This window comes from Methylobacterium oryzihabitans, from assembly GCF_004004555.2.
GTDB classification, from domain to species: Bacteria; Pseudomonadota; Alphaproteobacteria; order Rhizobiales; family Beijerinckiaceae; genus Methylobacterium; species Methylobacterium oryzihabitans.
In genome coordinates this window covers 112830-160915 of the sequence record NZ_SACP01000015.1, presented here as the reverse complement: position 1 = coordinate 160915, position 48086 = coordinate 112830, and the positions used below count along the sequence as shown (strand labels likewise).

The window sequence follows — 48086 nt, the reverse complement described above, 5'->3', positions numbered from 1 at the left end:
GGCGGGCCGGGCCGCGACCTTCGCGGCGGCCTCCGCCGCCGACGCCCGCACGGCGGCCGACGCCGCCGAGGCCGCCGCCCTGTTCTCGCCCGCGGCCTGGGCCGGGGCGGTGGCGATCCTCGACGAGGCCCTCGGGATCGGCGAGGCGGCGCCGGCCGTCCCGGTCGATCTCGCGCGCGAGCGCATGGCGGCGGCGCGGGCGGCTGTTTGAGTAAATATTCATAGTATTTACCGCGCGAAGAACCCCTTTCCCGGACGACTGGAACGCAGTGAAAGGAGATCCGGGATCCAGCACAATAAGTCGCGAAGCGTCCATACACAGCGACAACGCTGAGATATGGAGCCGCTTCGCGGCACATCTGACGTCTGGATCCCGGATCTCCTTCCGCTTCGCTTCAGTCGTCCGGGAAATGGGGCCTGTTCTTTGGATCGAGAGTCAAGCAAGCTCCGAGCGCGGCTCAGGTCTTCAGCACGAGGCAGGCGCCGCCGGTGCCGCGGATGCGGTTGCACAGGGCCTCGGCCCCTGCCCGGGACTCGGCCGGGACCCGGATGCGGTAGAAGGCGCGGGTGCCGCGGTTGCGGAAGCGGGTGCCGATGACCATCGGGCGCACGTCGCCGAGGATCCCGACGTAGCGGTCGCGGGCGCGGCCGAAGGCGGCCAGCGCCGCCGCCTTGGAGAAGTTGCCGGCGAGCTGAATGCCCCAGGGCGCCAGCGACGGCGTGCTGTCGGCGAAGTAGGTCTCGTTGCGCCCGCGCACCCGCAGGGCCGCCGTGACCTGGAGGCAGCGGGTCTCGGCCGGTTCGGTCAGGTCGCGCTTGGGGTCGGCCTTCGCCTCGGCGGCCCAGTCCTCGGCCGGGCGGCCGGTGATGGCGACGACGTAGGCCCGGGTCTCCCCCGGCAGGCCGCCGGTGCCGGAAAGCCACGCCGAGACCCGCCCCGGCCCGCCGTTATAGGCCGCCGCCGCGAGGCCGAGATTGCCGAACCGCTTGCGCAGGTCGACGAGGAGGCGGGCCGCCTCGGGGATCGCCTGCTCCGGGTCGAACGGGTCGGCGAGGCCGCGCTCGGCCGCCGTGCCGGGCATGAACTGCGCCACGCCCTGCGCCCCCGCCCGGCTGACCACGCCGGGGCGGAAGCTGCTCTCGCGCCAGATCAGCCGGGTCAGGAACGACACCGGCAGCGACTGCGCCGCCGCCGCGCCGTCGATCAGCCGGCACAGGGCCTGCTCGACGCTCTCGCTGCCGCCGGTGCCGGTGCCGGTGGCGGCCTCGGCCGGCGCCGCCGCGAGCAGGACGGCGAACAGGGCGGGGCGGGGGGAGGGAAGGCGCGTCACGGCGCCCTACGTAACCGAGCCGGGCGGGCGCGGGAATGGCCCCCGCCCGCCGCGGGAGCTTGGCGGCACACGATGCCGCAGGTTACGGGAGGGACCCTTCGTCCCATACCGGCCGGGGACCCCATCCGATCGCGGAGCCGATGACCGCATCCCTCCTCTCCGTCCAGGACCTCTCCGTCGCCTTCCGGCAGGGCGGGCGTGAGACGCTCGCCGTCGACCGGGTGTCGTTCGAGATCGCCCCCGGCGAGACCGTGGCGCTGGTCGGCGAGTCCGGCTCGGGCAAGTCGGTCACCGCCCTGTCGGTGCTGCGCCTCCTCGACGGGGCCGCCCATCACCCCGGCGGCCGGGTCCTGTTCAAGGGCCGCGACCTCCTTGCCCTGCGCGACGCCGAGATCCGCGCCGTGCGCGGCGACGCCATCACGATGGTGTTCCAAGAGCCGATGACCTCGCTCAACCCGCTGCACCGGGTCGGCGATCAGGTCGGCGAGGTGCTGCGGCTGCACCGGGGCGCGTCGGCCGCCGAGGCCCGCGCCCGCACCCTCGACCTCCTGCGCCTCGTCGGGCTGCGCAACGCCGAATCGCGCCTCGGCGCCTATCCGCACGAACTGTCCGGCGGGCAGCGCCAGCGGGTGATGATCGCGATGGCGCTCGCCTGCGAGCCCGACCTGCTCATCGCCGACGAGCCGACCACCGCCCTCGACGTCACCGTCCAGGCCCAGATCCTCGACCTGCTCGCCGACCTCAAGGGCCGCCTCGGCATGGCGATGCTGTTCATCACCCACGATCTCGGCGTGGTGCGCCGGGTCGCCGACCGGGTCTGCGTCATGCTCCAGGGGCGCATCGTCGAGACCGGCCCGGTCGCCGAGGTTTTTTCCGCCCCGCAGCACGACTACACCCGCCGCCTGCTCGCCGCCGAGCCGAAGGGCCGCGCCAACCCGGTTCCGGCTTCGGCCGAGACGCTCGTCGAGGCGGGGCCGATGAAGGTGTGGTTCCCGCTCCGCACCGGCCTGTTCCGACGCACCACCGGCCACGTCAAGGCGGTGGACGGCGTCTCGGTGCGGGTGCGGGCCGGCGAGACCGTCGGGGTGGTCGGCGAATCGGGCTCGGGCAAGACGACGCTCGGCCTCGCCCTCCTGCGCCTGCTCGCCTCCGAGGGGCCGGTCGTCTATCTCGGCCGGCGCATCGACGGGCTCGGATCCGGCGCCATGCGGCCGCTGCGGCGCGAGATGCAGGTGGTGTTCCAGGACCCCTACGGCTCGCTCTCGCCTCGGCTCTCGGTCGCCGAGATCGTCGAGGAGGGCCTGCTGGTCCAGGGCCGTGCCGGCAGCACCGCCGAGCGCCGCGCCACCGTCGCCCGGGCGCTGGCCGATGTCGGGCTCGACCCCGCCGCCATGGACCGCTACCCGCACGAATTCTCCGGCGGCCAGCGCCAGCGCATCGCCATCGCCCGGGCCATGGCGCTCGACCCGCGCTTCGTCGTCCTCGACGAGCCGACCTCGGCCCTCGACATGTCGGTCCAGGCCCAGATCGTCGCCCTGCTGCGCGACTTGCAGGCCCGGCGCGGCCTCGGCTACCTGTTCATCAGCCACGACCTCAAGGTCGTGCGGGCGCTCGCCAACCGCGTGATCGTGATGCAGGACGGCCAAGTGGTCGAGGAAGGCGAGGCCGACGCGATCTTCGCCGACCCGAAGACCGCCTACACCCGCGCCCTGTTCGCCGCCGCCTTCGACCTCGCCACCGCCCCGGCCGGAGCGGTGCGGGAATGACCGCGCCCGGCCGCGCCCTCGTCGTCGTGCTCGATTCCGTCGGCATCGGCGGCGCGCCGGACGCCGCCGCCTACGGCGACGCCGGCGCCGACACCCTCGGCCACATCGCCGAGGCCTGCGCCCGCGGGGAGGGCGACCGCGCCGGCCTGCGCGCCGGCCCCCTGCGCGTGCCCCACCTCGCCGCCCTCGGGCTCGGCCTCGCCGCCGGCGCCGCGACCGGCCGGGTGCCGCCCGGCCTCGCCCCCGTAGGCCCGGTCGCGGGCGCCTGGGGCCACGCCGTCGAGACCGCCCGCGGCAAGGACACGCCCTCGGGCCACTGGGAGATCGCCGGTCTCGTCGCCGACTTCGAGTGGGGCCACTTCCCCGCCACCGAACCGGCCTTCCCGCCCGCCCTGACCGCGGCCCTCGTCGCCGAGGCCGGGCTGCCCGGCCTGCTGGGCGACCGCCACGCCTCCGGCAGCGCCATCGTCGACGCACTCGGGGCCGAGCACGTCCGGACCCTCCGGCCGATCGTCTACACCTCCGCCGACAGCGTGTTTCAGATCGCCGCCCACGAGGAGGCCTTCGGGCTCGACCACCTCTACGCGGTCTGCCGCATCGCCCGGCGCCTGTGCGATCCCTACCGGGTCGGCCGGGTGATCGCCCGGCCGTTCGCCGGCGACGCGGCGGCGGGCTTCGTCCGCACCGCCCACCGGCGCGACTTCGCGACGCCGCCGCCCGGCGACACCCTGCTCGACCGCCTCGCGGCGGCGGACCGCCCGGTGGTGAGCGTCGGCAAGATCGGCGACATCTTCGCCCACCGCGCCACCGGCCGCGAGATCAAGCCGCACGGCAACGACGCCTGCCTCGACGCGGCCCTCGCCGCCCTGGCCGACCTGCCCGCCGGCGGGTTCGTCTTCGTCAACCTCGTCGATTTCGACACCGAGTACGGCCACCGCCGCGACGTGCCGGGCTACGCCGCCGCCCTGGAGCGGTTCGACGCCCGGGTGCCGGAGATCCGCGCCGCCCTGCGGCCGGGCGACCTCGCGCTCGTCACCGCCGACCACGGCAACGACCCGACCTGGGCCGGCACCGACCACACCCGCGAGCAGGTGCCGGTCCTCGCCTTCGGTCCCGGCCTCGCGCCGGGCGCCCTCGGCCGGCGCGCCACCTTCGCCGATCTCGGCGCCACGGTCGCGGCGCATCTCGCCCTGCCGCCCGGCGGCGCCGGACAATCCTGGCTGTGACCGCATGAGCGCGACGACGATGCCGGCCGGGGCCTACGCGCCGCCGGCGCCTCCCCTGGCGGGCCGGATCGGCTGGCTGCGCCTCCTCGCCGCGTTCCGGCGCAACGCGCTGGCGGCGCTGCCGGAGGCCTGCCTGCACGAGCCGGTGGTGACCCTGCGGCTGCCGTTCGGCGGCGCGATGGTGCTGGCCTGCACGCCCGAGGCGGTGCGCCAGATCCTCGTCTCCGGCACCGACGCCTTCGCCCGGCTCCCGGCGGGGCGGCGGGTGCTCGGGCCGATCGCCGGCCGCGGCCTCGTGCTCGCCGAGGGCGAGACCTGGCGCCGCCAGCGCCGGGTCCTCGCCCCGGCCTTCACGCCCCGGACCGTGCCGCTGATGGCCGGGCACATCGCCCGCGCGGCGCAGGCCAGTGCCGCGCGGCTCGACGCCACCCTCGGGCAGCCGGTCGACCTCCACGCCGAGATGCAGCGGCTGAGCCTCGACATCGCCGCCACCGCGATGTTCTCCCTCGAGGCCGACACCTTCGGCCCGCGGATGCGCGCGATGGTGTCGGGCTATCTCGGCGGGCTCGGGCGCCCGACGATCGCCGACTTCCTGCTCCCGCCCGGCCTGCCGACCCCCCTGAGCCCGCGCCGGGCGCTGTTCCGCCGCCGCTGGACCGCTCTGGTGCGGGGCATCGTCGCGGCCCGCCGGGCGGAAGGCGCGGGGACGGAGGCGCCGCGCGACCTGTTCGACCTCCTGCGCGCCGCCCACGGCGACGGCCCGGACTCGCTCCTCGTCGACGAGATCGGCACGATGATCGTCGCCGGGCACGAGACCACCGCCTCGACCCTGTTCTGGGCCTGCACCCTGCTCGCCCGCAGCCCGGGGATCCAGGACGCCCTGGCCCGCGAGGCGGCGGAGCTCGACCTCGGCGAGGCCGGCGCCGCGGCGGCGCTGCCGCGCCTGCGCCTCGCCCGGGCCGTGGTGCAGGAGACGCTGCGGCTCTACCCGCCGGCCCACGTCATCGCCCGGCGGGCGGCGCGGGGGGGCGAGATCTGCGGCACCGCGATCCCGGCCGGCGCGACCGTGATGATCCCGACCTGGGTCCTGCACCGCAACCCGCGCTGGTGGGACCGGCCCGAGCTGTTCTCGCCCGCCCGCTTCCTCGACGGGCCCGAGCCGGACCGCCACGTCTACCTGCCGTTCGGCGCCGGGCCGCAGGTCTGCATCGGGGCGCAGCTCGCGCTCGCCGAGGCGACCCTGGTCCTCGCCCGCCTCGCCCGCGACCACGTCCTCGCCATCGACGGCGACCGGCCGGTGCTGCCGGTGGCGACCGTGACCCTGCGGCCCGACCACAGCCCGCTGTTCCGCCTCGCCCGGCGCCGGCCGGCCTGACCGGATCCCCGGAACCCGACCCCCGAATCCGGCATCCCCTTTGTCCGGACATCCTCTATAGGTCCGGCGATCCACGGAGGCGGGGACCACGAGTGCGACCCTGGCGCGGCGAGGCGTCTGACCGGCGCGGCTACCATCACGGCAACCTCAAGGAGGCGCTGATCGAGGCGGCGCGCCGCTTCATCGCGGAGCGGGGCCTCGGCGGCTTCACCCTGGTCGATGCCGCGCGCCTCGTCGGGGTGTCGCCGGCGGCGCTCTACCGGCATTTCCGCGGCCGCGAGGCGCTGCTGGAAGAGGTGGCCGAGCGCGGCTTCGCCGACCTCGCCGCCCGCCTCGGCCGGGCCCTGCGCGGCCCCGGCACGCCGCTGGAGCGGTTCACCCGGATGGGCGAGGCCTACCTCACCTTCGCGGAGGAGGAGCCCGGTTATTACGCGGCGATCTTCGAGGCCCGTCCCGCCGCGGCCGGCCCGCCACCCGACCGCGACGCCTTCGGCCTGCTGGTCGAGGCCCTGCGCACCACCTTCCCGGAGGGGTTCGGCACCGTCGACCCGCGCTTCGTCGCCCTCGAGGTCTGGTCGCTGTCACACGGCATCGCGACGCTCGCGGCGGCCGGCCGGCTGCCGGTGGGGCCGGGCCTGCCGACCAAGCACGACCTGCTGCGGGCGGGCGTGCTGGCCCTGGTCCACGGGGCCGGGGCGACCGGCGGCGTCGCCGATCGCGGCTGAGCCGGGCCGTTCAGAGATTTCCCGCGCGCAGCCTTGAAACCCCTTCGGCCGACCCGCATGTAAATCCCGTTCACATGCGCCGGGAGATCGACGTGACCTCTTCCTCTGCTCCCTGGTCGCGCAGCCGCACTGGCCGCGCGTCCGGGCCCTTCCCGCGCCGCTCCCTCGAGATCGGCGCGATCGTCATCGGGTTCATCTATGCGTGGCCGGTCGCGGCCGCCTACGTGGTGTGGAAACTCATGGGCTACCCCGCTCTCAACGAACTCAAGAGCTTCGCCCAGCGCGGCCTCAACGGCGGCCTCGGCGGCTTCACCGCCTCGTTCTCCGGCGCGGTCCGCCGCGACACCGGCAACTGGGCCTTCGAGCAGTACCGCCAGCAGGAGCTGGAGCGGCTGGAGCAGGAGCGCCGGCGCCTCGAGGACGAGAGCCGCGCCTTCACGGACTTCGTCGACGAGCTGAAGCGCGCCCGCGACCGCGAGCAGTTCGACGCCTTCATGGCCAAGCGCCGCGCCGGCTCGAACTACTGAGCCGGGCTCGGACGGCCGTCCTGATGCGAGAGAGGCCCGGAGCCGTCGGCTCCGGGCCTTTTTCCGGTTGGAGCGTTGCCGATCGGCGCCCGTGACGGACGACCGGAACGAGCGCCGATGATGCGAATTCCGGAAGATTGCGTCCGGGACATCGCATCACCAGCCCGCGCGCCGCGTGAGCGGAGCCGAAATCCGCAGCGCGCCGCGATCCCGCAGGGATCGCCTGAAGCGATCAATCGAAAATCGTAAGACGGTGTGCAGGCCGGTGCAGCGCCTCTTGCGTGCCGGGGCTGGCCTCGCCGCGGCTCACCCCGCGATCAGGGCCAGCCCGAGCAGCAGCACCACCGCACTGGTGAGCTGCCAGCGCAACGTGGCGTACCACCCCGGGGCGTAGCCCTGCCGGATGGTCCACAGGTCGTAGGCGAGCAGCCCGGCGAAGCCGGCGATCAGCAGCCCGAGCCCGGCCCTGCCGGTCACCAGCAGCCCGGCCCAGGCGAGCAGCGCCGGCACCACCGAGACGGCGTAGCCGGTCCAGCCGCGGTCGAACCCGTCCGGCGCCCGCATCGCCACGCCCCATTGCGCGCCGCCCATGAACGACAGGATCGCGGCGCCGTAGGCCAGCAGTGCCGCCTCGGCCGGGACCGGCACGGGCACGCCGAGCACGGCAGCCAGCGAGAGGGCCGCGAACGGGATCACCCCGGCCCAGCCGAGGACGAAGGCGGAGATCGGTCCTCCGGCGGTCATGGCGCGGCGTCGCTCCCGGTGGTCGTGGATCACGCCCGCGATCTGGGGCGACGGGTGAGCGCGGACAGGGACCCGCGACCGAACGCCCTTCAGGCCGGAACCCGCACCGTCGCCCGCAGGCCGCCGAGCACGCTGTCGTGCAGCGACACGTCGCCGCCATGGGCGCGGGCGATGTCGAGGGCGATGGCGAGGCCGAGGCCGGAGCCGCCGGCGTCCTGGCGGGCGTCGTCGAGGCGCACGAACGGCTTGAACACCTCTTCGCGCAGGTCGGGCGGGATGCCGGGGCCGTCGTCGTCGATCGAGACCGCGAGCCAGCGCGCCTCCAGCCGGGCGGTGATCGCGACGGTGTCGCCGTAGCGGGCGGCGTTGGCCGCGAGGTTGAACAGGCAGCGCCGGAAGGCGTCGGGCCGCACCGTCACGGTCGGGCGGCCTTCGACCGACACCTCGCTGACATGGCCGCCGAGGCGCTCGACGTCGGTGCGCAGATCCTCCAGCAGGGTGCGCAGGTCGGTCGGCGCCGCCTGCTCGCCGGAATCGCCGCGGGCGAAGGCGAGGTAGCCCTCCAGCATCCGGCTCATCTCGTCGACGTCGCGCTGCAGTTCCTCGACCTCCGGCGTCTGCTCGACGAGCGCGAGGGAGAGCCGGAACCGGGTCAGGATCGTGCGCAGGTCGTGGCTGACGCCGTTGAGCATCGTCGTGCGCTGCTCCATCGCCCGCTCGATGCGCCGCTTCATCTCGATGAAGGCGTGGCCGGCCTTGCGCACCTCGCGGGCGCCGCGGGGACGGAATTCCAGCTCGCGGCCCTTGCCGAAGCTCTCGGCGACGTCGGCGAGCCGCAGGATCGGCCGGATCTGGTTGCGCAGGAACAGGATCGCGACGCCGAGCAGCACCAGCGACGAGCCGCCCATCCACAGCAGGAAGATGTGCGAGTTCGAGGCGTAGGCCTGGCTGCGGCGGGCGATCACCCGCATCACCCCGCCGGGAATCTCGACCCGGATCTCGATGAGGTTGGAGCGGCCGACCGTGTCGATCCAGAACGGCCGCTTGATCTGGCGGCGGATCTCGTCGGAGAGCGCCTCGTCGAGGATCGAGAAGAACGGCCGCGGCCCCGGCGGCGGCAGCTTGGCCCCGTGGAGCAGGTCGATGTCGAGGTTCAGGCGTTCGGCGGCGATGCGCTGCAGGGTCTCGCTGTCGCGGTCTTGCGGATAGCTCTCGTAGATATCGATCATCGCCGCGACGTCGGCGGTGACCGCCGCCGACAGGCGCCGGGTCACGAGCTGCCAGTGCCGCTCCATGAAGGTGTAGGCGATCACCGATTGCAGCAGCACCATCGGGGCGATGATGATGATGAGCGAGCGGGCGTAGAGCCCCTTCGGCAGCCGATCGCCGATCGCCCGCGAGACCCGCCGCCACGCCAGCCGCAGCGGCGAGCGCCGGGCGGCGGGCGGGCCGCCGGCCGGCAGGACCACCGGGGGCGCCGCCGGCGTCGCCGCGGCGGGGGACGGGGGCGCCACCGACGCCATCCTAGTCCAGGACGAGGCGGTAGCCGACGCCGCGCACCGTCTGGAGGTAGCGTGGATTGGCCGGGTCGTCCTCGACCTTGCGGCGCAGGCGGTTGACCTGCACGTCGAGGGTGCGCTCGTTGGCGGCGTTGCCGCAGGCCAGCACCTCGCGGCCGATCGGGCTGCCCTTGGCCAGCGCCAGGATGGTCAGCATCTCGCGCTCGCGCTCGTTGATGCGGATGCCTTCCTCGTCGCGGGCCAGCTCGCCGCGCTCGATCCGGAAGGTGAACGGCCCGAAGCGCACCGCGTCGAGGGGGGCGGCCGCCCCGGCCGGCCCGCGGGTGCTGCGGCGCAGGATGTTGTTGAGGCGCAGGATCAGCTCCCGCGGCTCGAAGGGCTTGGGCAGGTAGTCGTCGGCACCGATCTCGAGGCCCGTCACCCGGTCGTTCGGGTTCGAGCGCGCGGTCAGCATCAGGATCGGCACCTGCGAGGTCAGGCGGATCTGGCGGGCGTAGTCGAATCCGGTCTCCCCCGGCATCATCACGTCGAGGACGAGGGCGTCGAAGACGAGGCTCGCGCCCTTGGCACGGGCCTCGGCGGCGCTCGCCGCGGCGGTGACGCGGAACCCCTGCTCCAGCAGGAAGCGGCTCAGCAGGTCGCGCAGGCGGCGGTCGTCGTCGACGACGAGGATGTGGGGGGCGTGGTCGGGCAGCTCGGCCCGCAGGGCGGGGGCGCTCACGGCTCGTCCGCCGGGCCGGTCTCGGCCGTGGCGGCGAGCAGGCGGCTCACCGCCTCGCGCTCGCCCGGCTCGATCAGCGCGAGCAGGAAGCGGCCGGCCGGCTCGCGCAGCTCCGGTCCGACCTCGTCGAGGGCGCGGCGCAGGCGCCGGCCCTGGACCGCCGCGAGGCGGCGGGCGAGCCGGCGCCCGCCCGGGGTGCAGGTGAGCAGCCGGTGGCGGCGGTCGCTGGTGCCGGTGCGCTGCGCGATATAGCCCTGCTCGATCAATTCCTTCAGCACCCGGTTGAGGCTCTGCTTGGTGATGCGCAGGATATCGAGGAGTTCGGCGATGGTGAGGCCGGGATTGCGGTCGACGAAGTGCAGCACGCGGTGATGGGCGCGGCCGAAGCCGTACTCGGCCAGGATCCGGTCGGGATCGGCGACGAAATCGCGATAGGCGAAGAACAGGAGCTCCATCAGGTCGTAGGCCGGTGCCTCGGGCCTGTCCTCGTTGGCAGCCGGCGGGGCGGCGTCGGGCGAGGGAATCTCCGGAGGAATCCTGGCGGCCTCGTTCACGCTGGGGCGTCCCTCGTCGGCTGGTCCGTCCGGGCCCGGGGCCCCGCGGGGATTTACGTCAGTGTTGTTGACATATCTCAGCCTCGTTGATACCCGTCAACCCCACCGGCGAAACGAACGAACGTCGCAAGCCCGTTTCGAGCACGAAGGTTGCGAGACACGCCGCCGGGCGGAAACGAACCGCATACGAGGAAGAATCGTCATGTCCGTCATCCCCTTCGACCAGCGTGATGGCCACATCTGGTTCGACGGCCGCATGGTGCCGTGGGCGGACGCGAAGATTCACGTACTCAGCCACGGCCTGCATTACGGCTCCTGCGTGTTCGAGGGCGAGCGCGCCTATGGCGGCGCGCTGTTCAAGAGCCGCGAGCATTCCGAGCGCCTGCGCCGCTCGGCCGAGCTGCTCGATTTCGAGATCCCGTATTCGGTCGACGAGATCGAGGCCGCCAAGGCCCTCGTCCTCAAGGAGAGCGGCCTGTCGGACGCCTATCTGCGCCCGGTGGCGTGGCGCGGCTCGGAGATGATGGGCGTCTCGGCCCAGGCCAACACCATCCACCTCGCCATCGCCGCCTGGGAATGGCCGAGCTACTTCGACCCGGCGACCAAGATGAAGGGCATCCGGCTCGACCTCGCCGAGTACCGCCGGCCCGACCCGCGCACCGCGCCCTCGGCCTCGAAGGCGGCGGGCCTGTACATGATCTGCACGATCTCGAAGCACCGGGCCGAGAACAAGGGCTATGCCGACGCCCTGATGCTCGACTGGGAGGACTACGTCGCCGAATGCACCGGCGCCAACGTGTTCTTCATCAAGGACGGGGTGATCCACACCCCGGCGGCCGACCGGTTCCTCAACGGGATCACCCGCCAGACCGTGATCGACCTCGCCCGCCGCCGCGGCTACGAGGTGGTCGAGCGCCGCATCCGTCCCGAGGAGCTGGAGGGCTTCTCGGAGTGCTTCATCACCGGCTCGGCGGCCGAGGTCACGCCGGTCTCGGAGATCGCGCAGTACCGCTTCCAGCCGGGCGCGATGACCAAGACGCTGATGGACGACTACACCGCCGAGGTGCAGCCGCGCGCCAAGGCGGCGTGACGCCGCCTCCCGCGACTTGAATGCGGCGTGAGCCCGCTACCGTGATCCTGCCGAGGCCTCGGACGCCCCCCGTCCGGGGCCTTCGCCTGTGGATGGGTTCGGTTTCCCGGGAACAGCGGCGGTCGGTCCCGCGTTCCTGTTCCGGAACACATCGTGAACGGAAACATCCCATGGCGAAGGCCCAGCACAAGCCCGACGAGACCAACCCGAAGGTCGATCCGACCGACGAGTCGAACCGCATCAAGGACCCGAAGGACTGGACCACCGGCGGCGAGCCGATGACCGGCGCCCAGGCGTCCTATCTCAAGACCCTGTCCGAGCAGGCCAAGGACGAGGATGCCTTCGACCCCGACCTCGACAAGGCCGAGGCGTCGCAGCGCATCGACGCGCTGCGCAAGGCGACCGGGAAGGAGTAGGCGGCCGGGTCGGCCGCGGAACGACGGTGGCGCGTCGCCGGCAGACGCGCGGCCCCTCCCCCTTCTGCGGGGGGAGGGGTCGGGGTGCGCGCGTCCGGCGATCGGACACCCCCTATCGAATCAATCCCCATCCCCGGCTTAACGGTCGATGAGGAGCTGACGACTTACAAAAGGCCTCCACCCGGAGGACCGCGACATGCCCTGGACGGGCCCGACATCGGACCGGCTGCACCGATTCCTCGCCGACCGGGCGGGAGCCACCGCGGTCGAGTACGCCCTCGTCGTCGCCCTCGTCTTCCTGGCGGCCTCGGTCGGCATGGCGGCCTACGGCGACGCCGCGGCTAGGCTCTACACCGAACTGTCGGCCAAGGTGGTGAGCGCCCTCAGGTCCTGACCGGCCTACTCCGCCGCGACCCGGAGATTGTCGAGCGACTGGCGGATCTGCGCCGCCAGGGCGTCGGCGGTCGGGTTGGGGTCGCGGCTGCGGTGGCGCATCAGCCCGATCCGGCAGCCCGGCAACGGCGGGAAGCCGTCCGCCGGGCCGAGCAGGCGCATGCCGGGCTTCAGGGCGCTCTCGGGCAGGACCGAGACCGCGAGGCCCGCCAGCACCACCGCGCCGACCGCGGTCGAACTCCAGCTCACGAACAGGATCCGGCTCGGCCGTCCGACCTGCTCCAGCGACGCGAGGGCGCGCATGCGCCAGCGGCAGTTCGGTCGCCCGAGGGCGAGGGGCACCGTCGCCTCGGCGTGGATCCGGTGCCGGTTCGACCCCACCCACAGCAGGGCCTCGCCGCGCACCGTCTCGACCGCGCCGGCCTGCTCGGCCTCGGTGACGATGGCGAGGTCGAGGTCGCCGGCGGCGATGCGGCCGGCGAGCACGTCGCTCGGCTCGCACACCACCGTAACCTCGGCCCGGGGATGGGTGCGGGCGAAGCGGCCGAGGATCTCCGGCAGGTAGCGCTCGGCGTAGTCGTCGGGCAGGCCGAGGCGCACCCGGCCCGCGAGGTCGCCCTCGTCGAAGGCGGCGAGGCATTCGGCGTGCAGCCGCACGATCCGCCGGGCGTAGTCGAGCAGGCGCTCGCCGTCGTCGGTCAGCCGGGTGAGCCGGCCGGCGCGGCAGAACACCTCGCGCCCGACCCGCTCCTCCAGCCGCTTCATCTGCATCGACACCGCCGACTGGGTCTTGTTGACCGCCTCGGCCGCGCGGGTGAACGAGCCGGTATCGGCGATCGCCACCAGGGTACGGAGCTGGTCGAGGTCGAGGGGATGCATGGCCGGGTCGTCCCATCACTTCCGGTGAAGTGACACATCTCAACCATTCGCTCAACGGATCGATCGGGATGCCGTAGGAGGAGGTCGCGCGGAGCTCTGCCGTAAGGAGAATCCGGCCCTGGGCTCGCGCCGGAGATGACGATGACGTTCGGTTTCGCTCCCCTCGGTGTCCTGTCCCTCGCGTTCGGTGCGGCTCGCGCCGTACTGCGCACGGCGACCCGGGTCGCGGTGCTGTGGAACCGCCGTCAAGCCATTCACCGCATCGCCGAGTTCGACGACCGCATGCTGAAAGACATCGGCCTGTCGCGCAGCGACGTGTCGGGCGCCCTCGACGTGCCGTGGCGCCACGACCCGACCGAGCACCTCGTCGACCGGCGGACGTCGCGGCGTCACCCGGGCCGGAGCCTGCGGGTGGTCGGGCACGGCGAGGGACGCTCCCGCGACTGGGCCTACTGACCGGTCAGCGCGGGCCGGACCTCTCCGTGGCCGACCGGTGACGGGGCGTAGCCGGCGGCCGGATCGGCCGCCGGCGTGCCGGTCTGTGCGCCGGCCGCGGCCCGTTCCAGGCGGGCGATGAGGCGGAGCGCCGCCGCGAAGGCGGCCGTGCCGAAGATCAGCGATCCGAAGGCGACGCCGGCCACCGCGCCCTCCGGGCCGCCGAGTTGCGCCCCGGCCCAGGCGAACGGCATCGTGCCGAGGGTCGTGCGGCCCCAGTTGAAGCCGGTCGAGAGCAGCGGCGCGTCGAGGTTGTTGAACGCCGCGTTGGCGACGAACAGCAGACCGTTGAAGAACCACGCGGCGGCGCCGACGAGGCAGAAGAAGGCCAGGAGGTCGGCCCCGGCCCCCTCCAGGTGGAACAGCCGCGCGATCGCGTGCCGGCCGAGGGCGAGCGCGGCCCACACCACCAGCATGTAGAGGCCGGTGACGAGGGCGGCGTCGCGCAGGGTGCGGCGCATCCGGTCGAAGCGGCCGGCGCCCCAGTTCTGGCCGAGGATCGGCCCGACCGCCCCCGACAGGGCGAACAGCCCGCCGAACGCCACCGGGACCAGCCGGTCGATCACGGCGTTGCCGGCCACCGCCGCCGTGCCGTAGCGGGCGACGACGTGGGCCAGGAAGGCGTTCGCCACCGGCGGCGCGAGGTTGGTCAGCACCGCCGGCAGGGCGATGCGCAGAACCGGGCGGGCATCCTCGCGCAACGCCGCCCAGGTCGGCCGCGCCACCATCCGGTGGACGCTCACCGCCCCGTGCCAGCCGACCGCCGCGAAGGCGAGGCGCGAGGCCGCCGCGGCGAGCGCCGCCCCCTCGACGCCGAGCCCGAGGCCGAAGATCAGCAGCGGGTCGAGCACGGCCGTCACCGCCGCCCCCGCCAGGGTGACGGACATCGCCCGGCGCGCGTCGCCCACTGCCCGCAGCACCCCCGAGCAGCCGAGACCGAGCGCCATCGCGACGTTGGCCGGCAGCGCGATCCACAGGAAGCGCGCGGCGGCGGGCGCGCTCTCGGGGCCGGACCCGATCAGGGCGAGGAGGGGATCGAGACCGGCCAGCAGCACCACGACGGAGAGCCCGCCGGCGAGGCCGGAGATCACCAGCGACGAGGCCGCGATCCGCCGCGCCCCCGCGACGTCGCCCTGGCCGAGCGCGCGCGAGACCAGGGCGCCGACCGCGATCATCGTGCCGATGGTGATCGAGACCGCGAAGACCTGGACGATGGTGGCGAAGCCGACCGCGGCGGTGAGGCGCGGGTCGCCGAGCCACGACACGTAGAGCAGCGACAGGAAGTCGACGAGGAACACCGCCATCAGGCCGACCGAACCGGTCGCCGCCATCACGACGACGTGGCGCAGGATCGGGCCTTCGACGAAGCGGGCGGGTTCAGGCATCCTGCGGCGCCGTCGCGGCCTCGGCGAGCACCGGTTCCGGCTCGGCGTGGCGGTCGCGCTCGCGGGCGATGATGTCCTCGGTCTCGGCGTTGAGCGCCTGCGACGACCCCTTCGGGACGGTGAGCGGCTCGGGCTTGATCGTGTAGGCGCTGCGGAGCGAATCGGCCCGCAGGGCGGGGTCGGAGGCCTGCTGCAGCACGAGGCGGGCGACGTCGCGCTTGCGCACGTCGTCGGCCAGCGCCGCGGCCTCGGCGGCGGGCACGCCAAGGCCTTCGAGCGCGGCGCGGCCGAAGGCGAGGGCGGATTCGAACGTCTCACGGATCTGGTAGTCGACGTCGCGGTTGCGCGCCTCGATCGCCTGCACCCGGTCGTAGACACGCACGTAGGTGCGGGTCGACGGGAACTCGGCATGGACGAGGTCGACCACCTTGAGGGTCGCCTCGGAATCGTCGATGGCGATGCAGACGATGTCGGCCCGCCCGGCGCCGGCCGCCCGCAGCACGTCGAGGCGGGTGCCGTCGCCGTAATAGACCCGGAAGCCGAACCGGGTCGCGCTGCGGATCTGCTCGACGTCCTTGTCGATCACCGTGACGCTCAGGCCCCGGGCGAGCAGGATCTGGGTCAGGATCTGGCCGAAGCGGCCGAACCCGACCACCAGCACCCGCGCCTCGGCGTTCTCCGGCCCCTCGAAGGAGGCGTCCGGCTCCTGGTCCGGAACGGCGCGCCGGGCGAGCGCGCCCTCGATCGCCTTGGCGGCGATGGGGCCGACGACCATGGTCAGGGCTGCCAGCGCCAGGGCGAAGCGGCCGGCCTCGCCGTCGACGAGGCCGAGCGCCGACCCGACCGGCAGCAGCACGAAGGCGAACTCGCCGGCCGGGGCCAGCACCGCCGAGCCCCGCACCGCGTCGAGCCAGGGCGAGCCGAACAGCCGGAACAGCCCGGCGACGAGGGCGGTCTTGAGCACGATCGTCGCGACGGTCGCCCCGAGCAGGGCGAGCCAGTGCTCGCGCACCAGCCCGAGGTCGATCGACATGCCGACGCTCATGAAGAACAGGCCGAGCAGCATGCCGCGGAACGGCTCGATGTCGGCCTCGAGCTGGTGGCGGAAGTTCGATTCGGCGAGCAGCAGCCCGGCGAGGAAGGCGCCCATCGCCATCGACAGGCCGACCTGCTCCATCAGCATCGCGGTGCCAAGCACGACGAGCAGCGCGGCCGCGGTCATCACCTCGCGGGCGCCGCTGGCGGCGAGCAGGCGGAAGAACGGATTGAGGCCGTAGCGCCCGACCGCGACCGCGGCGAGCACCGCCGCGACCGCGACTCCGGCCGATTGCAGCGCGTCGCCGAGATGCGCCTCGCCGCCCGGTCCGTTGGAGGCGGCGAGCGGCAGCAGGGCGAGGATGCCGACGATCGAGAGGTCCTGGAACAGCAGCACCGCGAAGGCGCGCTGGCCGTAGGGCGAGGACAGGTCCCGGCGCTCGCCCAGCAATTGCAGGGCGACCGCGGTCGCCGACTGCGCCAGGGCGAGGCCGACGACCACGGCGGCCGGGACCGACAGGCCGAACAGCAGGCCGATCCCGCCGAGCACCGCCGCGCACAGGGCGAACTGGAGCGTGCCGAGGCCGAGGATGTCCCGGCGCATCGAGATGAGGTGCGAGACCTCGAGTTCGAGCCCGACGATGAACAGCAGCAGCACCACCCCGAGTTCCGAGACGCCGCGGGTGGTCTCGGCCTCCGGGATCAGGGTGAGGCCGAACGGCCCGATCACGACGCCCGCCGCGAGATAGCCGAGCACCGCGCTCTGCCCGAGCAGGCGGAACACCGGCACGCCGATCACCGCCGCCGACAGGAAGGTGAGGACCGGCGGCAGGAAGCTCGTGTGGTCGGCGGCGCTGGCCATCGGCGCGGGCTCCCGGGTCGGGGTGGGGGGGCGGCCCTGTTTAGCTCAGGGGATGCCGGCCGTCTCGCTCCGAACGGGGTCCGGGCGGGCGCCGTCGTACAGCCGCCGCCACGCGAAGGCGCCGAACACCCCGACGAGGCAGAGGGCGAGGCCGAACCACGTGAAGGCGTATTGCAGGTGGTTGTTGGGCAGGTCGACCCGGAGCTGGCCGCCCTTCGGCCAGCCCCCCGGATTGGGGGTCGCGTCGGCCTCGATGAGGTAGGGCGCGACCCGCTCGAAGCCCTTGGCGGCGGCGATGCCGGCGACGTCGCGGTTGAACCACTCCCCGGTCTGCGGGTTCGGCGCCGGCACGAACATCGCGCGGGCCTCGCTCGCCCGCAGCATGCCGGTGACGGTGACCGGACCCTCGACCTGACCGGCGGCGCGGTCGCGGGGGTTCTTGAGTTCCGTCGGCACGAAGCCGCGGTTGACCAGCACGATCCCGCCGCCGTCGCGCTGGAGCGGCGTGACGACGTAGTAGCCCTGGAGCGCGCGGCCCGGCACCTCGCCGGGGGCGAGGCCGTGGACGAGGGTCTCGCGGTCGTTGAGCAGCCGGCCGGTGACCCGGACCCGGTCGAATTCCTGCGCGGCGGGATCCCACGCCTCCGGGGAGGGGAGCGGCAGCGGCGGCTCGACCCGCGAACGGGCGACGATCTGGGCGATCAGCCCCTGCTTCCAGGCCATGCGCTGCAACTGCCAGGTGCCGAGACCCACGAGGATCGCGAGGCAGACCAGGGTGGCCAGGAAGGGGGCGAGGAGATCGCGCAGGGCGGCGCGACGACCGGAGTCGGCGGTCACGACCGCAGGCGCCCCTGCTCGGCCTTGTTGGCGTATTGCAGGGCGGCCATCAGGCCCTTGAGCGGGCGGACCAGGATGAGGCTCAGCACGATCGAGAGGGGTGCCCACAGGGCGGCGTGCAGCCACATCGGCGGCTCGTAGGTGAACTCGACCCACATCGCCAGCGCCACCACGACGATGCCGACGATCGACATCACGAAGAAGGCCGGGCCGTCGGCCGAGTCGATGAAGCGGAAGTCAAGGCCGCAGACCTCGCAGGACGGCCGGAAGCTGAGGAAGCCCTTGAACAGGTGTCCCTCGCCGCAGCGCGGGCAGCGCCCGCGCAGGCCGACCGCCGGCGACGGTGTCGAGTGGGAATGCGCCACGGGAGAACTCCTGGAGACTGGCCGCCTGAGCAGGTTTCGTGAAAGTGGCTACCGCTTCCGCCAGCGAAACCTGCGACAAGGCAACGAACCGAGCGGACGGAGCGTCGGCCTGCCGACGCAGCTCCGCTCAGCGCCGATATGGGGCCGCCCGCCACCCCGCACCATGAAAAAGGGCGGCTCGCGCCGCCCTCGTGTCGCTTCGCCGCGCGGGGGAGCCCGCGGCTCCCCGGTCGGACTCAGTGCGCGGAGTGGCCGGCACCCCAGACGTAGATCGCGGCGAACAGGAACAGCCACACCACGTCGACGAAGTGCCAGTACCAGGCGGCGAACTCGAAGCCGAGGTGCTGGCGGGTCGACATCTGGCCGATATAGACCCGGTACAGGCAGACCGCGAGGAAGATCGTGCCGATGAGGACGTGGGCGCCGTGGAAGCCGGTCGCCATGAAGAACGTCGCCGAGTAGATGCTGCCCGAGAAGCCGAAATGGGCGTGGCCGTACTCGTAGGCCTGGACGCAGGAGAACAGCGCGCCGAGCGCGATGGTCAGCCACAGGCCGTACTTCAGCCCCTTGCGGTCGCCGTTGAGCAGGGCGTGGTGGGCCCAGGTGACGGTGGTGCCGGAGGTGAGCAGGATCAGGGTGTTGAGCAGCGGCAGGTGCCAGGGGTCGAACGCCTCGACGCCCTTGGGCGGCCACATCCCGCCGGTGAACTCGACCCGCGACGCCTGGATCGGGTCGGCGGTGTAGAGCGCGGCCTCGAAATAGGCCCAGAACCACGCGACGAAGAACATCACCTCGGAGGCGATGAACATCATCATGCCGTAGCGGTGGTGGAGCTGCACCACGCGGGTGTGGTCGCCGGTCTCGGCCTCGTGGACGACGTCGCGCCACCAGCTCAGCATCGTGTAGAGGATGCCGATGACTCCGGCGAAGAACAGGTACGGCCCGATCGCGAGGCCGGCCAGCGTCAGGCTCTTCATCCAGAACACCGCGCCGGTGGTCGTGATGAAGCCGCTGAAGGAGCCGAGGAGGGGCCAGGGACTCGGATTGACGAGGTGGTAGTCGTGGTGCTTCGCGTGCGCCTCGGCCATCGATGGGTCTCCTGCCTCTTCCTTCCGGACCGGCTGCGTGCCCCGCGCCGGTTCCTGTCTGATCCCGGACCGGCCCGGCGGGCGGTCGTTACGGTGACGCTTTAATGCCCGCCTCGACGGCTTGTCACGCGGGCATGCGTTCAATTCGCGCGGGTTGTCCCCGCCGGCGTCGCGAGCGCGGCCGTGGGCTGGCCGTTCTTCGAGGCGAAGTAGCTGTAGGACAGGGTCATCTCGCTGTAGGCGGCGGTGTTCGGGTCGGTCCGTGCCGCGGGCTCGATGTAGAACACCACGGGAAAGTCCATCGTCTCGCCGGGCTGCAGCGTCTGCTCGTTGAAGCAGAAGCACTGGATCTTGACGAAGAAGCCGCCCATCAGCGCCGGCTGGACGTTGAACGCCGCGATGCCGGTGGTCGGCACCGTGGCGGTGTTGGTGACGCGGAAGAACACCGTCTGGGTCTCGCCGAGGCGGGCTTCGACGCGGGGCGTCTCGGCGACGAAGCGCCAGGGCAGGCCGGCCTGGACGTTGGTGTCGAAATGGACCGTCATGCGCGCGTCGCTCGCCGGTCCGGTCGGGGCGGAGCCGACGAGCGGCGTGCCGTCGTAGCCGGTCGCCTTGCAGAACAGGTTGTAGAGCGGGACGAAGGCGAAGGAGAGCCCGACCATGAAGGCCACGAGACCGAGGCAGGCAAGCAGCGTCGTGCGCGCCTGCCGGGCCGGGTTCGGGCGAGGGGCTTGAGCTGGCATGGCGTCCGTCAGAGCGGTCGGTTGAGGACCTGGGGGCCGAGCTTGGCGATGGTGAGCACGTAGAAGATCAACACGAGGGCGGCGAGCACCAGCGCGATGGCGACGGAGCGCTTGCGGCGGCGGCGGGCTTCCTCGGGCGTGAGTTGGGTGGGCAGCGTCATCCGGTCATCAGCCGAGAACGGGCCGGAACAGCCCGAGACCCTGCTCCGCCAGGAGGGCGGAGAAGAGCAGGAACAGGTAGAGGATCGAGAACGCGAACAGGCTCATCGCGGCCTTGTTGGCGGTCTCGCCGTCGCGGCGGCGGTAGACCTCGACGCTGAGCGCCAGCATCGCCAGGCCGCCGACGAGGGCGACGCCGCCGTAGATCATGCCGCCGAAGCCGAGGACGACCGGGGCGAGGCCGAGCGGCGCCAGCAGCGCCGTGTAGGCGACGATCTGGCGGCGGGTCGAATCCGGGCCGGCGACGTTCGGCATCATCGGGATGCCGGCGCGGGCGTACTCGCCGGCCTTGACCAGGGCGAGCGCCCAGAAATGCGGCGGCGTCCAGATGAAGATGATGAGGAACAGGATCGTGCCCTCGATCCCGACCGAGCCGGTGACGACGGCCTGCCCGATCATCGGCGGCAGGGCGCCGGCGGCGCCGCCGATCACGATGTTCTGCGCCGTCGCGCGCTTCAGCCACATCGAGTAGATCACGGCGTAGAACACGATCGTGAAGGCGAGCAGCCCGGCGGCGAGCCAGTTGGCCGCGAGCCCGAGCACCAGCACCGAGAACACCGACAGCGTCAGGCCGAAGGCCAGCGCCTCGCCGGGCTGGATCCGGCCGGCGGGGATCGGGCGGGTGCGGGTGCGGGTCATCACCGCGTCGACGTCGGCGTCCCACCACATGTTGAGGCAGCCCGACGCGCCGGCGCCGACCGCGATCATCAGCAGCGACACCGTCGCGATCACCGGGTTCACGTGGCTGTGCGACACGGTCATGCCGACCAGCGCGGTGAAGATCACCAGCGCCATCACACGCGGCTTGAGCAGCGCGAAAAAGTCCGCGACCTCGCCCGGCGAGACGGCGGGGGCGAAGGTCGGTGCGGGGGAGGCGGTGTTCGTCAGGCTGGTCATGGCCGTCGCGGTCCGTTGCGGGTCCGTCTGGACGTGTGAGGGGGCGGGCGGGGCGCCGCCCCGGAGGGCGGCCCCGCGCATCCTGCGTCAGTGGGCGTGCGACGGCTCGTCGACGATCACCGGCAGGGTCTCGTACTGGTGGAAGGGCGGCGGGGAGGACAGGGTCCATTCCAGCGTCGTCGCGCCCTCGCCCCACGGATTGTCCGCGGCGCGCTCCTTGGAGCGGAAGGCGAGCACGATGCCGATGACGAACACCACCATGCCCAGCGCGAAGATGTGCCCGCCCATCGTGGCGACCCAGTGCCAGCCGGCGAACGCCTCCGGGTAGTCGGCGTAGCGGCGCGGCATGCCGGCCAGCCCGAGGAAGTGCATCGGGAAGAACAGCACGTTGGCGCCGATGAAGGCGAGCCAGAAGTGCAGCTTGCCGGCCCATTCCGGGATGATCCGGCCGGTCATCTTCGGGAACCAGTAGTAGACGCCGGCGAAGATGATGAACACCGCGCCGAGCGACAGCACGTAGTGGAAGTGCGCGACGACGTAGTAGGTGTCGTGCAGGTAGCGGTCGACGGCGGCGTTGGCCAGGATCACGCCGGTGACGCCACCGACGGTGAACAGGAACACGAAGCCGACGGCCCAGTGCATCGCGGCGGTGAAGCGGATCGAGCCGCCCCACATCGTGGCGATCCAGGAGAAGATCTTCACGCCGGTGGGGACCGCGATCACCATGGTGGCGAACACGAAGTAGGACTGGGTCTGCAGCGACAGGCCGACCGTGTACATGTGGTGGGCCCACACCACGAAGCCGACGACGCCGATCGCGACCATCGCGTAGGCCATCGCGAGGTAGCCGAAGACCGGCTTCTTCGAGAAGGTGGCGATGATGTGCGAGACGATGCCGAAGGCCGGCAGGATCATGATGTAGACTTCGGGGTGGCCGAAGAACCAGAACAGGTGCTGGTACAGGATCGGGTCGCCGCCGCCGGCCGGGTCGAAGAACGTCGTGCCGAAGTTGCGGTCGGTGAGCAGCATCGTGATCGCGCCGGCGAGCACCGGGAGCGACAGCAGCAGCAGGAACGCGGTGACGAGCATCGACCACGCGAACAGCGGCATCTTGTGCAGGGTCATGCCCGGCGCGCGCATGTTCAGGATCGTGGTGATGAAGTTGATGGCGCCGAGGATCGAGCCGGCGCCCGACAGGTGCAGGGCGAAGATCGCGAAGTCGACGGCCGGGCCGGGATGGCCGGCGGTGGAGAGCGGCGGGTAGACGGTCCAGCCGGTGCCGGCGCCGACCGCGCCCGGGGCGCCCTCGACGAAGAGCGAGCAGACGAGGCTGAAGAAGCCCGCGACCGTCAGCCAGAACGAGATGTTGTTCATGCGCGGGAACGCCATGTCGGGCGCCCCGATCATCAGCGGCACGAACCAGTTGCCGAAGCCGCCGATCAGCGCCGGCATCACCATGAAGAACACCATGATGAGGCCGTGTCCGGTCACGAACACGTTGTAGGTCTGCGGGTTGGAGAAGTACTGGAGCCCGGGGGCCTCCATCTCCATGCGGATGCCGAACGACAGGAACGCGCCGACGATGCCGGCCGAGAACGCGAACAGCAGGTAGAGCGTGCCGATGTCCTTGTGGTTCGTCGAATTGAACCAGCGCTGGAAGAACGGCGGCACGTGCTCGTGGGCCTCGTCGTGCCCGTGGGTGGTGGCGACTGCCATGGAATGAGACCTCTTCGAGGTATGTCGCGGTCGTCTCTCAGGGACGGGCCCGGGCGGCCTGCGCCGCGGGCCCGGAACGGTCGGTGGGGCCGGTCAGCGGGCCGAGGCGAAGCGGGCGCCGTCGCCGGTCGCGGCGAACTTGGTCTTGGCCTCGGCGGTCCAGGCCTGGAACGCGGCGTCGCTCACCACCCGCACGGTGATCGGCATGTAGGCGTGGCGCTGGCCGCACAACTCGGAGCACTGGCCGTGATAGACGCCCTCGCGGTCGGCCTTGAACCAGAACTGGTTGAGGCGGCCGGGGATCGCGTCGATCTTGAAGCCGAACGACGGCAGCGCCCAGGAATGCATCACGTCGGCGGCGGTGACCTGGATCTTCACGATCTTGTTCACCGGCACGACCATTTCGTTGTCGGTGGCGAGCAGCTTCGGCTGGCCCGACTTCACCTGGTCCTCGCCCTCGATGAGGTTGGCGTCGAACTTGAAGCCGCCGACATCCTGCGGATACTCGTAGGACCAGTACCAGGCGTGGCCGATGACCTTGACCATCAGGTCGGCCTTCGGGTCGGAGAGCTGCGCCCGCAGCACCCGGAACGACGGGATCGCGATCGCCACCAGGATCAGCACCGGGACGATCGTCCAGGCCACTTCCAGCATCGTGTTGTGGGTGGTGCGCGACGGCGTCGGCTGGGCGCGTTCGTTGAACTTGACGATGACCGCGATCAGGAGCCCGAGCACGAACAGGACGACGGCGCCCATGATCCAGTTCAGGAGGTGGTGGAAGTTGTAGATCTCCCGCGCCACCTCGGTGACCGGCTGCTGCAGGTCCATCTGCCACGGCACCGGCTGGCCGACGCCGGCCGCGCCGGCAACGGTCGCGCTGCCGAGGACGGCGGCGAGCGCCAGACCCGCGGCGGGCCACCGGAACGATCGGGCCGACGGCCCGTGCTGCGCCCTCGCCATCCCCATATGCCCTCGTAGCTCCCTCGTGCTTCGGCCGCACCCGGCGCCTCGTCGCTGGCGCCGTCCGGTGTCACCGGGCGGTTCGGCCCGGTCCGGTCCCGTGGACCGCCGACCGTGTCCGACACCTCATCGGTCGGCGTCTCAAGACCACAACGGGCCTTGCAGCGCAACGGCGATGGCGTCGCATCCGTCGAGCTTGTGCGTTGATAGCTCTCGGACATTCGTCCGGACTTACGGCGATTCCAAGCGGCGGCGCCCGTCCCGCCGCGCCGGGGCACCCGGCCACCGTCACGGAACCGTTTTGATTCTCCTCCGCTTTTCGGTCCCGCGCATGGCAGCTTTGCCCGACAGCGGCTAGACTCGCCGAGCCCCGCGCCGGGCGCCCGGACAGGGCCGCCCGGCCCGTTCCCTTCGGCCGAATGTCGCGATGATCGAGCGCCTCGAATTCATCCTCGCCCTCGCCCGCGAGCAGCATTTCGGCCGTGCGGCGCTCGCCTGCGGGGTGTCGCAGCAGACGCTCTCGGCGGGGGTCAAGCAGCTCGAGGAGCGCCTCGGCGTGCTGCTGGTGCAGCGCGGCTCGCGCTTCCAGGGCTTCACGCCGGAGGGCGAGCGGGTGCTCGACTGGGCGCGGCGGATCGTCGGCGACGCCCGCGCCATGCGCCAGGAGGTGGCGGCGCTCAAGCGCGGCCTGTCGGGGATGCTGCGGATGGCCGCGGTGCCGACCGCGACCCCGATGGTGGCCGCACTCACCACGCCGTTCCGGGCCCGCCACCCGGCGGTGCGGTTCACGGTGCAATCCTCGACCTCGCACGAGATCGGCCGCCAGATCGCCAATCTCGAACTCGATGCCGGGCTGACCTATCTCGGCAACGAGCCGCTCGGGCGCGTGACGACGCTGCCGCTCTACCGCGAGCATTACCGCCTGCTCACCGCCGCCGACGGGATCTACGGCGGGCGCCAGAGCGTGACCTGGGCCGAGGTCGGCCGCATCCCGCTCTGCCTGCTCACCCCCGACATGCAGAACCGCCGCATCATCGACCGGCAGTTGCGGGCGGCCGGCGGCGAGCCGGCGCCGCTGCTGGAATCGAACTCGATGATCGTCCTCGTCACCCATGTCCGCACGGCGAAGTGGGCGAGCATCATGCCGGCGGTGCTGGCCGAGACGTTCAAGCTGTCGGAGCGGGTGCGCTCGGTGCCGATCACCGAGCCGGACGTCGCCCACACGATCGGCCTCGTGGTGCCCGAACGCGACCCGATGACGCCGCTCGTCGCCGCCTTCCTGTCCGAGGCGCGGGCGATCGCGCCGGATCTCGCCGCGAGCATCGCGGCTTTGTAAGAGCCTGTTTGAGCGATGGTCAATCGTATTGACCGCGCGAGGCTCCCCTTTCCCGGACGACTGAAGCGATAGCGGAAGGAGATCCGGGATCCAGACGTCGGATGTGCCGCGAAGCGGCTCCGTGTGCTGGCACTGTCGCTGCATATGGACGCTTCGCGACTTGTTGTGCTGGATCCCGGATCTCCTTTCACTGCGTTCCAGTCGTCCGGGAAAGGGGAGCTTTTTCTTTAGATCGAGAGTCAAATAGGCTCTAATAAGTGTCAAGCTTCGAGGTGACGTCCCGGCCGCAGCCGCCACAGCAGGCCGCCGCGGGGGCCGAGCACCATCGAGGCGAGGTAGAGCCCGCCGGCGGTGAGCACGATCGCCGGGCCGGTCGGCAGGTCGGCGTAGTACGAGATCAAGAGCCCGGCGAAACTGGCGGCGAGGCCGGCGACGATCGCCGCCGGGATCAGACCGCCGAGGTCGGCGGCCCAGAACCGGGCGGTGACCGCCGGCAGCAGCATCAGCCCGACCGCCAGTAGGGTGCCGAGCGCGGCGAAGCCGCCGACGAGGTTCAGCACCACGAGGCCGAGGAAGCCGAGATGGACCGGGGCGCTCGCCCGGCTGACCGAGCGCAGAAAGAGCGGGTCGACGCATTCGAGCACCAGAGGCCGGAACGCCACCGCCAGCCCGGCGAGCGTCACGGTGGCGATGCCGCCGAGCAGCCACAGGGCGTCGTCGTCCAGCGCCAGCACGGTGCCGAACAGGATGTGCAGGAGGTCGATCGACGACCCCTTGAGCGAGATCAGCATCACGCCGGCGGCGAGCGAGATGAGGTAGAACGCCGCGAGGCTGGCATCCTCGCGCAGCACCGTCGAGCGGGCGACGAGGCCCGACAGCAGCGCCACGGCCAGCCCTGCGGCGAGGCCGCCCAGCGTCATCGCCGGCAGCGACAGGCCGGCGACCAGGAACCCGACCGCCGCGCCGGGCAGGATCGCGTGGCTCATCGCCTCGCTCATCAGGCTCATGCGGCGCAGGGTGAGGAACAGGCCGACCGGCGGCGCGCTCACCGACAGGGCGACGCAGCCGGCGAGCGCCCGGCGCATGAACGAGAATTCGACGAACGGCGCCGTCAGCAGGTCGATCACGCGGCGTGCCCGTGATGGTGATGGTCGTGGTGGTCGTGCGCCGGGGCGGCGTGGCCGTGCGGCGTCCCGGCCTCGGCCCGGCAGACCGGCGCCGAATCGTCCCAGGCCTCGCACAGGTTGCGGGCCCGGCGCAGGTTCGGCGCGGTCAGCACCGAGGCCGTGTCGCCCCAGGCGACCGCCTCGCGGGCGAGGAGCAGCGTGGTGGGGAAGTGCCGGCGCACCTGTTCGAGGTCGTGCAGCACCGCCACCACCGTGCGGCCCTCGCCGTGCCAGCGCCGGACGAGGGCGAGAAGGTCGTCGGTGGTGCGGGCGTCGATCGCCGCGAACGGCTCGTCGAGCAGGATCACCCGCGCGTCCTGGAGCAGGAGCCGGGCGAACAGCACCCGCTGCAACTGGCCGCCCGACAGCGTGCCGATCGGCCGGCGCTCGAAGCCGCCGAGGCCGACCGCGTCGAGGGCCGCCGCCACCGCGCCGTCGTCGCCGCGGATCCGCCGCCACAGGCCGACGCGGCGCCACAGCCCCATCGCCACGAGGTCGTAGACCGCGACCGGGAAGGCGCGGTCGATCTCGGCCGCCTGCGGCAGATAGGCGATGTCGCCGTGCCTCAGCCCCGGATGCAGCACCCGGCCGTCGAGGGGCGCGATCTCGCCCATGATGCCCTTGAGCAGGGTCGACTTGCCGGCGCCGTTCGGCCCGACCACGGCGAGCAGCGCGCCGGCCGGAACCGTGCCGTCGAGGTGGTGCACGGCGGGATGGCGGGCGTAGCCGAGGGTCAGCCCGTCGAAGGCGAGGCCGTGGGCCTCCGCGGCGCGGGCCGGGCTCATGCGAGCGCCCACCCGATCACGCCCCACACCGCCGCCGCCAGCAGGGCCGCGAGCCCGAGGCGCGTGCCGACGCCGAGGCGCAGCAGCGAGAGCGGCGGCGGAACCGCGCTCCGGCGCTCGGGAGCCGCGGGGTCGAGGGGCATCGGGTGTCCTTACGATGTTCGGCGGGCGCGGCTCATTGGCGGATGCCCGGCCCGACCTCATTTGCTAGAACGGCCGGAATCCCGTTTCCGGGACGGCCCTGTTACACTGTAACAGACCACGAGAGTCAACCGCGTTCCGATCGGGGAGGCAGAGGATGCACGGACACCCGAGCCCGTCCGATGGAACCGGTCCGGCGGACGCCCACGATCACGCCTGCGGCGGCGAGGACCTGCTCGCCCGGGCCGAGCGGATCTGCCGCGAGCGCGGCCTGCACTACACCGACCTGCGCCGGCGCACCCTCGAGGCGGTCGCCGGGGAAGGGCGGGCGCTCGGCGCCTACGATATCGCCGAGCGGCTGAGCGTTCCGGGCCGCCGGGTCGCCGCGGTCTCGGTCTACCGCGCCCTCGACTTCCTGACCGAGAACGGCCTCGTCCACCGCATCGCCAGCCGCAACGCCTTCGTGCCGTGCGGCCACGGCCATGGCGGCGGCGAGAGCACCGTCTTCCTGATCTGCCGCACCTGCGGCACCGTCGGCGAGACGGTGTCGCGCGACATCCAGCGCGGCCTCGACTCCACCCTCGCCTCGGCCGGCTTCAAGCCGGTGAGCCACATCGTCGAGGTCGAGGGCGAGTGCGGCGCCTGCCAGGGGCGGGGCGGGACGGAGTAGGGGGCGGCGCCCCTCCCTCACGCCAGGGTCGTGAGATCCTGGAACCAGTGCTGCGCCTGGGTGTAGCCCTTCACCCTCGCCGACAGGGCGTGCGGGTTGGTGTCGTGGACGACCCAGACCTGGACCGCGTCGTCGACCACGATCTCGTGCACCCGCGCGAGCAGGCGGTCCTGCTCGGCGGGGTCGAAGCTCGCGGCGATGCGGTCGCACAGCGCGTCGACCTCGGGATTGGCATAGTGGCTCCAGTTCACCCCGGTCGGGGCGACCTGCTTGCCGCTGTAGAACCGCAGGATCGCGTAGACCGGGTCGGAGGTGACGTAGGCGATGTTGCTGCCGGTGACGCCCTTGAGGCTCGGATCGGTCGCGCCCTGGCGCCACGCGGTGTAGGCGACCTCCAGCTCGACCGGACGGAACTCGATCGCGAGGCCGATCTCGGCCCAGCTCTGCTGGACGAACTCGTTGATCGGCAGCGACAGCATCTGGCCCGAGCCGCCGGTCGGGATGATGAAGGTCGTGCGCAGCGGGTTCTGGGGCGAGTAGCCGGCCTCGCGCACCAGCCGGCGCGCCTCCTCGACGTCGGTGCGGATCCGGAACGCCGGCTTGCCGAACCACGGGCTCGACGGCTGGACCTGCCCGACCGCGGGGGTGGCGAGCCCGCCCATCAGCTCGACCACCGCGTCGCGGTCGATGGCGAGGTTGGCCGCCTTGCGCAGGCGCAGGTCGCGCCACGGGCTGCCCTCGATCATCGACAGGTGGTAGTTCCAGACGTGCGGCGTGTCGTTTCCGACCATCCGCATCCCGGCCGACTTGAGCCGCGGCACCGAGTCGGGCGCCGGCGTCTCGATCAGGTCGACGGAGCCGCTCAGCAGCGCGTTCGCCCGGGCGAGGGGATCGGGGATGCAGGCGAGCGTCAGCTTGGCGAGCTTCGGCCGCCGCTTGGGATCCCAGTAGCCCTCGTTGGGCAGAAGCTCGAGCCGCACCCGCGGCACGAGCTGGCCGATCCGGTATGGCCCGGTGCCGGAGGGCTGGAACGCCACCTTGTTCCAGTCGCGCCCGAGGGCCTCGTACTGCGCCGGCGAGCCGATCAGGAACCACAGCATCTGGTAGGGAAACAGCGCGTCGACCGCCTTGGTGGTGACCTGCACGGTCATCGGGTCGAGCTTGCGGTAGGAGGCGACCGAGGGCAGGCGCGGGCGCACCTGCGACGCCTGCCGCTGGTCGTAGTGCGGTGCCTGCTGGTTGAGCACCTTGTCGAAGTTCCAGATCACCGCGTCGGCGTCGAACGCCGAGCCGTCGTGGAACTTGACCCCCTCGCGCAGGCGGAAGATCCAGTTGCGGCGGTCGGCCGGGTCGCTCTCCCACGCGGTGGCGAGACCGGGAATCAGCCTGCCCGGGCGGTCGGCGACGTCCAGTTCCCAGGCGACCAGCGGGTCGTAGAGCGTCAGGCCGGTGAACTGGTAGCCGCCGGCGCCGCGGTCGGGCTGGCCGGTGGTGAGCGGCAGGTCGAACATCGAGATGCCGTAGGTCAGCATCGGCCCGGCGCCCTGGGCGCGGGCGGGGCCGGACCCGGGCACCGTACCGGCGGCCGCGAGGGCCGAGGCGCCGGCGACGAACTGCCGGCGCGAGAGAAAGGCGTGACTCATGACGACCCTGAAGGCAGCGCCCGCCGCGGTCCCCTGACCGCGGACGGCTGACGCGGATGACCTCTGCAAGGCGCGTGCGAGGCAGGCGGCAGGGCTGCCAGGACCGCCGCCCGGAACTCGTATAAAGACATCTTTATGTCTTGATTGCTTCCCGCCGGGCGGGCTGCTATACGCCGCCGCGAACGGAGCAACAGGAGCCGCCGGATGCCCGCTGCACAGGACTACATCGTCAAGGACATCGCGCTCGCCGATTTCGGCCGCAAGGAGATCGCGATCGCCGAGACCGAGATGCCCGGCCTCATGGCCGTGCGCGAGGAATATGCCGCGAGCCAGCCCCTCAAGGGCGCCAAGATCGCCGGCTCGCTGCACATGACGATCCAGACCGCGGTGCTGATCGAGACGCTGAAGGCGCTCGGGGCCGACATCCGCTGGGTGTCGTGCAACATCTACTCGACCCAGGACCACGCCGCCGCCGCGATCGCGGCCGCCGGCATCCCGGTCTTCGCCATCAAGGGCGAGACCCTGAAGGATTACTGGGACTACACCGCCAAGCTGTTCGAGTGGCACGACGGCGGCATGCCGAACATGATCCTCGACGACGGCGGCGACGCCACGATGTTCGTGCATCTCGGCCTGCGCGCCGAGCGCGGCGATACCGCCTTCCTCGACCAGCCGGGCTCGGAGGAGGAGGAAATCTTCTTCGCGCTGCTCAAGCGGATGCTGGCCGAGAAGCCGAAGGGCTGGTTCGCCGGCCTCGCCGAGTCGATCAAGGGCGTGTCCGAGGAGACCACCACCGGCGTGCACCGCCTGTACCTGCTCGCCAAGGAGGGCAAGCTCCTCTTCCCGGCGATCAACGTCAACGACGCGGTCACGAAGTCGAAGTTCGACAACCTCTACGGCTGCCGCGAGTCGCTGGTCGACGGCATCCGCCGCGGCACCGACGTGATGATGGCCGGCAAGGTCGCGATGGTCGCGGGCTTCGGCGACGTCGGCAAGGGCTCGGCCGCCTCCCTGCGCAACGCCGGCTGCCGCGTCCTGGTGTCGGAGATCGACCCGATCTGCGCGCTCCAGGCCGCGATGGAGGGCTACGAGGTCACGACCATGGAGGACGCCGCCCCGCGCGCCGACATCTTCGTCACCGCGACCGGCAACAAGGACGTCATCACCCTCGATCACATGCGGGCGATGAAGGACCGGGCCATCGTCTGCAACATCGGCCACTTCGACAACGAGATCCAGGTCGCGGGCCTCAAGAACCTGAAGTGGCAGAACATCAAGCCGCAGGTTGACGAGATCGAGTTCGCCGACGGCCACCGCATCATCCTCCTGTCGGAGGGCCGGCTGGTCAATCTCGGCAACGCGATGGGGCACCCGTCCTTCGTGATGTCGGCGTCCTTCACCAACCAGACCCTGGCCCAGATCGAACTCTGGACCAACCCGGGCAAGTACGAGAAGAACGTCTTCACCCTGCCGAAGGCCCTCGACGAGAAGGTCGCGGCGCTGCATCTCGAGAAGATCGGCGTCAAGCTGACCAAGCTGCGCGACGACCAAGCCTCCTATATCGGAGTATCGGCCGCCGGCCCGTTCAAGCCCGATCACTATCGCTACTGATGTCGTGCCGGCTCCGCGCCGGCCGGATCTGAGAAAACAGCGAGCCCGGCCGCGAGGCCGGGCTCGCTGCGTTCCGGGCATTGTGACGCAGAACAAGGTTCCGACTTTGTTCTGTCTCAGGTGTGGCATTTCTGTGCCCAGCCTCCGGCACCGCACGCCCGGCGCGGCGGTGCCTGCTGTTTCCTCTTCCTGACCGGCGCCGGCGCGGTAAAGTCGGGGTGATTCTGGAGGGGCGCCGCCGGGTCAGGCCCGGCGGACGCTCCCGCATCCGGTACGGGTCCCTGCCCTGGCAGCGCCCGCCCCGGTGCGGGGCGCGTGGAGACGGATCGGACTCGAATGGGGGCAGGAACAGGTCCGCGCCGCCGGCCTTCGGCCGGCGCGAACGCGGTCGCATGGGCGCTCGCCGCAGCCGCGGCGGCCCTGCCGCAGGAGGCGGCCGCAGCGGTCCCGGCCGAGTTCAAGGCGCACAGCGCCGTGGTGCTCTCGGTCGTCATCGGCCTCGTCGTGTTCGCGACCATCCTGTCGCTGATGCACCTGCGCGAGCGCGCCAAGTGGGCCCGGCGCGAGCGCATGCTCTCGGCCGAGCTCGCCGAGCTGCGCGGCGCCCACGACCGGGCCGAGCTGCTGCTCGGCTCCGAGTCGCAGGTCGTCGTCACCTGGGCCGGGCGCGACGAGCCTCTGATCGAGGGCGACGTCGCCCTCGCGAGCGAGCCCGGGCGTCCGGCCTCGCCCCGGCGGGTGCTGGCCTTCGGCGCCTGGCTCGCCGGCGCCGACGCTGCCGCCCTCGAGGGAGCCGTCGAGACGCTGCGCAGCCGCGGCGAACGCTTCCGCATGACGGTGCGCTCCAGCGCCGGGCGCACCATCGAGGCCCAGGGGCAGGCGGTGGGCGGGCGGGCGCTCCTGCGCCTGCGCGAGCTGACCGCCGAGCGCCAGGAACTCGTCGAGCTGCGCACCCGGACCGGCGAGATGCGCGACTCGCTCTCGGCCCTCGCCACCCTCCTCGACGCGATCCCGCAGCCGGTCTGGCGCCGGCGCCGCGACGGGCGCCTCGCCTGGGCCAACGCCGCCTACGTCCGGGCGGTCGAGGCCGCCGACCGCGACCGGGCGCTGCGCGAGGGCACCGAACTCCTCGACCGCCCGGCCCGCGAGGAGGCCAGCCGCCGCCGGGCCGGCGGCGCCTGCGGCACCCTGCGCGTCTCCGCCGTGGTCGCCGGCGAGCGCTGTACCCTCGACGTCACCGAGGTTCCGATCGACACCGGCAGCGTCGGCATCGCGGTCGACGTGTCCGAGCTGGAGAGCGTGCGCGCCGACCTCCAGCGCCAGATGGACGCCAACGTCCGCACCCTCGACCAGCTTCCGACCGCGGTGGCGATGTTCGATGCGCGCCAGCGGCTGATCTTCCACAACACCGCCTATCGCGAGCTGTGGGATCTCGATGCCGGCTTCCTCGACGGCCGTCCCCTCGACGGCGAGATCCTCGACGCGCTGCGCGGCAGCCGCAAGCTGCCCGAGCAGGCGGATTTCCGCTCGTGGAAGGCCGGCGTGCTCGCCGCCTACCGGGCGACCGAGGCGCAGCAATTCTGGTGGCACCTGCCGGACGGGCGCACCCTGCGGGTCGTCGCCGACCCCAACCCGCAGGGCGGCGTCACCTACCTGTTCGACGACGTCTCGGAGCGCTTCCAGCTCGAATCGCGCTACAACGCGCTGATGCGGGTCCAGGCCGAGACCCTCGACACCCTCAAGGAGCCGGTGGCGGTGTTCGGCTCCGACGGCCGGCTCCAGTTCGCCAACCGCGCCTTCGCGGCGGTCTGGCGCCTCGACGAGGCGATGCTGGCCTCCCAGCCGCACATCGACGCGGTGATCGCCGCCTGCCGCGACCTCAGCCCGGCCGAGGAGCCCTGGACCGAGATCCGCGGCGCCGTCACCGGCCTGATGGACGTGCGCCAGGGCCTCGATTGCCGCCTCGCGCTGCGCGACGGCACGATGCTCGACTGCGCCGCCCAGCCGCTGCCCGAGGGCGCGACGCTGCTCACCCACATCGACGTCACCGCCGGCGTCAACGTCGAGCGGGCGCTGACCGAGAAGAACGACGTCCTGGAGCGCACCGCGCGCCTGCGCGACGAGTTCGTCCACCACGTCTCCTACGAGCTGCGCTCGCCGCTGACCAACATCATCGGCTTCACCGAACTGCTCGGCGACGAGACCGTGGGGGCGCTCAACACCCGCCAGCGGGAATACGCCGAGCACATCATGCGCTCCTCGGCCGCCCTGCTGGCGATCATCAACGACATCCTCGACCTCGCCTCGATCGATGCCGGCTCGATGGAGCTGATCCAAGACGTGGTCGACGTGCGCGACACCGTCTCGGCGGCGGTGCGCGGCATCGAGGACCGGCTCGCCGAGGCGGCGATCACCCTCGACTTCGACGTGCCGCCCGACATCGGCACCTTCATGGCCGACGGCAAGCGCATCCGGCAGATCCTGTTCAACCTGCTGTCGAACGCCGTCGGGTTCTCGTCCCCGGGCCAGGAGGTGCGGGTCTCGGCCCGCAAGACCGACACGGCGCTCGTCCTCGAGGTCGCCGACCGCGGCCGCGGCATGCCGCCGGAGGTGATGGCGCGGGTGTTCGAGCGGTTCGAGAGCCACACGCTCGGCACCCGCCACCGCGGCGTCGGCCTGGGCCTGTCGATCGTGCGCTCGTTCATCGAGCTGCATGGCGGGCGCATCGACATCGACTCCGCCCCGGGCCAGGGCACCCGGGTCACCTGCACCTTCCCCCTCGACGGCCCCGAGCCGCACCTCGCCGCGGCGGAGTAATCCAGGGCCATCGGGTGAAACCCGATTGTCGATCCTGTGGGCCCGGTGCGCTCTGCGCCCGAAGAGCGCCCCGCGCAGCGGGTCCGGGAGGACGAATGTCCTCTCGGACGCAGAGCGGAGCGAAAGCCAAAGTCACGGCGACACGACGTGTCGCGTGTGACTGCCGGCGCCTGAGGCCAAGCAAAGAACCCAAGGCCATCGGGTGAAACCCGATGGCCCTGCGGAGTAGCCCGCCCGGCGGTCCCGCGGCGGCGTGGTTCGGTTAAGGTTCCTGAGCTATGACGGGGGCCTGCCCCGGATCGTCCCGGGTGCGGACGGGGTTCCGGCGCGTGTCCGCGGGGAGCCGCGGTGTCGTCGTGATCGTTCCCCTGGAGCCGGTGCCGGTCGCCGCCCTCCCGGGGCGCGAGGTTGCCGGGTCGGGGCAGGTATGGACGAGCGGATACCCTGGGAGATCGTCCTGCCGGACGAGAGCGCGACCGAGGATCTCGGCCGCTTCCTCGCCGAGCTGCTGCGTCCGGGCGACCTCGTCGCCCTGTCGGGCGGGCTCGGCGGCGGCAAGACCACGCTGGCCCGCGCGCTGATCCGCGAACTCGCCGACGCCCCCGACCTCGACGTCCCGAGCCCGACCTTCACGCTGATCCAGCCCTACGAGGGAAGCGGCGGGGTCCCGGTGGTCCATGCCGACCTCTACCGCCTGCGCGGGCCCGACGAACTGGTCGAGCTCGGCTTCGACGAGGCGACCGAGCGCGCGATCGCGCTGGTCGAATGGCCCGACCGGCTGCCGCCGCGCAGCGGGCCGGTGCTCGCCGTCGACCTCGCGCTCAAGCCGGATTTCGGTCCCGACGCGCGGCTGGCCCGGATCATCGGCGGCGGCGGGATGGCCGAGCGCCTGACCCGCGCCCGCGCCCTGCGCGTGCTGCTCGACCGCAGCGGCTGGGGCGAGGCGCGGCGCGAGCTGATGCAGGGCGACGCGTCGAGCCGGGCCTACGAGCGGCTGGTCAACCCGGACGGGAGCCGCGCCGTGCTGATGATCTCGCCGCCGCGCGCCGACGGTCCGGCCGTGCGCGACGGCAAGCCCTACAGCGCGATCGTGAAGCTCGCCGAATCGGTCCACGCCTTCGTGGCGGTCGACCGCGGCCTGCGGGCGCTCGGCCTGAGCGCGCCGCGCATTCTCGGCGAAGACCTCGATGCCGGCCTGCTGATCCTCGAGGATCTCGGCGCCGAGCCGGTGGTCGACGCCGGCGGCCCGCGCCCGGAGCGCTACGCCGAGGCGGTCAAGGTCCTGGCGCGTCTGCACGGGACGCCCCTGCCGGCGGTGCTGCCGGTCTCCGAGGGCCAGGATCACGAACTGCCGCCCTACGACCTCGAAGCGCTGCTGTTCGAGGCCGAGCTGCTGATCGACTGGTACGCGCCCGTCGTCGCCGGAACGCGGCTGAGCCCACTCGCCCGCGCCGACTTCCTCGCCGTCTGGGCCGAGGCCCTGCGCGGGATCGAGCCGGAACGGCCGACCTGGGTCCTGCGCGACTACCACTCGCCGAACCTGATCTGGCTGCCCGAGCGCGACGGGCTGGAGCGGGTCGGGCTCATCGACTTCCAGGACGCGGTGCTCGGCCACGCCGCCTACGACGTCGCCTCGCTGCTCCAGGACGCCCGGGTCGACGCGAGCGCGGAGTTCGAGCTGCGCCTGCTCGGCCTCTACGCCCGCGAGCGCAAGGTCCGCGACGCCGAGTTCGACGTGCAGGGCTTCGCCCACGCCTACGCGGTGCTCGGGGCCCAGCGGGCGACCAAGATCCTCGGCATCTTCGCCCGGCTCGACCGCCGCGACGGCAAGCCGGCCTATCTCGCGCACCTGCCGCGGATCGCCGGCTACCTCAACCGCAACCTCGCGCATCCGGCCTTGCACCGCGTCCGCGTCTGGACCGAGACCCACCTTCCGCAACTCGTCCTGCCGACCTGATCCCGGACCCCGATGAGCGATCCCGAGCCCGCCGCCATCACCCGTGCCTTCGTCCTCGCGGCGGGGCTCGGCAAGCGCATGCGCCCGATCACCGCCACGGTGCCCAAGCCCCTCGTCGAGGTGGGGGGACGGGCGCTGGTCGACCACGCCCTCGACCGTCTCGCCGAGGCCGGCATCGCCAGCGTGGTGGTCAACGTCCACTATCTCGCCGACCTCATGGAGGCGCATCTCGTCCGCCGCCGCCGGGCCCCGGTCATCACGATCTCGGACGAGCGCGAGCGGCTGCTGGAGACCGGCGGCGGCGCCCGCAAGGCGCTGCCGCTCCTCGGCAAGGCGCCGTTCCTGGTCCTCAATTCCGATTCGTTCTGGCTCGAAGGGCCGCAGCCGAACCTGCCCCGCCTCGTCGCGGGCTTCGACCCGGCACGGATGGACATGCTGCTGCTGTGCGCCTCGGCGGCGACCAGCCTCGGCTACGACGGCCGCGGCGACTTCCACATGGACGGCGACGGCCGGCTCACCCGCCGGGCCGAGAGCGAGGTCGCGGCCTTCGTCTATGCCGGCGTCGCGGTGGTGAAGCCCGAGCTGTTCGCCGACACGCCCGAGGGGCCGTTCTCGCTCAACCTGCTGTTCGACCGCGCCGCCAAGGCCGGCCGCCTGCACGGCCTGCGCCTCGACGGGCAATGGCTGCATGTCGGCACGCCCGAGGCCCTCCGCGAGGCCGAGGAGCGGATGCGCAGCAGCGCGACCCAGCCGTGAGCGGGCCGCCGCGCGTCGTCCCGCTGATCTCCGGCGATCTCGGCCGGGTGCTGGCGCTCAACAACGCCCACGCGGTCGAGACCTCGCTCCTCGACGAGGCCCGCCTTCAAGCGCTCCACCGCGGCGCCTTCCGGGCGACCGGGATCGGCGGCGGCGAGGCGTTCCTGATCGCCCTCGACCAGGACGCGGACTACGCCTCGCCGAACTTCCTGTGGTTCCGCGAGCGCTACCCGCGCTTCGTCTACGTCGACCGGGTCGTCACGGCGCCGGCCTGCCGCGGCCTCGGCCTCGCCCGCGCTCTGTACCGCGACCTGTTCGCCGCGGCGGGGGCGGCCGGCCACGGACGCGTCGTCTGCGAGGTGAACAGCGATCCGCCCAATCCCGTCTCGGCGGCCTTCCACGCGGGCCTCGGCTTCCGCGAGGTCGGAGCGGCGTCCGTGGCGCCGGGCGGCAAGGTCGTGCGCTACCTCCTGCGCGCGCTGCCGGACGACGGAGACCGGCGATGACCGAACACCGCGTCTTCACCATCGCGCCGGGCCTGTCCTTCCTCGACACCCTCGCGGACGCGCTCCTCGACGGCAGCCTCGTCGGCGAGGTCGGGCGCGACCCGTTCGGGCTCGCCGCCGTGACGGTCTACCTGCCGACCCGCCGGGCGGCCCGCGCCCTCGCCGCGACCCTCGGGCAGCGTTGCGGCCCGGCGGCCCTGCTGCCGCGCATGGTCCCTCTCGGCGAGGCCGACGAGGCCGAGATCGACCTCGCCGCCGCCCCGCCGGGCGCGCGCCCCGAGGCGGCGCTGCACCCGCCGATGGCCGGGCTGGAGCGCCGGCTGATCCTCGCCCGCCTCGTCCAGGCCTGGGCCGAGACCGTCGACCGCCAGTTGCTGCCCCTCGGCGACGAGGTGCCGTTCCGGGTGCCGTCCTCGCCGGCCGACGCCGTCGCCCTCGCGGCCGATCTCGAAGGGCTGATGGATTCGCTCGCCGTCGAGGGCATGCCCTGGGACGACATCGCCGGCGCGGTCGAGGCCGAGTTCTCGCGCTACTTCTCGCTCACCCTCGACTTCGTGCGCATCGCCGCCGAGGCGTGGCCGGCGATCCTGGCCGAGCGCGGCCTGAGCGATCCGGTCGCCCGGGGGCGCGAGCTGATGCTCGCCGAGGCGGCGCGCCTGCGCCGCGACCGGCCGGCGGACCCGGTGATCGTCGCCGGCTCCACCGGCTCGATCCCGGCGACCGCGGCGCTGATCGCCGCCGTGGCGAGCCTCGACCGCGGCGCCGTGGTGTTGCCGGGCCTCGATCTCGGCCTCGATCCGGACGGCTGGCGGGCGATCGACCCCGGCGGCGACGGCGAGCACGTCGCCCACGCCCACCCGCAGGCGATCCTGCACCGGTTGCTCGCCGCCGACCATCTCGCGCTCGGGCGCGAGGCGGTGCGGGCGCTGGGCCGGCCGGAGCCGGCGGCGGAGGCGCGCGCCGCCCTGCTGTCCGAGGTGCTGCGCCCGGCCGAGACCACCGACGCCTGGGCCGACCTCGATCCGGGCCGCCGCGCGGCCCTGTCCCGCGGCGGCTGCGCCGGGCTCGCGGTGGTCGAGGCGGCCGACGAGCGCGAGGAGGCGCTGTGCGCCGCCATCGCCCTGCGCGAGACGCTGGAGCGGCCCGGCGCCACCGCCGCCCTGGTGACGCCCGACCGCAATCTCGCCCGCCGGGTCGCCGCCGAGCTGAAGCGCTGGGGCATCGTCGCCGACGATTCCGGCGGCGAATCCCTCGCCCTGTCCCGGGCCGGGCGCCTCGCCCGCCTCGCCGCCGACGTCGCCGCCCTCGACGCCGAACCGACGCGGGTGCTGGCGCTGCTCGCGCATCCGCTGGTGACGCTCGGCCTGAGCCGGGCCGAGGTGGTGCGTGCCGCCGCCGTGCTGGAGATCGGCGTCCTGCGCGGGCCCGCGCCGGCCCGCGGCTTCGACGGTCTCGCCGAGGCCCTGCGCGCCAACCGCGACGGCGGCGAGCGCCGGGCGCCGCGGCCGAAGCAGCGGCTGACCCCGGAGGACTGGGACGCCGCCGACGACCTGCTCCGGCGCCTCGCCGTGGCGTTCGACGGGTTCGGGCAAGCGGCCGGCGACCCGGCGCACGACCTCGTCGGTCTCGCCCAGGATCACCGCGAGACCTGCGACCGGCTGATGGACGGGCCGGGCGACGTCGACGACCCGTCCGCCGCGACCCTCGACGCGCTGTTCGACGACCTCGCCCTGGCCGAGCCCGGCCCGGTTCCGGGGCGGTTCTCGGATTACCCACCGTTCTTCACCGCGCTCGCCCGCGACCGGGTGGTGAGCGGCCGGACCGGCCCGTCGCCGCATCCGCGCCTGCGCATTCTCGGCCTGCTCGAGGCCCGGCTGCTGCGGGTCGACCGGGTGGTGCTCGGCGGCCTCGACGAGGGCGTCTGGCCGCCCAAGGCCGAGACCGACGCCTTCCTCAACCGGCCGATGCGCACCCGCGTCGGCCTGCCGCCGCCGGAGCGGCGCCTCGGCCAGACCGCCCACGACTTCGTTCAGGCGCTCGGCTGCCACGACGCGGTCGTCACCCGGGCCCACAAGCGCGAGGGCTCGCCGATGGTGCCGTCGCGCTTCCTCCAGCGCCTGCGCGCCTTCGCGGGCGAGGCGGTCTGGGCCGGGATGACGAGGGACGGCGACCGCCTGCGCGCCTGCGCCGCCGCCCTCGACCGCGGCGACGCCCCGGCGCCGCCGCGCCTCGCCCGGCCGGCGCCGCGGCCCGACCCCGCGCTTTTTCCGCGCCGGCTCAGCGTCACCGAGATCGAAACTCTCGTGCGCGACCCCTACGGCATCTTCGCGCGCCACGTTCTCGGCCTCGACCCCCTCGAACCGGTGGCGGTGCAGCCGAGCGCCAGCGACCGCGGCACGATCGTCCACGACGTGCTCGGCGGCTTCGCGCAGAAATACCCCGAGACCCTGCCGGCCGACCCGCACGAGCCGCTCTACGACCTCGCGATCAACGCCTTCGCGCGGATCGCCGACGCCTATCCCGAACTCTACGCCGAGTGGTGGCCGCGCTTCGAGCGGCTCGCCGCCGCCTTCCTGGTCTGGGAGGCCGAGCGTCGGCCAGCCCTCGCCCGGGTCCATGCCGAGATCGGCGGGCGCTGGCCGATGGCACTGGCGGGAGGCGAGACCTTCACCCTCACCGCCCGGGCCGACCGGATCGAGGCCCGCCGCGACGGCGGCCGCACCGTCATCGACTTCAAGACCGGTACGCCGCCGAGCGCTCGGGAGATCTTCGCCGGGTTCTCGCCCCAGCTCACCCTGGAGGCGGCGATGCTGCGCGACGGCGCCTTCCGGGATCTCGCCCCGGCGCCCGCGGTCCCCGACCTCGTCTACGTCCGGGCCGGGGGCGGGCGCTCGCCCCTCGACGTGCTGCCGGTCAAGCCGCCGCGGGGCGAGGAGCGCAGCGTCGCCGACCTCGTTGACGAGCATGCCGGGCGGCTGAAGCTCCTGATCGAGCGCTTCCTCGCCGGCGAGGCCGCCTACCTGTCGCGGCCCTACCCGAAATACGCCAAGGCCTACTCGGCCTACGACCACCTCGCCCGGGTCAAGGAATGGTCGCTGGTCGGCGGGGAGGAGGCGTAGGGCGCTCGGTCTCTCGCCGCCGGTCCCCCGTGCCCGGCCGGGACCGGCGCACGCCTTCGTGGTCCGGCGCACCGGATCCACACCCAGGGCAATCGCTTCAGAGCGATTGCCCTGGTTTCCCGCTTGGCCTCAGGCGCCGGCGGCAGTGCGCGACACGCAGTGTCGCCCGCAGCCTCGGCTTTCGCTCAGCTCTGTGTTCGAGCGGACATTCGTCCCCTCGAACCCGCTCCGCGGGGCGCTCTTCGGGCGCAAAGCGCACCGCGCCCGCCATCAAGCGTCGCCCTGCGGGCGACCACAGGACAATCGCTGAAGCGATGGCCCTGGATCCACACCCCCGCCGCCTTGACCGTACGACGCCCCGCTCCCTATCTGCCGGGAACGACCAGGGCAGGAGAGAGCCGATGCCGATCCAGCGCCGGGTGGTGATCGCCCTGTCCGCCTTCGCGATCCTGGCGCTGCTGCTCTACCTCCTGCGCGACGTGCTGCTGCCCTTCGTGGCCGGCGCGGCCTTGGCCTACGTGCTCGACCCGATCGCCGACCGGCTGGAACGGCTCGGGATCGGGCGGCTCGCCGCGACCTTCGTCATCCTGGCGGTGTTCCTGCTGCTCCTCGTCGTGGTGCTCGTCGTCGCGGTGCCGCTGGCGGCCAACCAGCTCGCGGCGCTCGTCGCCACGATGCCGGCGACGATCGCCAAGCTGCAATCGATCATCGCCGAGCATGCCGGGCCGCTGATCGAGCGCGCCGGGGGCAGCCAGGCGGTGCAGGAGCTGCAATCCTCGGTCGGCAACCTGATGGGGCAGGGGGTCGCCTGGGTGCTGGCCTTCCTGCGCTCGCTGTGGACCGGCAGTCAGGCGATCGTCGGCCTCGTGTCGCTCCTCGTGGTGACGCCGGTGGTGGCGTTCTATCTCCTGGTCGACTGGGACCGGATGATCGCGACCCTCGACCGCTGGGTGCCGCCGCGCCACCGCCTCACCGTGCGCCAGCTCGCCCGCGAGATCGACGGCGCGATCACGAGCTTCATCCGCGGCCAGAGCCTCGTCTGCCTCATCCTCGGCACGTTCTACGCCGCCGGACTGTGGGCGGTCGGGCTGAATTTCGGCGTGCTGATCGGCCTGCTCGCCGGCTTCCTCACCTTCATCCCGTATGTCGGCTCGCTCACCGGGTTCCTGCTCTCGACCGGCGTCGCCCTGGTGCAGTTCTGGCCCAACGGCCTGCCGATCACCCTTACGGTGGCGGTGTTCCTGATCGGCCAGTTCCTCGAAGGCAACGTGCTCCAGCCCAAGCTCGTCGGCGACGCGGTGCGGCTGCATCCGGTCTGGCTGATGTTCGCGCTGCTCGCCTTCGGCTCGCTGTTCGGCTTCCTCGGCCTGCTGCTGGCGGTGCCGATCGCGGCGGCGATCGGGGTCATCGCCCGGTTCGGGGTCCGGCGCTATCTCGCCAGCAGGCTCTACCACGACGAGGCGCCGCTGCTGCCCGAGGAGGCGCCGCCCGCCGTGCCGGCCCGCCTGCCCTGACGAGAGACGAGCGACGCCGCCCCCGATGCCAGATCCGCTTCCCCGCCAGCTCGCCTTCGACCTGCCGCTCGATCCCCGCTACGGCCGCGAGGACTTCCTCGTCAGCCCGACCAACGAGGCCGCCTACGCCCGGATCGAATCCTGGCCCGACTGGCCCGACCGCGTGCTTGTCCTCACCGGTCCGTCGGGCAGCGGCAAGAGCCATCTCGCCTCGATCTGGGCGACGCAGGCTCATGCCTGGACCGTGCCGGCCGCCGAGGTGACCCGGGAGGCGGTGCCGCACCTCGTCTCCAACGGCAACCTCGTGATCGAGGATGCCGACCGGCCCGAGGGCCGCGACGAGGCTGCGCTGTTCCACCTGCTCAACCTCGCCCGCGAGCGCGGGACCGGCGTGGTCGTGACCGGCACCGGCGCCGTCGAGGCCTGGGGGCTGGCGGTCGCCGACCTGCGCTCGCGCCTGCGGCTCGCCCCCGGCATCGCCATCGCGCCGCCGGACGAGACGCTGCTGCGGATGGTGCTGGTGAAGCTGTTCGTCGACCGCCAGCTCGTGGTCGACATCAGCGTGGTCGAGGCGCTGGCGCTGCGCATCGACCGCTCCCTCGGGCGCGCCCGCGACGTCGTGGCCGCCCTCGACCGCGAGGGCCTCAGCCGCGGCCGGCGCATCACCCGCCCGCTGGCCCTCGCGACGCTCGCCGCCCTCGACGGCGCGGCGGCCGAGGACCCGGACGAGGCCGGCGAACCCTGACCCGGGGCCGGCGGTTTCATGCAATTGTCGCACTGACCTGTCACCGGACGCGCGAGCGCGCGAATCCAACCCACGACATCGACCGAGGAGGACGCCCATCGTGTCGGAACCCGCAGCCATCGCCCGGACGAGCCGGACCACGGCGATCGAGGCCGAGCCGGACGCGACGCCGGTCGCCGGCGCCGAGGAGGCTGCGCGCAAGGCTGCGGAGAGGGAGGCGGTCGCCGCCGGCCATGCCCTGCGCAAGGAGCCGGCCCGCTTCGTCAACCGCGAATTGTCGTGGCTCCAGTTCAACCGCCGGGTGCTGGAGGAGGCCTCGAATACCGGCCACCCCCTGCTCGAACAGCTTCGCTTCCTGTCGATCTCGGCCAACAACCTCGACGAGTTCTTCATGGTGCGGGTCGCCGGCCTGCACGATCAGGTCCGCGCCGGCATGGACGCCCCGTCGCAGGACGGCTTGACCCCGGGCGAGCAGCTCGCCCGCATCGGCGCCGAGGTGTCGGAACTCGCCCGCGACCAGCAGCGGCGCTGGCGCGAGCTGCGCGCCGACCTGCACGGCGAGGGCATCGACCTCGTGGAGGCGCAGGGGCTGACCGCGCCGGAGGCCGCGTGGCTGGAAGAGTACTTCCTCCAGCACATCTTCCCGGTGCTGACGCCGCTCGCCATCGACCCGGCGCACCCGTTCCCGTTCATCCCGAACCTCGGCTCGACCATCGCCCTGATGCTGGTGCGGCCGCGGGACGCCCGGGTGCTGCGGGCGCTGATCCGCCTGCCCTCGGTGATCGACCGCTTCGTGCGCCTGCCGGATTCCGGCACGTCGGGCACCGCCCGGTTCATCGCCATCGAGCAGGTGATCGTGCTGTTCACCAGCCGGCTCTTCCCGGGCTACCTCGTCAAGGGCCAGGGCGGGTTCCGGGTGGTGCGCGATTCCGACCTCGAGATCGAGGAGGAGGCCGAGGATCTGGTGCGCCACTTCGAGACGGCGCTCAAGCAGCGCCGGCGCGGCATCGTCATCCGCCTCGAGGTCGATGCCGGGATGCCCGAGGACCTGCGCAGCTTCGTCGCCGACGAGCTCGAGATCCCGGGCGACGCGGTGTTCCTGGTCGAGGGCATGCTCGCCCTCAACGAGCTGTCGCAGATCGTCGGCATCGACCGGCCGGACCTGAAGTTCAAGCCCTACAACCCGCGCTTTCCCGAGCGCATCCGCGAGAGCGGCGGCGACTGCTTCGCGGCGATCCGCCAGAAGGACATCGTCGTCCACCACCCCTACGAGTCGTTCGACGCGGTGGTGCAGTTCCTCGCCCAGGCCGCCCGCGACCCCAACGTCGTGGCGATCAAGCAGACGCTCTACCGCACGTCCTCGAACTCGCCGATCGTCGCGGCCCTCGCCGAGGCGGCGGAGGCCGGCAAGTCGGTCACCGCGCTGGTCGAGCTGAAGGCGCGGTTCGACGAGGAGGCCAACATCCGCTGGGCCCGCAACCTCGAGAAGGCCGGCGCCCAGGTCGTGTTCGGCTTCATCGAGCTGAAGACCCACGCCAAGCTGTCGATGGTGGTGCGGCGCGAGGGCGAGAAGCTCGTCAGCTACTGCCACGTCGGCACCGGCAACTACCACCCGATCACCGCCCGGATCTACACCGACCTGTCGTTCTTCACCGCCGACGCGACGATCGGCCGGGACGTGTCGCGGATCTTCAACTTCATCACCGGCTACGCGGAGCCGGCGGAGCTGGAGCGGATGGCGGTGTCGCCGCTGACGCTCAAGCCGCGGCTGCTCGAACACATCGACGAGGAGGTCGCCCACGCCAGGGCCGGGCGCCCGGCGGCGATCTGGATCAAGTGCAACTCGCTCGTCGACACCCAGATCATCGACGCGCTCTACGACGCCAGCCAGGCCGGCGTGCAGATCGACTGCGTCGTGCGCGGCATCTGCTGCCTGCGGCCCGGGGTGCCCGGCCTGTCGGAGAACATCCGGGTCAAGTCGATCGTCGGCCGCTTCCTGGAGCACGGCCGGGTCTACGCCTTCGGCAACGGCGTCGGGCTGCCGCACCCGAAGGCGCGGGTCTACATCTCCTCGGCCGACCTGATGAGCCGCAACCTCGACCGCCGGGTCGAGGCGATGCTGCCGATCCTGAATCCGACCGTGCACCAGCAGGTGCTCGACCAGATCATGCTGGCGAATCTCCTCGACAACCAGCAGAGCTGGCGTGTACTGGCCTCGGGTGCGAGCGAGCGGATCCAGCCCGGCGAGGGCGAGGAGCCGTTCAACGCGCACAAGTATTTCATGACCAATCCGAGCCTCTCGGGGCGCGGAAAGGCATCGAAGAAATCGAGCCCGCGCGCCCTGAGCCGGCGCGCCCAGCGCGCCTGACCGGAGCGCGGGGCCGCGGCCCGGCGGCCCCACGAGGAACCGGATGAGCCTCGATTCCGCTGCCCACCCCGCCGCTCCCTCACCCGACCGTCCGGCCCGGATCGAGCCGGGCCAGCCGGTCGCGATCGTCGACATCGGCTCGAATTCGGTGCGGCTCGTCGCCTATGCCGGCCTCGGCCGCGCCCCGACCCAGCTCTACAACGAGAAGGTGATGTGCGGGCTCGGCCGCAACGTGCTCAGCACCGGCCGCCTGCCCGAGGACGGGGTGCGCCGGGCGCTCCAGGCCCTGGCGCGGTTCCGCGAGCTGTGCCGCACCATGCGGGTCGGGCAGGTCCACGTGCTCGCCACCGCCGCCGCCCGCGACGCCGAGAACGGCCCGGCCTTCATCGAGGCGGCGCAGGCGGCCTGCGGCGAGCCGATCGGGCTGCTGTCGGGCCGGCGCGAGGCCGAATTGTCGGCCCTCGGCGTCGTGTCGAGCTTCTACGCGCCCGACGGCGTGGTCGGGGACCTCGGCGGCGGCAGCCTCGAACTCGTCGACGTGCGCGGCACCGCGATCGGCCAGGGGGTGACGATGCCGCTCGGCGGCCTCGCGCTCCAGGATCTCAGCGGCGGCTCGCTCAAGAAGGCGCGCAAGATCGCCGCCGACACCCTGCGCAAGGCCGCGCCGCAGCTCGAGACCCTGCGCGGGCGCACCTTCTACGCCGTCGGCGGCACCTGGCGGGCGCTCGCCCGCCTGCATCAGGCGGCGCGCCACTACCCGCTCCACGTCATGCACGGCTACACGATCGAGCCGGCCGACGAACTCGGCTTCCTCGACGTGGTCGAGCGCTCCGACCCCACGACCCTCGCGGCAGTGGAGAGTGTGTCGGAGGCCCGCCGGCCGCTCCTCGCCTACGGGGCGGTGGTGCTGGAGGAGATCATCCGCTCCGGCCGGCCCCGCGAGATCGCGGTCTCGGCCGCCGGGGTGCGCGAGGGCCTTCTGTTCGAGCAGATCGACCCCGCCGCCCGGGCCGAGGATCCGCTGCTCTGCGCCGCCGCCGAGCTGAACCGCCTGCGCGCGCGCTGCCCCGGGCACGGCACCGACCTGCAGGGCTGGACCGACGCCTTCTTCGCCAGCCTCGACACGCCCGAGACCGCCGACGAGCGCCGGCTGCGCCACGCCGCCTGCCTGCTCGCCGACATCGGCTGGCGCACCCACCCGGATTACCGCGGCGAGCAGAGCCTCAACCTGATCGCCCACGGCAACTTCGTCGGGCTCGACCATCCCGGCCGGGCCTATCTCGCGGTGGCGGTGTTCTTCCGCCACGAGGGCGTCGCCCCCGAGAAGGCGAGCCCGACCCTGCGCCAGCTCGCCGGCCCGCGCCTGTTCGAGCAGGCCCGCCTCCTCGGCGCCCTGCTGCGCGTCGCCTTCCCGGTCTCGGTGGCGATGGAAGGCGTCCTGCCGCGCACGCCGCTCACGGTCAGCGACGGGGCGGTGGTGCTGCACCTGCCCGAGGAGTTGCGGGCGCTGGCGAGCGACCGGCTGTCGAACCGCCTGCGCGGCCTCGGGCGGCTGATCGGGCGCGAGGGGCGGATCAGCGTCGGGTAGGGCTCCGCTCAACCCCCCGGTTGGTCGAGACCCCACGTCACGCGCCTGCGGCCTCGCTCGACGACGGCGGAAGGAGGCGGCAGGCAAGGAGACCGCAGGTCGAGATCCCCGCGGCGACGCCGAAGGGCCACGCGAAGCCGACGGCATCGGGTGCGGACGGCATGAGTGCCCCGAGCCCGGCGACACCGAGGGCGAAGCCGGCCTGCCGCGCGATGACGGTGACGGCCGACGCCATGCCGCCGGCTTCGGGCGGCGCGAGGGCCAGAACGGCGCCGGAGAGCTGCGGATGCGACAGCGCGGCGCCGATGCCGAGCAGCGCCATGCCGGCGAAGGCCCAGGCGAGCGCCAACGCCCCGGTTTGCACGAGCGCGGCCAGGACGAGGGCGCCTGCGCCGAGCGCCAGCAGGGTGAGCGCGGTCGCGAACAGCCCGCGCAACCCGAGCCGGACGGCGAGAGTCCCGCCGAACGGCGGAATGACGAGCATCGGGACCGTCGCGGCCAGCAGGCCCATCCCGGTCGCCTCGGGTGTCCAGCCGAACCCCTCGCTCAGGAACAGCGGAAGGTAGACGAGCACCGCCCAGTAGCCGACCGAGACGGCGAGCAGCAGGGCCGCGAGTCCGGCCATCGGCCGGCTCGCGAAGACCGTCGGATCGAGCAGCGGGTGCGGGCGCCGCCTTTGCCGGGCGACGAACCATCCGACCAGCCCGGCCCCCGCCGCGACGCCGATCACGGTGTGGACGGGGGAACGGCGCAGGTCCAGGATCGCCTCGATCACCAGCCCGAGCGCGAGCGTCAGGAGGAGGACACCGGGCCAGTCCAGCGGCCTGCGGGTGTCGGCGGGGGCGTCCGTCACGAGGCGCGGGACCGCAGCAGCGATCGCGAGGCAGAACGGGAGGTTGACGAGGAAGATCCACCGCCATCCCAACCCCGAGCCGATGATCCCTCCCAGGCTCGGCCCCAGAGCCATGGCCACTCCCGACACGACGCCGACGACGCCGAAGGCCCGGGCCCGCGCTCCGCGCGCGGGGAACGCCGCCGCGATCGACGCGAAGGTTCCGGTCACCAGGAAGGCCGCGCCGCACCCCTGCGCCGCGCGGGCCGCCAGGAAGAGGGCGCCGGACGGCGCGAAGCCGCAGGCGAGAGACGCCGCGAGGAAGCCGAGATTCCCGATGAGCAGCATCCGCCTGCGGCCGAAGCGATCGGCCAGGGCCCCGGCCACGAGCAGGGTCGCGGTGAAGGCGAGGCTGTAGGCGTCGACGATCCAGGCCAGCCGGTCGACCCGGAGGCCGAGATCCGTCCCGATCGCCGGCAGGATCACCACGACCGACGTCACGTCGAAATTCGCCAGGAACCCGCCGAGGCCGAGGGTCGCCGCGATCAGGCGGCCGCGGGCGTTCCAGGGATCGGGCTCGGGGAGGTGCTGCATGCCACAGCCATGGGCCGCCGGCCGGGCTCGCGGCAAATGAGCATTGCTCCGCGGCGCATGACGGGATTT

General features: G+C 72.6%; 42 protein-coding genes and 1 pseudogene. 22 read left to right on the top strand and 21 right to left on the bottom strand.

The features are described 5' to 3' along the window. Positions 1–211: pseudogene (locus EOE48_RS16560) on the top strand (hypothetical protein); the annotation flags it as partial. 247 nt (positions 212–458) lie between these two features. Here EOE48_RS16560 and EOE48_RS16555 read toward each other — a convergent pair. Beyond that, positions 459–1331 carry a lytic transglycosylase domain-containing protein gene (locus EOE48_RS16555; protein WP_127731070.1) on the bottom strand — a complete coding sequence of 291 codons (873 nt, stop codon included), beginning with the start codon at positions 1329–1331 and terminating at the stop codon, positions 459–461. A gap of 140 nt (positions 1332–1471) precedes the next feature. Here EOE48_RS16555 and EOE48_RS16550 point away from each other — a divergent pair, with 140 nt between their 5' ends. The 5 genes from EOE48_RS16550 (at position 1472) to EOE48_RS16530 (ending at position 6950) form a co-directional block, all read left to right on the top strand. Beyond that, complete coding sequence (locus EOE48_RS16550; protein ID WP_127731068.1) at positions 1472–3097, top strand: ABC transporter ATP-binding protein; 1626 nt, start codon at positions 1472–1474, stop codon at positions 3095–3097. Continuing rightward, positions 3094–4323, top strand: a complete 1230-nt coding sequence (locus EOE48_RS16545; protein WP_127731066.1) for a phosphopentomutase — start codon at positions 3094–3096, stop codon at positions 4321–4323. The genes EOE48_RS16550 and EOE48_RS16545 overlap by 4 nt, the downstream gene beginning before the upstream one ends. 4 nt (positions 4324–4327) lie before the next feature. Next, a complete protein-coding gene (locus EOE48_RS16540) occupies positions 4328–5698 on the top strand; it encodes a cytochrome P450 (protein WP_187371442.1) in 1371 nt (456 codons plus the stop codon). Positions 5699–5790: 92 nt separating this feature from the next. Next, positions 5791–6423, top strand: coding sequence for a TetR/AcrR family transcriptional regulator (locus EOE48_RS16535; RefSeq protein ID WP_127731064.1), 633 nt, complete (start codon positions 5791–5793; stop codon positions 6421–6423). A gap of 92 nt (positions 6424–6515) precedes the next feature. Continuing rightward, a complete protein-coding gene (locus EOE48_RS16530) occupies positions 6516–6950 on the top strand; it encodes a DUF2852 domain-containing protein (protein ID WP_127731062.1) in 435 nt (144 codons plus the stop codon). 306 nt (positions 6951–7256) lie between these two features. Here EOE48_RS16530 and EOE48_RS16525 read toward each other — a convergent pair whose 3' ends face one another. The 4 genes from EOE48_RS16525 to EOE48_RS16510 all read right to left on the bottom strand — a co-directional run bounded on the left by EOE48_RS16525 (position 7257) and on the right by EOE48_RS16510 (position 10489). Next, on the bottom strand, positions 7257–7694 hold the full coding sequence (locus EOE48_RS16525) for a DUF3429 domain-containing protein (protein WP_127731060.1): 438 nt from the start codon (positions 7692–7694) through the stop codon (positions 7257–7259). An 89-nt stretch (positions 7695–7783) separates the two neighbouring features. After that, a complete protein-coding gene (locus EOE48_RS16520) occupies positions 7784–9157 on the bottom strand; it encodes an ATP-binding protein (protein WP_425463667.1) in 1374 nt (457 codons plus the stop codon). 61 nt (positions 9158–9218) lie between these two features. Beyond that, positions 9219–9935, bottom strand: coding sequence for a response regulator (locus tag EOE48_RS16515; RefSeq protein WP_127731056.1), 717 nt, complete (start codon positions 9933–9935; stop codon positions 9219–9221). Next, entirely contained in the window at positions 9932–10489 is a 558-nt protein-coding gene (locus EOE48_RS16510) for a MarR family winged helix-turn-helix transcriptional regulator (RefSeq protein ID WP_127731054.1), read from the bottom strand. The genes EOE48_RS16515 and EOE48_RS16510 overlap by 4 nt, the downstream gene beginning before the upstream one ends. Positions 10490–10691: 202 nt before the next feature. Between EOE48_RS16510 and EOE48_RS16505 the strand changes: the two genes are divergently transcribed. The 3 genes from EOE48_RS16505 (at position 10692) to EOE48_RS16495 (ending at position 12389) form a co-directional block, all read left to right on the top strand. Continuing rightward, entirely contained in the window at positions 10692–11579 is an 888-nt protein-coding gene (locus EOE48_RS16505) for a branched-chain amino acid aminotransferase (protein ID WP_127731052.1), read from the top strand. A 170-nt stretch (positions 11580–11749) separates the two neighbouring features. Then, positions 11750–11995: a DUF3072 domain-containing protein gene (locus EOE48_RS16500; protein ID WP_127731050.1), complete on the top strand. Its 246-nt coding sequence runs from the start codon at positions 11750–11752 to the stop codon at positions 11993–11995. Between the two features lie 196 nt (positions 11996–12191). Then, the gene (locus tag EOE48_RS16495) at positions 12192–12389 is read left to right on the top strand and encodes a Flp family type IVb pilin (protein WP_127731048.1); all 198 of its coding nucleotides are present in this window, start codon (positions 12192–12194) and stop codon (positions 12387–12389) included. A 5-nt stretch (positions 12390–12394) separates the two neighbouring features. Here EOE48_RS16495 and EOE48_RS16490 read toward each other — a convergent pair whose 3' ends face one another. Beyond that, positions 12395–13267 (bottom strand): LysR substrate-binding domain-containing protein, encoded by an 873-nt coding sequence (locus EOE48_RS16490; RefSeq protein ID WP_127731046.1) that lies wholly within the window; start codon positions 13265–13267, stop codon positions 12395–12397. 141 nt (positions 13268–13408) lie between these two features. Here EOE48_RS16490 and EOE48_RS16485 point away from each other — a divergent pair, with 141 nt between their 5' ends. Then, positions 13409–13723 carry a DUF1127 domain-containing protein gene (locus tag EOE48_RS16485; protein WP_127731044.1) on the top strand — a complete coding sequence of 105 codons (315 nt, stop codon included), beginning with the start codon at positions 13409–13411 and terminating at the stop codon, positions 13721–13723. Here the strand turns inward: EOE48_RS16485 and EOE48_RS16480 are convergent. The 10 genes from EOE48_RS16480 to coxB all read right to left on the bottom strand — a co-directional run bounded on the left by EOE48_RS16480 (position 13717) and on the right by coxB (position 23875). After that, a complete protein-coding gene (locus tag EOE48_RS16480) occupies positions 13717–15147 on the bottom strand; it encodes an MATE family efflux transporter (protein WP_127731042.1) in 1431 nt (476 codons plus the stop codon). The two genes, EOE48_RS16485 and EOE48_RS16480, sit on opposite strands and share 7 nt — an antisense overlap. Next, on the bottom strand, positions 15140–17044 hold the full coding sequence (locus EOE48_RS16475) for a monovalent cation:proton antiporter-2 (CPA2) family protein (RefSeq protein ID WP_127731040.1): 1905 nt from the start codon (positions 17042–17044) through the stop codon (positions 15140–15142). Before EOE48_RS16475 ends, EOE48_RS16480 begins: the two co-directional genes overlap by 8 nt. Positions 17045–17089: 45 nt before the next feature. After that, on the bottom strand, positions 17090–17881 hold the full coding sequence (locus EOE48_RS16470) for an SURF1 family protein (RefSeq protein WP_127731038.1): 792 nt from the start codon (positions 17879–17881) through the stop codon (positions 17090–17092). Then, positions 17878–18246 carry a DUF983 domain-containing protein gene (locus EOE48_RS16465; protein ID WP_127731036.1) on the bottom strand — a complete coding sequence of 123 codons (369 nt, stop codon included), beginning with the start codon at positions 18244–18246 and terminating at the stop codon, positions 17878–17880. Before EOE48_RS16465 ends, EOE48_RS16470 begins: the two co-directional genes overlap by 4 nt. Positions 18247–18482: 236 nt before the next feature. After that, positions 18483–19334, bottom strand: a complete 852-nt coding sequence (locus tag EOE48_RS16460) for a cytochrome c oxidase subunit 3 (RefSeq protein ID WP_127731034.1) — start codon at positions 19332–19334, stop codon at positions 18483–18485. A 140-nt stretch (positions 19335–19474) separates the two neighbouring features. After that, the gene (locus EOE48_RS16455; RefSeq protein ID WP_127731032.1) at positions 19475–20077 is read right to left on the bottom strand and encodes a cytochrome c oxidase assembly protein; all 603 of its coding nucleotides are present in this window, start codon (positions 20075–20077) and stop codon (positions 19475–19477) included. Between the two features lie 8 nt (positions 20078–20085). Beyond that, a complete protein-coding gene (locus EOE48_RS29245) occupies positions 20086–20238 on the bottom strand; it encodes a hypothetical protein (protein WP_187371440.1) in 153 nt (50 codons plus the stop codon). 7 nt (positions 20239–20245) lie between these two features. Continuing rightward, positions 20246–21193: a heme o synthase gene (locus EOE48_RS16450; protein WP_127731030.1), complete on the bottom strand. Its 948-nt coding sequence runs from the start codon at positions 21191–21193 to the stop codon at positions 20246–20248. 87 nt (positions 21194–21280) lie between these two features. After that, entirely contained in the window at positions 21281–22909 is a 1629-nt protein-coding gene (gene ctaD, locus EOE48_RS16445; RefSeq protein ID WP_127731028.1) for a cytochrome c oxidase subunit I, read from the bottom strand. A 93-nt stretch (positions 22910–23002) separates the two neighbouring features. Continuing rightward, entirely contained in the window at positions 23003–23875 is an 873-nt protein-coding gene (coxB, locus tag EOE48_RS16440; RefSeq protein WP_187371439.1) for a cytochrome c oxidase subunit II, read from the bottom strand. 421 nt (positions 23876–24296) lie between these two features. On the opposite strand from coxB, the gene EOE48_RS16435 reads away from it, so the two are divergent. Continuing rightward, positions 24297–25205, top strand: a complete 909-nt coding sequence (locus EOE48_RS16435; protein WP_127731024.1) for a LysR family transcriptional regulator — start codon at positions 24297–24299, stop codon at positions 25203–25205. Positions 25206–25465: 260 nt separating this feature from the next. On the opposite strand, the gene EOE48_RS16430 is transcribed toward EOE48_RS16435, so the two are convergent. The 3 genes from EOE48_RS16430 to EOE48_RS29240 are packed head-to-tail and all read right to left on the bottom strand — an operon-like array spanning position 25466 to position 27299. After that, positions 25466–26332: a metal ABC transporter permease gene (locus tag EOE48_RS16430; RefSeq protein ID WP_127731022.1), complete on the bottom strand. Its 867-nt coding sequence runs from the start codon at positions 26330–26332 to the stop codon at positions 25466–25468. Then, a complete protein-coding gene (gene aztA, locus EOE48_RS16425; protein WP_127731020.1) occupies positions 26329–27156 on the bottom strand; it encodes a zinc ABC transporter ATP-binding protein AztA in 828 nt (275 codons plus the stop codon). Before aztA ends, EOE48_RS16430 begins: the two co-directional genes overlap by 4 nt. Continuing rightward, a complete protein-coding gene (locus EOE48_RS29240; RefSeq protein WP_187371438.1) occupies positions 27153–27299 on the bottom strand; it encodes a hypothetical protein in 147 nt (48 codons plus the stop codon). The genes aztA and EOE48_RS29240 overlap by 4 nt, the downstream gene beginning before the upstream one ends. A gap of 155 nt (positions 27300–27454) precedes the next feature. On the opposite strand from EOE48_RS29240, the gene EOE48_RS16420 reads away from it, so the two are divergent. Next, positions 27455–27967, top strand: a complete 513-nt coding sequence (locus EOE48_RS16420) for a Fur family transcriptional regulator (RefSeq protein WP_127731018.1) — start codon at positions 27455–27457, stop codon at positions 27965–27967. A 17-nt stretch (positions 27968–27984) separates the two neighbouring features. On the opposite strand, the gene EOE48_RS16415 is transcribed toward EOE48_RS16420, so the two are convergent. Further along, a complete protein-coding gene (locus EOE48_RS16415; protein ID WP_127731016.1) occupies positions 27985–29610 on the bottom strand; it encodes an ABC transporter substrate-binding protein in 1626 nt (541 codons plus the stop codon). Between the two features lie 204 nt (positions 29611–29814). Here EOE48_RS16415 and ahcY point away from each other — a divergent pair, with 204 nt between their 5' ends. From ahcY to ppx, 10 genes are all read left to right on the top strand, one after another. Beyond that, entirely contained in the window at positions 29815–31221 is a 1407-nt protein-coding gene (ahcY, locus tag EOE48_RS16410; protein ID WP_127731014.1) for an adenosylhomocysteinase, read from the top strand. Between the two features lie 336 nt (positions 31222–31557). Then, the gene (locus tag EOE48_RS16405) at positions 31558–34038 is read left to right on the top strand and encodes a sensor histidine kinase (protein WP_127731012.1); all 2481 of its coding nucleotides are present in this window, start codon (positions 31558–31560) and stop codon (positions 34036–34038) included. A gap of 427 nt (positions 34039–34465) precedes the next feature. Further along, complete coding sequence (tsaE, locus tag EOE48_RS16400; protein WP_127731010.1) at positions 34466–35995, top strand: tRNA (adenosine(37)-N6)-threonylcarbamoyltransferase complex ATPase subunit type 1 TsaE; 1530 nt, start codon at positions 34466–34468, stop codon at positions 35993–35995. 12 nt (positions 35996–36007) lie between these two features. Then, the gene (locus tag EOE48_RS16395; RefSeq protein WP_127731008.1) at positions 36008–36751 is read left to right on the top strand and encodes a nucleotidyltransferase family protein; all 744 of its coding nucleotides are present in this window, start codon (positions 36008–36010) and stop codon (positions 36749–36751) included. Then, positions 36748–37257, top strand: coding sequence for a GNAT family N-acetyltransferase (locus EOE48_RS16390; RefSeq protein WP_246154493.1), 510 nt, complete (start codon positions 36748–36750; stop codon positions 37255–37257). Before EOE48_RS16395 ends, EOE48_RS16390 begins: the two co-directional genes overlap by 4 nt. Next, complete coding sequence (addB, locus tag EOE48_RS16385; protein WP_127731004.1) at positions 37254–40376, top strand: double-strand break repair protein AddB; 3123 nt, start codon at positions 37254–37256, stop codon at positions 40374–40376. The genes EOE48_RS16390 and addB overlap by 4 nt, the downstream gene beginning before the upstream one ends. A 401-nt stretch (positions 40377–40777) precedes the next feature. Beyond that, a complete protein-coding gene (locus tag EOE48_RS16380) occupies positions 40778–41890 on the top strand; it encodes an AI-2E family transporter (RefSeq protein ID WP_127731003.1) in 1113 nt (370 codons plus the stop codon). A 25-nt stretch (positions 41891–41915) separates the two neighbouring features. Beyond that, positions 41916–42635 carry a P-loop NTPase family protein gene (locus EOE48_RS16375; RefSeq protein WP_127731001.1) on the top strand — a complete coding sequence of 240 codons (720 nt, stop codon included), beginning with the start codon at positions 41916–41918 and terminating at the stop codon, positions 42633–42635. Between the two features lie 100 nt (positions 42636–42735). Then, entirely contained in the window at positions 42736–45003 is a 2268-nt protein-coding gene (locus EOE48_RS16370) for an RNA degradosome polyphosphate kinase (RefSeq protein ID WP_342791856.1), read from the top strand. A gap of 43 nt (positions 45004–45046) precedes the next feature. Then, positions 45047–46591, top strand: coding sequence for an exopolyphosphatase (ppx, locus tag EOE48_RS16365; protein ID WP_127730998.1), 1545 nt, complete (start codon positions 45047–45049; stop codon positions 46589–46591). 37 nt (positions 46592–46628) lie between these two features. Here ppx and EOE48_RS16360 read toward each other — a convergent pair whose 3' ends face one another. Further along, entirely contained in the window at positions 46629–48017 is a 1389-nt protein-coding gene (locus tag EOE48_RS16360; RefSeq protein WP_127730996.1) for an MFS transporter, read from the bottom strand. Between the last annotated feature and the right edge of the window lie 69 nt (positions 48018–48086).

Coding starts and splice junctions, on each gene's coding strand:
- EOE48_RS16550 (WP_127731068.1), top strand. CDS start 1,472: ATGACCGCATCCCTCCTCTCCGTCCAGGACCTCTCCGTCGCCTTCCGG.
- EOE48_RS16545 (WP_127731066.1), top strand. CDS start 3,094: ATGACCGCGCCCGGCCGCGCCCTCGTCGTCGTGCTCGATTCCGTCGGC.
- EOE48_RS16540 (WP_187371442.1), top strand. CDS start 4,328: ATGAGCGCGACGACGATGCCGGCCGGGGCCTACGCGCCGCCGGCGCCT.
- EOE48_RS16525 (WP_127731060.1), bottom strand. CDS start 7,694: ATGACCGCCGGAGGACCGATCTCCGCCTTCGTCCTCGGCTGGGCCGGG.
- EOE48_RS16505 (WP_127731052.1), top strand. CDS start 10,692: ATGTCCGTCATCCCCTTCGACCAGCGTGATGGCCACATCTGGTTCGAC.
- EOE48_RS16500 (WP_127731050.1), top strand. CDS start 11,750: ATGGCGAAGGCCCAGCACAAGCCCGACGAGACCAACCCGAAGGTCGAT.
- EOE48_RS16495 (WP_127731048.1), top strand. CDS start 12,192: ATGCCCTGGACGGGCCCGACATCGGACCGGCTGCACCGATTCCTCGCC.
- EOE48_RS16490 (WP_127731046.1), bottom strand. CDS start 13,267: ATGCATCCCCTCGACCTCGACCAGCTCCGTACCCTGGTGGCGATCGCC.
- EOE48_RS16485 (WP_127731044.1), top strand. CDS start 13,409: ATGACGTTCGGTTTCGCTCCCCTCGGTGTCCTGTCCCTCGCGTTCGGT.
- EOE48_RS16480 (WP_127731042.1), bottom strand. CDS start 15,147: ATGCCTGAACCCGCCCGCTTCGTCGAAGGCCCGATCCTGCGCCACGTC.
- EOE48_RS16475 (WP_127731040.1), bottom strand. CDS start 17,044: ATGGCCAGCGCCGCCGACCACACGAGCTTCCTGCCGCCGGTCCTCACC.
- EOE48_RS16460 (WP_127731034.1), bottom strand. CDS start 19,334: ATGGCCGAGGCGCACGCGAAGCACCACGACTACCACCTCGTCAATCCG.
- EOE48_RS16455 (WP_127731032.1), bottom strand. CDS start 20,077: ATGCCAGCTCAAGCCCCTCGCCCGAACCCGGCCCGGCAGGCGCGCACG.
- EOE48_RS29245 (WP_187371440.1), bottom strand. CDS start 20,238: ATGACGCTGCCCACCCAACTCACGCCCGAGGAAGCCCGCCGCCGCCGC.
- EOE48_RS16450 (WP_127731030.1), bottom strand. CDS start 21,193: ATGACCAGCCTGACGAACACCGCCTCCCCCGCACCGACCTTCGCCCCC.
- ctaD (WP_127731028.1), bottom strand. CDS start 22,909: ATGGCAGTCGCCACCACCCACGGGCACGACGAGGCCCACGAGCACGTG.
- coxB (WP_187371439.1), bottom strand. CDS start 23,875: ATGGGGATGGCGAGGGCGCAGCACGGGCCGTCGGCCCGATCGTTCCGG.
- EOE48_RS16435 (WP_127731024.1), top strand. CDS start 24,297: ATGATCGAGCGCCTCGAATTCATCCTCGCCCTCGCCCGCGAGCAGCAT.
- aztA (WP_127731020.1), bottom strand. CDS start 27,156: ATGAGCCCGGCCCGCGCCGCGGAGGCCCACGGCCTCGCCTTCGACGGG.
- EOE48_RS29240 (WP_187371438.1), bottom strand. CDS start 27,299: ATGCCCCTCGACCCCGCGGCTCCCGAGCGCCGGAGCGCGGTTCCGCCG.
- EOE48_RS16420 (WP_127731018.1), top strand. CDS start 27,455: ATGCACGGACACCCGAGCCCGTCCGATGGAACCGGTCCGGCGGACGCC.
- EOE48_RS16415 (WP_127731016.1), bottom strand. CDS start 29,610: ATGAGTCACGCCTTTCTCTCGCGCCGGCAGTTCGTCGCCGGCGCCTCG.
- ahcY (WP_127731014.1), top strand. CDS start 29,815: ATGCCCGCTGCACAGGACTACATCGTCAAGGACATCGCGCTCGCCGAT.
- EOE48_RS16405 (WP_127731012.1), top strand. CDS start 31,558: ATGGGGGCAGGAACAGGTCCGCGCCGCCGGCCTTCGGCCGGCGCGAAC.
- tsaE (WP_127731010.1), top strand. CDS start 34,466: ATGGACGAGCGGATACCCTGGGAGATCGTCCTGCCGGACGAGAGCGCG.
- EOE48_RS16395 (WP_127731008.1), top strand. CDS start 36,008: ATGAGCGATCCCGAGCCCGCCGCCATCACCCGTGCCTTCGTCCTCGCG.
- addB (WP_127731004.1), top strand. CDS start 37,254: ATGACCGAACACCGCGTCTTCACCATCGCGCCGGGCCTGTCCTTCCTC.
- EOE48_RS16380 (WP_127731003.1), top strand. CDS start 40,778: ATGCCGATCCAGCGCCGGGTGGTGATCGCCCTGTCCGCCTTCGCGATC.
- EOE48_RS16375 (WP_127731001.1), top strand. CDS start 41,916: ATGCCAGATCCGCTTCCCCGCCAGCTCGCCTTCGACCTGCCGCTCGAT.
- ppx (WP_127730998.1), top strand. CDS start 45,047: ATGAGCCTCGATTCCGCTGCCCACCCCGCCGCTCCCTCACCCGACCGT.
- EOE48_RS16360 (WP_127730996.1), bottom strand. CDS start 48,017: ATGCAGCACCTCCCCGAGCCCGATCCCTGGAACGCCCGCGGCCGCCTG.